45 protein-coding genes, 4 tRNA genes, 1 other RNA gene and 2 pseudogenes (1 of these 52 running past the window's edge) are annotated in these 57671 nt (G+C 59.8%); 44 read left to right on the top strand and 8 right to left on the bottom strand.

Features of this window, described 5'->3' with window-relative positions:
* Positions 1-295 precede the first annotated feature (295 nt).
* Positions 296-657, top strand: an RNA gene (gene rnpB / locus DW913_RS07935) — RNase P RNA component class A.
* Between the two features lie 213 nt (positions 658-870).
* Positions 871-1509: a YigZ family protein gene (locus DW913_RS07940; protein WP_195403962.1), complete on the top strand. Its 639-nt coding sequence runs from the start codon at positions 871-873 to the stop codon at positions 1507-1509.
* A gap of 67 nt (positions 1510-1576) precedes the next feature.
* On the opposite strand, the gene DW913_RS07945 is transcribed toward DW913_RS07940, so the two are convergent.
* Positions 1577-2023 carry a C-GCAxxG-C-C family protein gene (locus DW913_RS07945; protein ID WP_117629413.1) on the bottom strand — a complete coding sequence of 149 codons (447 nt, stop codon included), beginning with the start codon at positions 2021-2023 and terminating at the stop codon, positions 1577-1579.
* A 233-nt stretch (positions 2024-2256) separates the two neighbouring features.
* Here DW913_RS07945 and DW913_RS07950 point away from each other — a divergent pair, with 233 nt between their 5' ends.
* The gene (locus tag DW913_RS07950) at positions 2257-3540 is read left to right on the top strand and encodes an O-acetylhomoserine aminocarboxypropyltransferase/cysteine synthase family protein (RefSeq protein ID WP_117798163.1); all 1284 of its coding nucleotides are present in this window, start codon (positions 2257-2259) and stop codon (positions 3538-3540) included.
* 82 nt (positions 3541-3622) lie between these two features.
* On the opposite strand, the pseudogene DW913_RS10300 reads toward DW913_RS07950, so the two are convergent.
* Positions 3623-3724: pseudogene (locus DW913_RS10300) on the bottom strand (hypothetical protein); the annotation flags it as partial.
* Between DW913_RS10300 and DW913_RS07955 the strand changes: the two are divergent.
* The 3 genes and pseudogenes from DW913_RS07955 to DW913_RS07965 form a co-directional block, all read left to right on the top strand.
* A complete protein-coding gene (locus tag DW913_RS07955; protein WP_117798164.1) occupies positions 3682-4986 on the top strand; it encodes an MFS transporter in 1305 nt (434 codons plus the stop codon). The pseudogene DW913_RS10300 and the gene DW913_RS07955 sit on opposite strands and share 43 nt — an antisense overlap.
* Positions 4987-5143: 157 nt before the next feature.
* Positions 5144-5722 (top strand): xanthine phosphoribosyltransferase, encoded by a 579-nt coding sequence (locus DW913_RS07960; RefSeq protein WP_006234139.1) that lies wholly within the window; start codon positions 5144-5146, stop codon positions 5720-5722.
* Positions 5723-5877: 155 nt separating this feature from the next.
* Positions 5878-6198 (top strand): annotated as a pseudogene (locus DW913_RS07965) (peptide chain release factor-like protein); the annotation flags it as partial.
* Positions 6199-6273: 75 nt separating this feature from the next.
* Here the strand turns inward: DW913_RS07965 and DW913_RS07970 are convergent.
* A complete protein-coding gene (locus DW913_RS07970) occupies positions 6274-7236 on the bottom strand; it encodes a diacylglycerol kinase family protein (RefSeq protein WP_117798166.1) in 963 nt (320 codons plus the stop codon).
* Between the two features lie 86 nt (positions 7237-7322).
* Entirely contained in the window at positions 7323-8744 is a 1422-nt protein-coding gene (locus tag DW913_RS07975) for a chloride channel protein (RefSeq protein WP_199411053.1), read from the bottom strand.
* Between the two features lie 211 nt (positions 8745-8955).
* Between DW913_RS07975 and glp the strand changes: the two genes are divergently transcribed.
* From glp to DW913_RS08110, 28 genes are all read left to right on the top strand, one after another.
* Positions 8956-10218 (top strand): gephyrin-like molybdotransferase Glp, encoded by a 1263-nt coding sequence (gene glp / locus DW913_RS07980; RefSeq protein ID WP_117798199.1) that lies wholly within the window; start codon positions 8956-8958, stop codon positions 10216-10218.
* A 10-nt stretch (positions 10219-10228) separates the two neighbouring features.
* Positions 10229-10708, top strand: coding sequence for a molybdenum cofactor biosynthesis protein B (locus tag DW913_RS07985; RefSeq protein ID WP_117798167.1), 480 nt, complete (start codon positions 10229-10231; stop codon positions 10706-10708).
* A gap of 204 nt (positions 10709-10912) precedes the next feature.
* Positions 10913-11785, top strand: coding sequence for a molybdate ABC transporter substrate-binding protein (gene modA, locus DW913_RS07990; RefSeq protein ID WP_117798168.1), 873 nt, complete (start codon positions 10913-10915; stop codon positions 11783-11785).
* 68 nt (positions 11786-11853) lie between these two features.
* Positions 11854-13296, top strand: a complete 1443-nt coding sequence (gene modB / locus DW913_RS07995; RefSeq protein WP_233542034.1) for a molybdate ABC transporter permease subunit — start codon at positions 11854-11856, stop codon at positions 13294-13296.
* Positions 13297-13299: 3 nt separating this feature from the next.
* Positions 13300-14370: a sulfate/molybdate ABC transporter ATP-binding protein gene (locus DW913_RS08000; protein ID WP_117798170.1), complete on the top strand. Its 1071-nt coding sequence runs from the start codon at positions 13300-13302 to the stop codon at positions 14368-14370.
* A gap of 431 nt (positions 14371-14801) precedes the next feature.
* On the top strand, positions 14802-16085 hold the full coding sequence (locus DW913_RS08005; protein ID WP_117798171.1) for a double-cubane-cluster-containing anaerobic reductase: 1284 nt from the start codon (positions 14802-14804) through the stop codon (positions 16083-16085).
* 150 nt (positions 16086-16235) lie between these two features.
* Positions 16236-17399 carry a double-cubane-cluster-containing anaerobic reductase gene (locus DW913_RS08010; RefSeq protein WP_117798172.1) on the top strand — a complete coding sequence of 388 codons (1164 nt, stop codon included), beginning with the start codon at positions 16236-16238 and terminating at the stop codon, positions 17397-17399.
* A gap of 154 nt (positions 17400-17553) precedes the next feature.
* Positions 17554-18318, top strand: coding sequence for an acyl-CoA dehydratase activase (locus DW913_RS08015; protein WP_117639211.1), 765 nt, complete (start codon positions 17554-17556; stop codon positions 18316-18318).
* A 70-nt stretch (positions 18319-18388) separates the two neighbouring features.
* Complete coding sequence (gene selD, locus DW913_RS08020; RefSeq protein WP_117637559.1) at positions 18389-19438, top strand: selenide, water dikinase SelD; 1050 nt, start codon at positions 18389-18391, stop codon at positions 19436-19438.
* Between the two features lie 59 nt (positions 19439-19497).
* Positions 19498-20124 (top strand): sulfurtransferase-like selenium metabolism protein YedF, encoded by a 627-nt coding sequence (gene yedF, locus DW913_RS08025; RefSeq protein ID WP_117798173.1) that lies wholly within the window; start codon positions 19498-19500, stop codon positions 20122-20124.
* Positions 20125-20142: 18 nt separating this feature from the next.
* A complete protein-coding gene (locus tag DW913_RS08030) occupies positions 20143-20394 on the top strand; it encodes a DUF3343 domain-containing protein (protein WP_117629429.1) in 252 nt (83 codons plus the stop codon).
* Complete coding sequence (locus DW913_RS08035) at positions 20391-21530, top strand: aminotransferase class V-fold PLP-dependent enzyme (RefSeq protein ID WP_117798174.1); 1140 nt, start codon at positions 20391-20393, stop codon at positions 21528-21530. The genes DW913_RS08030 and DW913_RS08035 overlap by 4 nt, the downstream gene beginning before the upstream one ends.
* Before the next feature lie 66 nt (positions 21531-21596).
* Entirely contained in the window at positions 21597-22955 is a 1359-nt protein-coding gene (brnQ, locus tag DW913_RS08040; protein ID WP_117798175.1) for a branched-chain amino acid transport system II carrier protein, read from the top strand.
* 91 nt (positions 22956-23046) lie between these two features.
* Positions 23047-23123, top strand: a tRNA-Pro gene (locus tag DW913_RS08045).
* Between the two features lie 6 nt (positions 23124-23129).
* Positions 23130-23203 (top strand) — tRNA-Gly (locus tag DW913_RS08050).
* 196 nt (positions 23204-23399) lie between these two features.
* Complete coding sequence (locus DW913_RS08055; RefSeq protein ID WP_117798176.1) at positions 23400-24236, top strand: formate/nitrite transporter family protein; 837 nt, start codon at positions 23400-23402, stop codon at positions 24234-24236.
* 184 nt (positions 24237-24420) lie between these two features.
* Positions 24421-25878 (top strand): L-seryl-tRNA(Sec) selenium transferase, encoded by a 1458-nt coding sequence (selA, locus tag DW913_RS08060; RefSeq protein ID WP_158566222.1) that lies wholly within the window; start codon positions 24421-24423, stop codon positions 25876-25878.
* Complete coding sequence (gene selB, locus DW913_RS08065; RefSeq protein ID WP_117798178.1) at positions 25875-27845, top strand: selenocysteine-specific translation elongation factor; 1971 nt, start codon at positions 25875-25877, stop codon at positions 27843-27845. Before selA ends, selB begins: the two co-directional genes overlap by 4 nt.
* A gap of 61 nt (positions 27846-27906) precedes the next feature.
* A tRNA-Sec gene (locus tag DW913_RS10045) sits at positions 27907-28003 on the top strand.
* A 263-nt stretch (positions 28004-28266) separates the two neighbouring features.
* Positions 28267-29622, top strand: a complete 1356-nt coding sequence (gene gdhA / locus DW913_RS08070) for an NADP-specific glutamate dehydrogenase (RefSeq protein ID WP_117798179.1) — start codon at positions 28267-28269, stop codon at positions 29620-29622.
* A gap of 132 nt (positions 29623-29754) precedes the next feature.
* The gene (locus DW913_RS08075; protein WP_199580816.1) at positions 29755-30657 is read left to right on the top strand and encodes a xanthine dehydrogenase family protein subunit M; all 903 of its coding nucleotides are present in this window, start codon (positions 29755-29757) and stop codon (positions 30655-30657) included.
* Positions 30657-33488: a molybdopterin cofactor-binding domain-containing protein gene (locus tag DW913_RS08080; protein ID WP_117798181.1), complete on the top strand. Its 2832-nt coding sequence runs from the start codon at positions 30657-30659 to the stop codon at positions 33486-33488. The genes DW913_RS08075 and DW913_RS08080 overlap by 1 nt, the downstream gene beginning before the upstream one ends.
* A 140-nt stretch (positions 33489-33628) precedes the next feature.
* A tRNA-Leu gene (locus DW913_RS08085) sits at positions 33629-33712 on the top strand.
* Between the two features lie 88 nt (positions 33713-33800).
* Positions 33801-35102 carry a trigger factor gene (gene tig / locus DW913_RS08090; RefSeq protein WP_233542035.1) on the top strand — a complete coding sequence of 434 codons (1302 nt, stop codon included), beginning with the start codon at positions 33801-33803 and terminating at the stop codon, positions 35100-35102.
* Positions 35103-35264: 162 nt separating this feature from the next.
* On the top strand, positions 35265-35885 hold the full coding sequence (locus DW913_RS08095; RefSeq protein ID WP_022095182.1) for an ATP-dependent Clp protease proteolytic subunit: 621 nt from the start codon (positions 35265-35267) through the stop codon (positions 35883-35885).
* A gap of 1 nt (position 35886) precedes the next feature.
* Positions 35887-37293 carry an ATP-dependent Clp protease ATP-binding subunit ClpX gene (clpX, locus tag DW913_RS08100; RefSeq protein WP_117798183.1) on the top strand — a complete coding sequence of 469 codons (1407 nt, stop codon included), beginning with the start codon at positions 35887-35889 and terminating at the stop codon, positions 37291-37293.
* A 286-nt stretch (positions 37294-37579) separates the two neighbouring features.
* Entirely contained in the window at positions 37580-40276 is a 2697-nt protein-coding gene (locus tag DW913_RS08105) for a valine--tRNA ligase (protein ID WP_117798184.1), read from the top strand.
* 281 nt (positions 40277-40557) lie between these two features.
* On the top strand, positions 40558-41901 hold the full coding sequence (locus tag DW913_RS08110) for a folylpolyglutamate synthase/dihydrofolate synthase family protein (RefSeq protein ID WP_117798185.1): 1344 nt from the start codon (positions 40558-40560) through the stop codon (positions 41899-41901).
* A gap of 324 nt (positions 41902-42225) precedes the next feature.
* Here the strand turns inward: DW913_RS08110 and DW913_RS08115 are convergent, their stop codons facing one another.
* The 4 genes from DW913_RS08115 to DW913_RS08130 all read right to left on the bottom strand — a co-directional run bounded on the left by DW913_RS08115 (position 42226) and on the right by DW913_RS08130 (position 46662).
* Positions 42226-43314, bottom strand: a complete 1089-nt coding sequence (locus DW913_RS08115; protein WP_117798186.1) for a Xaa-Pro peptidase family protein — start codon at positions 43312-43314, stop codon at positions 42226-42228.
* A 128-nt stretch (positions 43315-43442) separates the two neighbouring features.
* Positions 43443-43841 (bottom strand): DUF1667 domain-containing protein, encoded by a 399-nt coding sequence (locus DW913_RS08120; RefSeq protein WP_117639243.1) that lies wholly within the window; start codon positions 43839-43841, stop codon positions 43443-43445.
* A 3-nt stretch (positions 43842-43844) separates the two neighbouring features.
* Positions 43845-45203: an NAD(P)/FAD-dependent oxidoreductase gene (locus DW913_RS08125; RefSeq protein ID WP_117736430.1), complete on the bottom strand. Its 1359-nt coding sequence runs from the start codon at positions 45201-45203 to the stop codon at positions 43845-43847.
* A 1-nt stretch (position 45204) separates the two neighbouring features.
* Complete coding sequence (locus DW913_RS08130; protein ID WP_117798187.1) at positions 45205-46662, bottom strand: NAD(P)/FAD-dependent oxidoreductase; 1458 nt, start codon at positions 46660-46662, stop codon at positions 45205-45207.
* A 296-nt stretch (positions 46663-46958) separates the two neighbouring features.
* Between DW913_RS08130 and DW913_RS08135 the strand changes: the two genes are divergently transcribed.
* The 10 genes from DW913_RS08135 to DW913_RS08180 all read left to right on the top strand — a co-directional run.
* Positions 46959-47390: a zinc ribbon domain-containing protein gene (locus DW913_RS08135; protein WP_055251579.1), complete on the top strand. Its 432-nt coding sequence runs from the start codon at positions 46959-46961 to the stop codon at positions 47388-47390.
* Positions 47391-47629: 239 nt separating this feature from the next.
* The gene (gene thrS / locus DW913_RS08140; protein ID WP_117798188.1) at positions 47630-49393 is read left to right on the top strand and encodes a threonine--tRNA ligase; all 1764 of its coding nucleotides are present in this window, start codon (positions 47630-47632) and stop codon (positions 49391-49393) included.
* A gap of 324 nt (positions 49394-49717) precedes the next feature.
* Positions 49718-50308 carry a hypothetical protein gene (locus DW913_RS08145; protein ID WP_117798189.1) on the top strand — a complete coding sequence of 197 codons (591 nt, stop codon included), beginning with the start codon at positions 49718-49720 and terminating at the stop codon, positions 50306-50308.
* A gap of 72 nt (positions 50309-50380) precedes the next feature.
* The gene (locus tag DW913_RS08150; protein WP_147349644.1) at positions 50381-51094 is read left to right on the top strand and encodes a sugar transferase; all 714 of its coding nucleotides are present in this window, start codon (positions 50381-50383) and stop codon (positions 51092-51094) included.
* Entirely contained in the window at positions 51095-51928 is an 834-nt protein-coding gene (locus DW913_RS08155) for a glycosyltransferase (protein ID WP_117798191.1), read from the top strand. It abuts the gene before it with no gap.
* A gap of 4 nt (positions 51929-51932) precedes the next feature.
* Positions 51933-52925 (top strand): glycosyltransferase family 2 protein, encoded by a 993-nt coding sequence (locus DW913_RS08160; RefSeq protein WP_117798192.1) that lies wholly within the window; start codon positions 51933-51935, stop codon positions 52923-52925.
* A 194-nt stretch (positions 52926-53119) separates the two neighbouring features.
* Positions 53120-54235: an EpsG family protein gene (locus DW913_RS08165; RefSeq protein WP_117798193.1), complete on the top strand. Its 1116-nt coding sequence runs from the start codon at positions 53120-53122 to the stop codon at positions 54233-54235.
* Positions 54228-55223: a glycosyltransferase family 2 protein gene (locus DW913_RS08170; protein ID WP_117798194.1), complete on the top strand. Its 996-nt coding sequence runs from the start codon at positions 54228-54230 to the stop codon at positions 55221-55223. The genes DW913_RS08165 and DW913_RS08170 overlap by 8 nt, the downstream gene beginning before the upstream one ends.
* A 402-nt stretch (positions 55224-55625) precedes the next feature.
* Entirely contained in the window at positions 55626-56786 is a 1161-nt protein-coding gene (locus DW913_RS08175) for a glycosyltransferase (protein WP_147349645.1), read from the top strand.
* Between the two features lie 3 nt (positions 56787-56789).
* Positions 56790-57671: the 5' portion of a polysaccharide pyruvyl transferase family protein gene (locus tag DW913_RS08180; RefSeq protein WP_117798196.1), read on the top strand. 195 nt of this gene lie beyond the right edge of the window; the window shows 882 of its 1077 coding nt (coding positions 1-882); the start codon lies at positions 56790-56792; the stop codon falls past the right edge of the window.

Here is a 57671-nt window from a genome sequence, read left to right on the forward strand (position 1 = left end):
GAGCAAACCACCCCTTTTAGGGGTGGTTTTGATTTGGCACCGAGATGCGCAATGCTGCCGGGCTGTCCACAGGCTATTGAATTGTCGGTGCATGAAAAAAGCCGACATCCCGCCTCGGGGAGGAGGCGGGAACGCACCGAGTAGACGGAGGGGTGCGGAGCGCGGTCGCGTCTCGACTGACAACGTTGCCCATCGACGGGATTATTGTAGCGCATGGGCGCTTCTTGGTTTATCGTGTCGAGCGCTTGTGTTGTGCCGTTGCCTGTGGCGGCGGTGTGCTACACTCTTGCACTGCTGAGTGGGCCAGACGGTCGCGCGATGTACTGCTTGCGGTACGCGTGAGGAAAGTCCGGGCTCCAGAGGGCGGGATGCCGGCTAACGGCCGGGCGGAGTGATCCGACGGAAAGCGCCGCAGAAAAGAAGACTCCCACCTGCGTCGCAAGGCGTAAAGGGAAAAGCTGAAACGGTGGTGTAAGAGACCACCAGCGTCGTGGCAACACGGCGGCTTGGCAAGCCCCATCCGGAGCAAGCGCGAATAGGAACGCTATGGGCCGGCTCGGTCCGCGTTCGGGTAGCGTGCGTGGAGCTGCACGGTAACGTGCAGACAAGATAAATGACCGTTCACGACAGAACCCGGCTTATCGGCCCACTTGGCACTTTGTTGACGCTGCGAACCCGTCAGCGCGGCAATCTGCCTTTCAAACCTTCGGGCATGACCATAAGGTCAATGCCCTCGGCTTTCAAGGCACCTTGCTCGCGCTGACGGGTTCTCGCTTTCGTTGACGGAATCATCGGCGTTGCCATTCTTTTTACTAGGGTTATCGTATTATTGAGGCTGTTTGTTGCTGCGCTTTATTTTGTTGAGGGGCTTTGTTGGACAGCTATTTTACTCTGCAATCGAATATTGAGGTTTCGGGCGAGTTTGTGGACCGCAAGAGCCGGTTTATTGCCCAGCTGGTCCATATTGAGTCCGAGGACGAGGCGAATGCCTTTATCGAGATGGTTCGCAAGCGTCATTATGACGCTCGACACAATGTTCCCGCGTGGATTTTGGTCGATGGACGCGAGCGCCAGAGCGATGATGGTGAACCGAGCCGCACGAGTGGTATGCCGACGCTCGAGGTGCTGCGCGGTGCGGGGCTCAAAAATGTTTGCTGCGTAGTGACACGCTATTTTGGTGGCACGCTGTTGGGGCCTGGTGGTTTGGTGCGCGCCTATACCGCGGCGACGCAGGCGGCGGTGGCCGCGGCTCAGGAGGCCGGGCAGATCGTCGAGATGACGAGCGTCGTGCCGGTTGATGTGCATGTGGCCTATCCACAGTATGAGCAGGTGCTTCGCTTGGCGCAGGATTCGGGTGCCAAGGTTTCGGATACCGATTACGCGGATGCTGTGACACTTCACTTGGTGTTTAAAGCGGGGGAGCAAGAGCCGTTTTGCGCTAAGATGCGCGAGCTTATGGCGGGGCGCGAGGAGATTGAGGTCAGCGCTCCCGAGTTTGCTGAGTTCTAACGACGACGGCCGGCGTGCATTTGGATGAATCCCAAGCGCGCCGGCTGTCGTTTTATGTCGCTGCCGTTTACTCGGCGAGCTGCTTTAGTACATCGCAGGCGATTTCGACGGCATCGTCGATGCAACCGGGGCAGCTGCGGAGCGGACCCTTATCCGATCCGACGCCCTTGAGCGTGCCGCAGACGGTCGTCGTGTTCTTCTCGCCAAAACGTTTGGCGATCTCGCGCGACAGTTTGTAGGTCTGGCCCTTGGTCTTGGGGTTTTCCATGCCATCGCTCATTACAAAGCCCATGATGGCCACGGCGCCCGAGATGGCGCCGCAAGTTTCGGTCATGCCGCCCATGCCGGCGCCAAAGCCCTCGGTGAGGGTAAAGGCGACCTGGGGGTCGAGCCCGACGGCGGGCGCGAGCGTGCAGGCGACGGCCTGCGCGCAGTTAAAGCTGCGGGCGTGGTATTCGGCAGCCTGAGCCTGGCAGGTGGCAGTGTTGAGCTGAGTGGTATCAATCTGCTTCATCGGTGTCTCCTTGATTGCGGTGTACCCGCCTATGGTACCCTTGCTGGCGCATTCGCTTATCGAGACCGCAGTGCATATCTCATTGTTTTTCGCCATCGAACACTTTCTTAAGATTTGGGACAAATAAACCTGATTAATTTGTCCCATAACCTATCGGCGGGATGGGTTGAGAGGGGTGTGCGGTAGCGGTATCGTGAATCGAATAAAACAAAACCCAAGTAAGGGAGTTGGATATGAGCGAGCAGACCATCGGTACGACGTGTGTTCAGGGCGGTTATCGCCCGGGTGATGCAGAGCCGCGTCAGGTGCCTATCTACCAGTCAACCACGTGGAAGTACGACACGTCCGAGCACATGGGCAAGCTGTTCGACCTGGAGGAGTCGGGCTACTTCTACAGCCGTCTGCAGAACCCCACGTGCGATCTGGTTGCCGCAAAGATCTGCGAGATGGAGGGCGGTACCGCTGCGATGCTCACGAGCTCGGGCATGGCTGCGAACTTCCTCGCGATCTTTAACGTGGCCGGTGCCGGCGATCACGTGGTCGCGAGCTCTGCCATCTACGGTGGTACCTATAACCTGCTCGCCCATACCATGGAGCGCATGGGTCTGACCTGCACGTTCGTTGCCCCCGATTGCACCGACGAGGAGCTCGAGGCAGCCTTTGAGCCCAATACCAAGCTCGTCTTTGGCGAGACGATCGCCAACCCCGCCCTTGCCGTGCTCGATATTGAGCGCTTTGCCAAGGCCGCGCATGACCACGGCGTGCCGCTGATGGTCGACAACACCTTCCCGACGCCCGTGATGTGCCGTCCCTTTGAATGGGGCGCCGACATCGTCACGCACTCCACCACCAAGTACATGGATGGACATGCCGCCTACCTGGGCGGCGTGATCGTCGACCACGGTCAGTTTGACTGGATGGCTCATGCGGACAAGTTCCCGGGTCTCACCACGCCCGATGAGAGCTATCACGGCGTGACGTATGCCGAGAAGTTCGGTCGCGAGGGCGCCTTCATTACCAAGGCCACCGCGCAGCTTATGCGCGACCTCGGCCCCATGCAGAACCCGCAGGCGGCCTTCTTCCTGAACAGCTCGCTCGAGAGCCTGCATGTACGCATGCCGCGTCATTGTGAGAACGGCCTGGCCGTTGCCAAGTTCCTGCAGAGCCATCCCAAGGTACGCTTCGTGAGCTATCCGGGCCTGGAGGGCGATAAGTACTATGACATCGCTCAGAAGTACATGCCCAACGGCACCTGCGGCGTTGTGAGCTTTGGCTTTAACGGTGGTCGCGCGGCAGCCGAGACCTTTATGAAGAGCCTCAAGCTCGCCCAGATCGCCACGCATGTGGCCGACGCCCGCACTTGCTGCCTGCATCCTGCTAATGCTACGCATCGCCAGATGAACGACGAGGAGCTCATCGCCTGCGGTATCTCCGCCGACATGGTGCGCCTGTCGTGCGGCCTCGAGGACACGGCCGATCTGATTGCCGACCTTGAGCAGGCGCTCGAGCAGTGCTAGGCTAGCGTTCGCACAAGGCGCCGATGCTGGCAGAAAGCTTCGGCGACCTTTCGTTCCGATTCCGTAGGCGGGACCCCAATCGCTACTGTTTACAGGCGATTGGGGCCCCGTTTTTGCGTTGCGCCACTCGAAAGGATGGATATGGAGAAAACCGCAGAGCAGCTGCGCCGCGAGCGTATTGCCCTAGAGGGCGACACCCATGGCAAGAACAAGTGGGCGATTCTGTTTACCGTGCTCATCATGACGTTTATGGTATGTCTGGATTCGACCGTCGTGACCGTGGCGCTGCCCGTGATGCAAAAGGAGCTGGGCGTGGGCCTCGACCACATCCAGTTGGTGAGCTCGGTGTACCTGCTTGCGACATGCGTGGCTATGCTGCCGTTTGGCCGCTTGGGCGACGTGCGCGGCAAGGTGGGCGTATTCCAGCTGGGTGTAATCGTCTTTACGGTCGGATCGTTGCTGTGCGGCCTTTCGGCCTCGCTCGAGGTTCTTATTCTGGCTCGCATTGTCCAGGGCGTCGGTTGCGCGGCGGCCATGGCCAACAACATGGGCATTATTACCGAGTCCTTTCCGGCGCGCGAGCGCGGCCGCGCCATGGGCATTCTCGCGACCTTCGTGGCCCTCGGCATGATGTGTGGCCCCGTGCTGGGCGGCATGCTGGCGGCAAGCTTTCCCTGGGAGAGTATCTTCCTCATCAACCTGCCCATTGGCGTCATCTCATTTATCGTGGGGCTCTATACGCTGCCGCATGTTAAGCCGGAGGCTGGTGAGCGCCCCATGTCCCTGATCGAGGCCGCTCGTCGCTGCTTTGCAAATTCGGCCTTCACCATCAACCTCGCCTGCATGCTCATCGTGTTCGTTGGTATTGGCGCATCTGAGTTTGTGCTGCCGTTCTATTTCCAGGATGCCCATGGCTTTAGCTCCGATATTTCCGGACTGCTCTTTTTGGCGCTGCCGATGGTGAATGCCTTTATCGGCCCGCTTTCGGGTACGGTTTCGGACCGTGTTGGCTGCGAGGGCCCTACGGCGGTTGGCCTGGGCGTGTACGTGTGCGGACTATTTGCGGTAAGCACGCTCGACGAGCACTCTTCCATCCCTGTGATCGTGTGTTGCGTCGCGTTTATGTCGTGTGGCACGTCGATTTTCCAAAGTCCCAATAACTCGCTGTATATGGGCTCGGCTCCGCGCGAAGCGCTCGGCTTTGCGGGCAGCCTGGGTAGCCTTGCGCGCTATGCGGGTATGGCAGTGGGCATTACGGCGGCATCGCATATCCTCTATGGGCAGATGAGCGTGGCGATGGGCGAGGCCGTGACCAGTATTGTTGCAGGTCGTCCGGATGTGTTCCTGTTTGGTTTTCGCTCGGTATTCTACGTGCTCATGGCTGTGGCGGCAGCGGGCTTTGCACTCGCCATGGTGCGTTTGGTGAGGATGCGCGCCCGCCATTAGTGTGTTGAGAGGCTGTCTGCCACGATTCGCGCCGTCCCAAAAAGACTGGTTTGTGGTGCGATGCGGCTTGTGGGGCGGTCGGGGGTCGGTCCGTGGTAGACTATCGAACAACGTTTATTAATCGCGCGGCATCCTTGCCGCGAGAAGGGGTTGCGCCATGCAGGAGCTTGAGGATCGTATTCGCCATGACGGCATCGTAAAGGCCGGTAACGTCCTTAAGGTTGATGCCTTCCTCAACCACCAGTGCGACGTTGAGCTGTTCGACCACATGGGCGCCGAGTGGGCCCGTCTGTTCGAGGGCGTCGAGATCAACAAGATCCTGACGATTGAGGCTTCGGGCATTGGCATGGCCTGCATCGCGGCTCAGCATTTTGGCGGTGTGCCGGTGGTCTTTGCCAAGAAGGCGCAGTCCATCAACCTCGACGGCGAGCAGTATGCCACGACCATCTACTCCTTTACCAAGCAAAAGGAGTACCCGGTCATCGTTGGTAAGCGTTTCCTGTCCGAGGGCGACAAGGTCCTGATCATCGACGACTTCTTGGCTAACGGCTGCGCGCTCGAGGGTCTTATCAAGATCTGCGAGGCCGCGGGTGCCGAGGTTGCCGGCATCGGCATTGCCGTGGAGAAGGGCTTCCAGGGCGGTGGCGATAAGCTCCGCGAGCGTGGCTTCCGCGTTGAGAGCCTGGCCCGTATCGCCGATATGGACTGCGAGACCGGCGAGATCACCTTCGCCTAAGCGCGCAACACAAGCGATTGGTATGCGATGTGACAAAGGGACTGTCCCTTTGTCACATTTTTTGTATGAGGGGAGGTGTTGATATGGATGAGAACAAGATGGGGTGGCGCGAGTATGCGCGCTATGCCGAGATGTCGGCCGAGGAGTTGGCGCGCGATTGCGAGGTGCAGGTGTTTCGCGCGACGGGTCCGGGCGGACAAGGCGTCAACACGACGGACTCTGCTGTGCGCATGAAACATGGGCCCACGGGGATTGTCGTGACGGCGCGCGAGAGACGTAGTCAGTTTCAGAATCGTGCGAGCTGTCTGCGTAAGCTGCGCGCTGAGCTTGAGCGTCGCGGGCGTCCACCGCGCCGACGCGTAAAGACCAAGGTGCCTCAGCGCTCTCGCCAGCGCAGGCTCAACGACAAACACTTCAACGCCATTAAAAAGGCCAGCCGTCGCAAGCCGGGTGGGGGAGGAATGATCTCTTCATAAGTTGCGGTGAAATAGGGACTGTTTATGCAGCTAAAGCCGCAAAACAGTCCCTATTTCACCGCAACTTAGGGGTGGCTAGTGGGTGGGGCGCCAGACGTTGAGGGCGCCGCCGAGGACGTCGACCTCGATGCGCGAGGCGACAACGGGCTCCCCGTCGGCCTGGATGGGGTAGTCGGGCTCCTCAAAGGTGAGCTCGGCATGGCGGCAGCGGCGCATGCGAATCGGCGGCAGTTTGGTATGGTGGCCGTCTTTGGCCGAAAGGAACATTGGCAGGGCAACCGCGCGTGGGACGGGGCCGCAGGCGTAGCAGACGTCGAGTATGCCGTCGCAGGGATCGGCATCGGGACAGATGCGATAGCCCGAGCCATAGGTGGGGCCCAGCTGAATTGCCATGATGATCGCCCTCACGCGCTCGGCGGGCGTGCCGTCAAAGCTGACTGTCATGGGGTAGTTGCGATAGCGCAGGCCAAACTGCTCAAGTCCCGAGAGGGTGTAGAGCGGAGCACCCGTCAAGCCGGTCTTTTTGCGCAACTCGGTGGTGCCCAGACCAATAGCGGCATCGATGCCGACCGAAAGCGTCTGGTCGTAGTACTCAACGGTAGCCTCGCCGCTGCCGCTCGCAGGGCTCCGCGAGCGAATGCGCCCGATGTCCTGACGCTGCAGCTCGCAGGTGAGCAGCGCGCCAAAATCCTTGCCGGAGAAATCGTCGATGCCGAGCGTCTGGGCAAAATCGTTTCCGGAGCCCACGGGCAGGACGGCAAGAGCGGGGCGGGCGTCCTCCTTTTGCGTCATAAGCCCGTTGACGACCTCGTGAATCACGCCGTCGCCGCCAAGGGCGATAACGGTGCGATAGCCCTGAGCCTGCGCGGCCAGCTCCTTGGCGTGTCCCATACGCTCGGTCAACACCAGGTCAAACTGGGATGCGCGTGCAGTCATGTCCAAAAAGCGCTGCAGGCGCTCGGCAACTTCGCGCGCCGCACCCGACTGGGCGGCTGGGTTGGCGATGATGAGCGTGCGACCAAAATCAGTTGCGTGCATGGGGCGACTCCCGGCGTGTGACATGACAGTGCGGTCGCGCTCAGGTCGAATTGCCCCCGATTGTGGCTGCACGGCGATTATTACATCTACTCTATCAGGTCGTTGTGGCGCTCGATAGCGTCCGCTACCGTACCGCCCTCATCCACAATAAGCGAACGGCGCTTGGGTGAGATGATGCGCTGGGCGGGGTACACGCCGCGGTGTCCGCCGGTTAGGTAGCTGATAAAGGCCACGATGACAAAGAACCCGGCGGCCGTTCCGTGGAACAGATCGATGGCCATCATACAGGTGGTGATGGGCACGTTGAGGCCGGCGCAGAAGACGCCGAGCATGCCGAGGGCCGCCAGAAAACTGGGGTCAAGCCCGGTAAGGCAACCGATCCAGCCACCGAGTGCCGCACCGATGCCAAACAGGGGCGTGACCTCGCCGCCTTGGAAGCCCGCGCCCAGGGTAAGCGCTGTGACGACCAACTTGATGGCTGCGTCCGCCAGGGTGGTGTTGCCTGCAAATCCGGCGCCGGAAAGCCACGTGGAAAGGCCGGCGTAGTTCCAGGCGTCGAGGAGGGCATAGGCGGCCAAAACCACGAGTGCGCCTATGAGTGCGCGGACGAGGTAATTGGTGATAAAGCGACTGTACAGGCTTTTGACGGTTCGAACCGACCAGGCAAAGAGGCGTGCCGTCAGGCCGAAGATAATGGCGCTGATAACAACGATGACAACCGTCCGTGGTGTCATGTTGGGAACGCTGGCGATGACATTCGCCTCGTACTCGGTTCCCAAGGCAAGCGACGTAAAGTAGCCGGTAAACGAGGCGACCAGGCAGTAGATGCCCGCGGTGTAGTCGATCTTGCCGATAAAGCACATCTCCATGCCAAAGAAAGCTCCAGCAAGGGGCGAACCGAATACGGCGCCAAAGGCCGACGAGATGCCGGCGAGCATGAGGTCGTGGTGGTCATGCTTTTTGAGGTGGGCGAGGCTCGAGATGTTGCTGGCGATGGTGCCGCCAATCTGCACCGCGGCTCCCTCGCGACCGGCCGATCCACCCGTTAGGTGCGTGAGCGTGGAGCAGACGAAGGTGAGGACGGCCATGCGCATATGGATGAGGCGTGTGCCCAGAGCGGAGTCGATGACCAGGTTGTTGCCTCGTTTGGCGGCAAGGCCGTGGTTTTTGTACACCCATGCGGTGGCAATGCCCACAACGGGAAGCAATGCGTAGACCCACGCGTGGTGCTCGCGATAGTCGGTCGCGATATTCAGCGAGGCCAAAAACGCCCAAGCGGCAACGCCCATGGCGAGCGAGACGATGACGACGAGCGCGAGCAACTTGGCGCTCGCGAGTAGGTTGCGGGCGTTGCGGCGCGTGTCGGCAGCCAAGAGATGCTCGGAGCGGGTGAGCTGTTGCCTGCCTGCCATGATGACGTCATTAAGGGAGAAAAAGCCGCCGTCGTCGAGCGACTGGGAATGATCCTGCGCCTCGTTTGCGCTTTCGGGTTTGTCGGTAAAAGCCATACGTTCCTCTTTTGGGTTGCAACACGAGCATTATAGAACGTGCCAAACGTGACAAACCGGCTGGTTGGTTTTGGTTCTGTTTCGCCGTCCGTTACCGACAGGTGTATTCGTGGGCACGGGCCGTGTCGCCGTCGTGCGGCGCGGGATTATACTGAGATAAACATAAAGAATCGGCGCCCGTGATGTGCGCCGTTGCATGCTAGAGGTGTATATGGCAGAGAAACTCATTCCGTTGGAGGACGCACAGGCGATCGTCTTGTCGCACGTGAATCGCACCGGAGTTGTCGAGATTCCCGTGTGGCAGGCCGCCGGTCTTCCCTTGGCAGAGGACGCGGTGGCCGATATCGACATCTCGCCGTTTGCCAACAGCGCTATGGACGGATATGCCGTGCGCTCGGCGGATTTGGCGCAGGCATCTGGTGAGGCGCCGGTGACGCTCGACGTTATCGGACACGAGGCCGCGGGCCATGTGTTTGAGGGCACAATTGGCGCGGGCGAGACGGTCCGCATCATGACGGGCGCGCCGGTGCCCGAAGGTGCCGATGCCGTTGTGAAATACGAGATCGTTGATGTGCTCGACGGCGATGGCAACGAGGGCTCGCGTGCGAGGTTCTCGACGCCGACAAAGGTGGGGGAGAACGTTCGCTCTGCCGCCGAGGAGGCCCATGCTGGCGATGTTGTGATGCACGCCGGCGAGGTCGTGGCTCCGGCGGGCGCTGGCTTGCTGGCGAGCGCCGGTTACGCGAGCGTGAAGGTCCATGCCGCTCCGCGCGTGGGCATCATCTCGCTGGGCACGGAGCTGGTCGCGCCGAACGAGCTGCCGGCGCGCGGGCAGATTCGCGACTCCAACTCGTCGGCGGTGATGGCCGAGGCGCTCGATGCCGGCGCCGAGCCCGTGTTCTACGGCATTGCGCCCGATGATGAGCGGGCGATTGCCGAGCTGGTGCATCGTGCCGTGCAGGAGTGCGATTTTGTCATTACGAGCGGTGGCGCCTCGGCAGGCGACTACGACTACGTGACGGCGCTGGTCCAGCGCGAGGGCGAGGTGCTGTTTGACCGCATCTCGATGCGTCCGGGCAAGGCCATCACGTTTGGGCTGCTCGGCGGCAAGCCGTATCTGGGGCTTTCGGGCAATCCCGCGGCGGCGTATGTGGGCTTTGAGATGCTCGCCCGCCCGGCGATCCGCAAGATGCGCGGTTTTGCCGAGGGGGCGCGTCCCGTGCAGCAGGCGATGCTCACGCACGGCGTGAAAAAGCGACAGCATCGCCGCTTCTTCGATCGCGCCACGGTTTTGCGCGACCCCGAGACCGGTGAGCTGTTGGTGACCGAGGCCAAGACGCAGAATTCGGCGTTGCTCGGCACGATGCAGCGGGCCAACTGCCTGCTGCGTATTGACGAAGGTCCGTGCGAGCTCAAGGCGGGAGACATCGTGGATGTTGTGCGTGTCGACCTGCCTGAGGGCGCCGTGTTGTAGGAGGAATGCTATGGAGCTGAAGATATCGATCGTGACGTGTTCGGATACGCGGGACCTTGCCCAGGACGAGGCTGGAGCCGCACTCGAGGAACTTATCGAGGCGCAGGGCTGGACGGTCGTCTCACATCTGGTCGTGCGCGACGACGTCAGCGAGATCGGTGATGCCATTGTGGAAGCCGCCGATGAGTGCCACGCCAATGTCGTGCTCACCTGCGGCGGCACGGGGCTTTCGATGCGCGATGTGACGCCCGAGGCGACGCGTGCCGTCTGCGATCGCGAGGTGCCGGGTATTGCCGAGGCGATCCGTGCGTACTCGATGACCAAGACGCGCCGCGCCATGCTCTCGCGCGCTATTTGCATGCAACGAGGTCATACACTTGTCGTAAACTTTCCCGGTTCTTCGAAGGCCGCTCGCGAAAGCTGGGAGGCCATAGCGGACCAGCTGGAGCATGCGGCTCAGATGACAGCGGGCGGCGGACATACCAACTAAGCGGTTTACCTGCGGCGGAGCGACCTGAACGGCTGCTCCGCCTTTTATTTGCGCCCAAGGGGACGGCATTCTGTAGGCATGCTTGAAACTATATTCTCAGACGAGAATAATTTCTCATAATCATTATTCGCACCGAAGTATAATCTAATTACAGAATAAAGCCCGCGGTGGGGTACCCGGGCATAAGGTCCGAAAGGGTTGAACATGTTCGATATGGTTTCTCGCCGCGGATTCGTCTCGCTCTCTGCTGTCGCCGCTGCCGGCCTTGGCCTTGCCGGCTGCTCTGGCAACAAGACGTCTGAGCCGACTGGCTCCGATGCCGGTTCTGCTAAGGCATCTTCCAAGAAAGCTGTCGAGCTGCAGGTCTTTGCCGCCAACTCGCTCGAGAAGGCTCTGCCCGAGGTTCAGGAGCTTTACACCGAGCAGACCGGTACCACGTTTGCCGACACGCAGTTTAAGGCGTCTGGCGACCTCGTTGAGCAGATGCGCGCCGGTGCCACGGTCGACGTGCTCATCACCGCTTCCAAGGGCACCATGGACGACGCCGAGGCCGTCGAGCTCGTCGATGCCGACACGCGTGAGGATATGTTCGTCAACGATCTTGTGATCATTCGCGCTGAGGGCTCCGACACCAAGATCGAGGCCATCGCCGACGTCGCGAACCTGGACGGCAAGATCGCCATCGGCGACGCCAAGACCGTCCCCGCCGGCAAGTACGCCAACCAGGCGTTGGCTTCCGTGGGTCTCTACACCGGCACCGAAGGCGACGACGGCAAGTATGCTCCCGAGATCGCCGACAAGGTCGCACTGGCCGACAAAGTTGGTACCGCTGCCGCCTATGTGTCCACAGGCGACTGCGTGGCCGGTTTTGTCTACAGCTCCGATATCTTCCGCTACGACGGCATCGAGGAGGCGTTCGTGTGTCCCGAGGACTCGCACAAGCCCATCGTGTATCCGGGCGCCGTTGCCGAGAGCTCCGAACATGCCGACGAGGCTAAGGCGTTCATCGACTTTTGCCTGTCCAACAAGAAGGCTCAGAAGATTTGGGCTAAGTACGGCTTTGAGCTTTCCGCGTAGTGCGGCTTGGCGCGATAATTCCATCGTTTTGTGTTTCACTCCGTCCTTGTATTCGCTTGGAGCTTTTCGTGCTTAATAGATTCCGCATGCTTGTCGCCTGTGCTTTGACCTTCGCGCTTTGCTGGATGCCGGGATTTGCGTTTGCTGGGGACGCTGAGGACGGGGCCCAGGTTGCTGCGACCGCTCATGGGCTTTCCTATGGGATCGAGGGTTTTGAGCGGTTGGCCAAGGGGACCGCTCGTGCCATGGAGGGCCAGCCTGAGGGCTACCGGTTTCCCGTTGACGAGGACGTGGACCTTGTAGCGGCGCCTGCTGCCGATCGCGTTGTGGTGTGGATATCGCCCAAGGCGGTCGAGAAGTTTGGATTGGATCCGCAGGACAACGAGTGCGTATCGGGTCTCAAAGCCCTCGTCTGTGAGCTCGACAGCTCAAACTGCATGGGAGGTGCGCAGCTAGGGGACGTGGATCTTCCTTGGTATGTCACGGCGGAAACAACGTTTGATACCGGCGGGTATACCTATGGCTTTGACGAGCGTGGTACGGATGGGGACCGCTATGTGGTGATTGCATCAGCCTCGGGTGATGCCAAGGGCGGCGCGCGTTGGCTTGATAGCGCTCAAATGGTAGAGGCATCGTCTGCCGTGTTGCGGGATGAGCGGGGGCCCTTGACCTCTCTGGCCTCCTTTTTGGGCGACATCGACTATCGCCCGTTTTGGGTGTCCATTAAAACGAGCGGCCTTGCCCTGCTGATCTCCTTTGCGCTGGGCCTGTTCGCCGCGTGGAAGACTATGGGTACCTCGAGCCGCATCAAGGGCCTGCTCGATTCGGTCTTTACGATTCCTATGGTGCTGCCGCCCACGGTCTGCGGCTTTCTGCTTCTCATGCTGTTTGGCCGCTCGACCGGGGTGGGCCAGTGGCTCATCGCGCACGGCATCTCGATCGTCTTTACCTGGCCCGCGGCGGTGATATCTGCCGTGGTAGTGTCGTTTCCGCTGGTCTACCGCACGACGCTCGGAGCCTTCGAGAGCCTCGACACGCAGATGCTCGACGCCGCGCGAACCCTGGGATGGTCCGAGCGTCGCATCTTTACCAAGCTTATGATGCCGCTTGGCTGGCCCTCGATTGCCGCCGGCACGGTGCTCGCCTTTGCCCGCGCGATGGGCGAGTTCGGTTGCACCCTGTTCTTTGCGGGCAACTACGCTGGCATTACCCAGACCATCCCCATCGCCATCTACTTTGAGTGGATGGGCGGCAACACGTCGGTGGCGCTCTTTTGGGTCATCGTCGTAATCGTGTTCAGCCTCCTGGTCATTCTGTTCATCAATATGTACACGGCGCATTCGCAAAAGTACCGTGAGCGCGGCCTGTCCCGCGCAGAGCGCAAGCAGGCCAAGCAGCTGGGCGGCCAGACCGATTCGCTCGACCCAGTCGGCGGCGATGCACTGCGTATCGATCGCGAGGCGCTGGCCGAGCTTATGCGCGATGACACGGTCGCAAAGGGAGGTCGATAAGCCATGTCGCTTGTTCTGGCTATCAAAAAGCGCTATCCGGGGTTCACTCTCGACATGCAGCTTGAGGCCGGCGAAGAGCGCGTGGCGCTGCTGGGCGCCTCGGGTTGTGGCAAGAGCTGCACCTTGCGTTGCATTGCCGGCGTGGAGACGCCCGACGAGGGCGAGATCGTCGTCAACGGCGTGACCTTCTTTGACTCGGCGGCGGGTATCAACCTGTCGCCCCAGGAGCGCAAGTGCGCCCTGCTGTTCCAAAACTATCAGTTGTTTCCCAATATGACGGTGGCCGATAACGTGTGCGCCGGCGTACAGGATGCGGGTGACGTCGCTGCACGCAAAAAGCTCGCCGAGCGCTATCTGGGCATTTTTGGTCTGGCCGATTTTGCCGACCGCTATCCCGCACGCCTCTCGGGTGGTCAGCAGCAGCGCGTGGCGCTTGCGCGCATGGTGGCGGCACACCCGGGCATTTTTATGTTCGACGAGCCCATGAGCGCGCTCGATGCCTACCTTAAGAGCGCGCTCGAGCAGAACATGCTCGACCTGTTCGACGTGTGCAACCGCACCGTGCTCTACGTGAGCCACGATATCGACGAAGCGTGTCGCCTGTGCCAGCGCATTTGCGTGATGCATAACGGGCATGTGGAGGAGATCGGCTCCGTCGAAGATGTGGTCCGCCGGCCGCAAACCTTGGCCGCGCTGCGCTTGACGGGCTGCAAGAACACGAGCCGTGCGCGCAAGATCGGCTACGAAGAAGTTGAGGCCCTCGATTGGGGCATGACCTTTAACGTGGGCCGCGAGGTCCCCGATGATGTGGCGTACCTGGGGATTCGTGCAAGTTACTTCCATGTTGACAACCGTGCCGAACGGGGCCGCAACAGCTACGATTTGCACGTGGCCCGTGTGAGCGATTCGCGTTTTGAGCGCTTGGTGCTGTTGGATGTGCCACGTACCGATGCGCCGACTCGCCTGCAGTGGAAGGTCAACAAGGTGGGCGTACCTGTAGAGGAGTTGCCACAGGCGGGGGAGACCTTGCGCATGCATTTTGATGCGAGCAGGATTCATTTGGTTTGTCGATAGCGCCGGGTAATGCCGTCGGGGGATATAAGCCTCGGCGGCTTTGTTTTTGCCGTTCACCGAATGAGGGATGACAAACTCCTATCAATCAAGATAATTATTTATTAAACGACGGCACACGATGCTGTCGTACGAATGTCAACGGTGTTCGCATGGTCGATGACCGTTGATATAGTTGACCTTAACTTGTAAAGGAGGGTGCGCACATGCCGCAGACGACATACATTCGCCGCGTTGCCGCGCGCGCCCTGTATATGGCTCGGAGTCGCATATGAGCAGGTATGTTCACGGCTCCGGGAGAGACGACACACAGCTAAATAACCGAACGCAAGGCAGGTTCCCCAAAATTCCGGGTTTAGGCGCGGCTGGGTTTTCGCCACCCACCGTGCAGCAATACCGTAGCTATTCATATTTGGTTCGAGAGGGGAACCGTCATGGCTGAAGAATTTGATTTCCATCCGATGTGGGAGAGCCTCGGCATGAATCTTGCCGACCACGACATGCTGCTGGGCGCCGTGGGCCAGATGTACGGCGATATGTTCTTGACGCAGAACAATCGCCCCAAGTCCACGTCCTACCTGGACTTTGTGGCCAGCAACATCCACAGCGGCCGTATTAAGGAGATGCTCGACAAGAAGGAGGCCGGCGAGGCCACCAAGATCGTCGGTTCGTTCTGCGTGTACGTGCCCGAGGAGATCGTGCTTGCCTGTGACGGCATTCCCGTTGGCCTGTGCTCGGGCGCCGATTGGGCAACGGACAAGGTCGAGGAGCACCTGCCGCGCAACACCTGTCCGCTTATCAAGAGCTTTGCCGGCTTTAAGCTGGGCGAGGTCTGCCCCTACATCGAGTCGAGTGACCTGGTGGTGGGCGAGAACACCTGCGATGGCAAGAAGAAAGCCTACGAGTTCTTTGCCACGCAAAAGAACATGTACGTCATGGATATTCCCAACGTGCACGACGAGTCGACGCTCGTGACCTGGAAGGCCGAGGTCAAGAAGCTCGCCGCCAAGATCGAGGAAGAGTGTGGCGTCAAGATTACGCCCGAGCGTCTGAAGGCCGCCATCCACGCCGTCAATGAGAAGCGTCGCGCCCTGCAGCGCCTCGCTGCCACGCGCGCTGCCGACCCTGCGCCCATCAGCGGTCTTGACAGCCTGCTGACCGTTCAGGCCGCCTTTATGGACGACACGCCACGTCTGACCGGAGCCATTAACGATATGGCGGCTGAGTGCGAGCAGCGTGTCGAGGCTGGCGAGGGCGTGGCGCCCAAGGGGACCAAGCGCATCCTGTACACCGGCACGCCCATGGCCGTGCCCAACTGGAAGCTGTTCAACCTCATCGAGAAAGCCGGCGGCGTTGTGGTAGGCGAGGAGTCCTGCACGGGCTCGCGCTACTACAAGGACCTGGTCGACGAGTCCGGTGAGACGGTGGACGAGATGCTCGATGCCATCGCCGAGCGCTACTTTAAGATCAACTGCGCCGTCTTTACGCCCAACGACCAGCGTATGAAGGACATTGTCCAGATGGCCAAGGACCTGCATGCCGACGGCATCGTCGACGTGGCCCTGCAGTTCTGCACGCTCTATGAGATGGAGTCGTTTGCCGTGGAGAAGGCCGCCGAGGAAGCCGGCATTCCGTTTATGCACATCACGACCGACTACGCCGGTGAGGATGCAGGCCAACTGCAAACCAGGATCGAGGCCTTCTTGGAAACCATTTAGGGCTATCCGTCCCGGCGGCTTTCCCAGGCACCCGATCTTGCCGTTCAAACCGTCGCTTGCGTGCGAAAGTACGCGGCGCGTCTCTTTCACGGCAACCTCGGGCACCTGGGAAAGCCGCTTCCTTGGTTGGTTAAAAGGTTTAGGAGTTATATGTCGGAAAATATTGAGCAGCCGTTGCCCAGCACGTTTGAGGAGTTTAACGAACAACGCAAGGCGGCGTTTATTCGCGTTAAGGATTACAAGCAGGCGGGTAATCGCCTGGTCGGCTTTTTGTGCAGCTATACGCCGCTCGAGATTATCGATGCCGCGGGCGCCTCGAGCGTGGCTCTGTGCGGTACGTCCGACGAGGTGATTCCCGAGGCCGAGAAGGTGCTGCCGGCAAATCTGTGTCCGCTCATCAAATCGACGTACGGCTTTGCCTACTCGCAAAAGTGCCCGTTTACGTACTTTAGCGACATGATCATCGGTGAGACCACCTGCGACGGCAAGAAGAAGATGTACGAGCTCTTAAACGAGCTTAAGCGCACGCACATTCTGCATCTTCCGCAGGGTCGCGACCGCGCCTACGAGCGCGAGGGCTGGTACGAGGAGTGCCGCCTGCTCAAGGAGGAACTCGAGGGCTTCTACGGCATCACGATTACCGACGATGACCTGCGCGCCGCCGTCCGTCGTCGCAACCGTTTGCGTGCGGCCCAGCTCGAGATGTTTGCGCTGCAGGCTAACCAGCCGGCGGCCATGAGCGGCGTCGACCTGATGAGCACCATGTTTGCCGGTACGTTCAGCTTTGATATCGAGGCCTATACGGATCAGCTGGAGCAAAAGGTTGCCAAGCTGCGCGAGGCCTACGACGCGGGCAAGCGCCCGGTTGCGGCGGATGCCAAGCGCATTCTGATCACCGGCTGCCCGGTGGGCGGCGTGATCAACAAGATAGGCCGTACTATCGAGTCCAATGGCGGCGTGGTCGTGTGCATGGACGACTGCTCGGGTGAGCGCACGGCGGCCATGATGATCGACCCCGATGCTCCCGATATCCTGCGCGCCATCGCCGACCGCTACCTGGATATCAACTGCTCGGTCATGACGCCCAACGACGGTCGTATGGAAAACACGCTGGCCATGTGCGAGAAGTATCATGTCGATGGCGTAGTGGAGAGCGTGCTGCAGGCGTGCCACACCTTTAACGTGGAGAGTGCGCGCATGCAGGAGGCCGTCGAGGGTGCGGGTATTCCGTATATGAAGATCGAGACCGACTACAGCAACGGCGACATGGGCCAGATCGAGACCCGCATCGCCGCCTTCATCGAAACCCTCTAGCTTCCTCAGGCACCGGATCTTGCCCCTCAAACCGTCGCTTGCGTACCAAAGTACGCCGCGCTCCTCTTTCGGGGCAACCTCCGGCACCTGAGAAACCTAGAGCTAAGGCGCCTGAACGCGCCGCTGTCTTTGATGTTTGGATTAGGAGAGAGCCATGATAGGGATCGGGGTCGATATCGGGTCTACGGCGGCTAAGGCTGCTGTGGTCGATGGTGAGGGTTCGGTGGCGTGGACGTGCGTGCAGCCAACCGGGTTCTCCTCGGTCGATGCCGCCGATAGGTTGCGCGAGGCGCTCGCGGCGGCGGGCTTTGACGTTGCATCCGATTCTGCGCGTGTGGTGGCCACGGGTTACGGGCGCGTGGCTGTGCCATACGCCCACAAGGTTGTGACCGAGATTACCTGCCACGGCGCCGGTGCCGTGCGTCTGTTTGGCGATCGCGGCACGGTGATTGACGTGGGCGGCCAGGACACCAAGGTCATTCAGCTTAAAAATGGCCGCGTGGCCAAGTTTGCCATGAACGACAAGTGCGCTGCCGGCACGGGGCGCTTTTTGGAGATCATGGCCGACCGCCTAGGTATTTCTCAACAGCAGATGGCCGACCTGGCGCGTTCCGGCGAGCCTACCAAGATTTCCAGCATGTGCACGGTGTTTGCCGAAAGTGAGGTCATTAGCCTGATCGGTCGCGGTGAGCCGCGCGAGAACATCGCACGTGGCGTGATCGACAGCGTGGTCTCGCGCGTGGCGACCATGGCCGGGCAGGCCGCGGGCGCCCCGTACTACCTGACCGGTGGCCTGTGCGAGAACGCCTTCGTGGTGGAGCGGTTGGGCGAGCTGCTGGGGTCGCCGGTGACCACCTCGCCCCAGGCTCGCTTTGCCGGTGCCATCGGCGCGGCGATTCGCGCACAGGCGCTCGATTAATGCATCGGCCGTGGGCCTGCATTCATGCGTATACTGGGAGGAAATGATTGACCGATGAGAGGAGGTATCGATGGCTGACGATCAGATTAAGCTCACGTCTATGACTGCCGCGAGCGGTTGAGCCGCTAAGTTGGCTCCTGGAGCCCTCGCCCAGGTCCTGGGCGACTTACCCAATGTGCATAACGACAACCTGCTCGTGGGGTTCGATACCTCCGACGATGCGAGTGTTTTTCGTGTTGGCGAAAACCTGGGCCTCGTGCAGTCCGTCGACTTCTTCCCGCCGATGGTCGACGACCCGTTCCTGTTTGGTCAGATCGCGGCGGCCAACTCGCTGTCGGACATTTATGCCATGGGTGGACGACCGAGCCATGCCATGAACCTGCTGTGCATTCCCAGTTGCCTGGGCGTCGAGGTCGCAGGTGAGATTCTGGCGGGTGGCGCCGACAAGTGCGTCGAGGCTGGCTGCACCATCGCGGGCGGCCACACCATCAACGACGACGAGCCCAAGTACGGCCTGTCCGTGAGTGGCTTTGTCGCGCTCGACCGCATGCTCGCCAACAGCGGTGCGCGCGTGGGCGATGTCCTACTGCTGACCAAGGCGATCGGCTCGGGCATTATCACCACGGCCATTAAGGGCGTGCTCATCGAGCAGGACGAGGCCGCAGCCATGTTTGACTCGATGCGCACCCTCAACGAGGCCCCGATTCGCCTGGCCGAGGGACTCGAGCTTCACGGCTGCACCGATGTCACGGGCTTTGGCCTGATCGGGCATGCGTGCGAGATGGCCGAGGGCTCGGGCGTGCAGATTGAGCTCGCGTCGGGGGCGGTGCCGCTCTTTGACCAGGTGCTCAATATGGCGCGTCTGGGCATTATCCCTGCCGGCGCCTACCGCAACCAGGATTTCTTTGGCCCGCGCGTGGCGGCCGACGATGACCTGGAGCCGGGAATGCTGGATGCGCTGTACGATCCGCAGACCTCGGGCGGCCTGCTCATCGCAGCGCCTGCTGCCGATGTGGATGAGCTCGCCCGCCGCCTGCATGCCGAAGGTCGCGTTGCCGCCACAATCGGCCGCGTGTGCGAGGCGGTGCCGGGTGGTCCTGCCGTTCACGTTGTGCATTAAGGAAAACCGTTTATGCGACCGTCTACTGTTCTGGGCGGTCCCTTTTGAAAGGATTTGCTATGTCTACCAAAATTGAAGTCAATGCCATGGGCGATGCCTGCCCGCTGCCCGTCGTCAAGACGCTCAAAGCTCTGAAGCAGCTTGATGGCGAGGGTGTTGTCGTGACCTCGGTCGACAACGAGACGGCCGTCAAGAACATCTCCAAGATGGCACAGGAAAAGGGCTGCACGGCCTCGGTCGAGAAGGCCGCCGATGCCGAGTGGCACGTGATCGTGGCGACCGCCGGCGCCGTTGCCGTGGCCGATCCTGAGCAGGACGGCGCCGCTTTCTGCGACTCCAGCGCCGGCAAGGGCAAGCTGGTCGTGGCCGTCTACACCGATTGCATGGGTCGCGGCGACGATGAGCTGGGCCACAAGCTCATGAAGGCCTTTATCTTTGCCGTGACGCAGCAGGAGGAGCTGCCCGCCACGATGCTCTTCTACAACGGCGGCGCCAAACTCACCGTCGAGGGGTCGCCGGTGCTTGACGACCTCAAGGGCCTGGCCGAGCAGGGTGTCGAGATCCTTACCTGCGGCACCTGCCTCGACCACTTTGGCATTAAGGACCAGCTTGCCGTGGGCGATGTCACGAACATGTACGTGATCGTCGAAAAGATGGAGCAGGCCGGCCGCGTCGTGCGTCCGTAGCGCCTGGGTGGGATTGCCATGAGAGAAAAGCGCCCGGCGCTTGTCATCACGTTTCCCACCACGGCGGCCGCCATGGGCTGCGAGTCTCTGTGCCGTGAGCGTGGCCTTCCCGGGCGAACGATTCCCGTACCCGGAGAGGTTGCTGCCGGCTGCGGCCTGGCATGGAAAGCCCTGCCTGAAAATGAACCACTGCTGCGAAGCGAGCTTGCCGCGGCGGACGTTCCCACCGAGGGCTTTACTGTGATCGATATGTGGGAGGTCGTGCGATGATCTACCTGGATAACGCGGCGACGACCATGCACAGACCTCAGGCGGTCATCGATGCCGTGGTGCAGGCGATGTGCTCGCTCGGCAATGCTGGGCGAGGCGCCACGTCGGGTGCGCTCGATGCGGCGCGCACCATCCACAGCTGCCGCACCAAGCTTGCGCGCTTGCTGGGCTGCCCGCGGGTGGACCATATTTGTTTTACGCCCAACTCCACGGCGGCGCTCAACACCGCCATCAACGGCGTGGTGCGCCCCGGCGATCGTGTGGTCACGACGGTGCTCGAACACAACTCCGTGCTGCGTCCGCTCAACCGCCTGGCGGCAGAGCAGGGCGTGACTGTTGAGCATGCGGGCTGCGACGCGAACGGCGTGCTCGACTACGACGAGCTCGAGCAGCTGGTCACGCCGGGCACGCGTGCCGTGGTGGTGACACACGCCTCCAATGTGACCGGCAACGCGGTCGACATTGCACGCGTGGCTGCCATGGCCCATGCGGCCGGCGCGCTTGTGATCGTCGATGCCTCGCAGTCTGCCGGCACGGCGCATATCGATATGCAGGTCATGGGGCTCGACGTGGTGTGCTTTACCGGCCACAAGGGGCTCATGGGCCCGCAGGGGACCGGTGGCCTAGCCGTGGCGGAAGGCATTGACGTGGCTCCTTGGGCCATGGGTGGCACGGGCGTGCGCAGCTTCGATGCGCTGCAGCCGCAAGAGTGGCCCACGCGTCTTGAGGCGGGCACGCTCAACGGTCACGGTATCGCCGGCCTTTCCGCCGGCCTCGACGTTATCGAGGCCCAGGGCGGGGTAGAGGCGATTGCGGCACGCGAACGTGCGCTTGCCGAGCGCTTCCTCGCCGGCGTTCGCGACATTCCCGGCATTGCGCTCTACGGTGCGTTTGACCAGCCCGTGCGCTCGGCGATCGTTTCGCTTAACGTGGGCGATATCGATTCGGCCGAGGTCTCGGACGCGCTCATGCAAGGGTGGGGGATTGCGACGCGCCCCGGCGCCCACTGCGCTCCGCTCATGCACCGCGCACTGGGGACCGAGCGCCAGGGTGTCGTTCGCTTCTCGTTTGGGTATTTCAACACGGACGAGGAAGTCGACACCGCGATTGACGCTCTGCACGATTTAGCCTGCTAAAGCGTATATACTTGCGGGACGGGTCTTTTGCCCGTCCCGTTTTGTTTCGACCCGAAAGGTGGTCCTATGGCATCATCCGCCCCGCGCGGTCTGCGCTCCGACCATGTCCTCACCGTCGGCATCGCCCTGTTCTCGATGCTCTTTGGCGCCGGCAACCTCATTATTCCGCCGCTGCTGGCGCTGCAGGCGGGCTCTGCCACGCCGCTCGCCATGCTCGGCTTTCTGATTGCCGCCATCGGCCTTCCCGTCATGGGCTTTATCGCCGTGGCACTTGCCGGAACGGCGCGCGAGCTTGCCGGTCGTGTGCACCCCAAGTTTGGCGAGTTTTTTGTCGCGGCGGTGTATCTGGCTATCGGTCCGTGTCTGGCCATTCCGCGTACGAGTTCCACGGCCTTCGAGATGCTGGTGCCGCTGCTGCCCGAGGGTGTCTCGCTCGGCACGGCCCGCCTGGTGTTTGCCGTCGCCTTCTTTGCCGTCGCCTTTGTGCTCACGCTGCGCCCGGGTGTCATTACGCGCGTGCTCGGCCGCATTACGGGCCCCGCGCTCATCGCCCTTATCGTATTGGTCGTGGGCGCTGCCGTGGTCTCGCCGCTGGGTTCCGCTGCCGCGCCGCAGGCTCCTTACGATGCCGGTGCCGCCGTGCAGGGCTTTTTGACCGGTTATCAGACCATGGACCTGCTCGCGTCGCTCGCCTTTGGCATCATCATCGCCGAGACCATCCACGAGCTGGGCGTTACCGACGACAAGCGCGTGGCCTTCGAGATTTCGCGCTCCGGCGTGATCGCTGGTGTGCTCATGGCCATCATCTACTGCGGTCTGGCGCTTGCCGGCACGCAGCTGAGCACCGTGATGCCCGATGCCACCAACGGAGCCGCCATCCTCGCCCGCTCGGCCTCCATGCACTTTGGCCTTGCCGGCACGGTCGTGGTCTTTGCGATCTTCTTCCTCGCCTGCATGAACGTATGCATCGGTCTCATCAGCTGCTGCTCGCGTTACTTCTGCGAGACGTATGTGGTCGAAGGGGGAGCAGAGGCTTCCGAGGAGGCCATGCGCCGTCCCTTTGCGATACTCGCCTTTGTGTTCGCGGCGTTTTCGTGCGTGCTCTCAAACGTGGGTCTCGACGTGATCCTCATGTTCTCGGTGCCCATGCTCAACGCCCTGTACCCTGTTGCAATTGTTCTGGTGCTTATGGGCCTAGTGCACGGTTTTTGCGACGCGCATCCGCAGGTGTGGGTCTGGGTCGGCGGCGTTGTCGCAGTGCAGAGCGTGATTACCTCGGTCCGCGATGCGTTCTTTACGGGCGCGTGGCTGCCGTTCGATGCGCTGCCGCTGGCAGACATTGGAGCCGCGTGGGCGCCGGTTGCCGTGGTGGCGTTTGTGATCGGCCTGCTCCACAGTCGGTTTGTCGTACATTCGAGGAGCTAGGGTATCGTCGCTTGCACAGGCGGGGAGTCTCCCCTATAATTTCCTTCGCATTGGGACACGCAAGGTTTAGACCTTAGCTGCTCAACACCTTCGGGACGTGGCGCAGTTTGGTAGCGCGCCTGCTTTGGGAGCAGGATGTCGCAGGTTCAAATCCTGTCGTCCCGACCATATCTTGCGGGCGTAGTTCAATGGTAGAACCCCAGCCTTCCAAGCTGATGACGCGGGTTCGATTCCCGTCGCCCGCTCCATAAGATTGGTTAACGGCTTTGATTCTTTTTGGGATCAAGGCCGTTTTTGTGAGAGTACCGGGTGACGAACCCGTCGCTCCAAGTAATTTGCAGGTCAGAGGTACGTTTACTTCTGGCCTGTTTTGTTTTGACCATCCGGCGCGGGACATGTGCTTTGGCAATGCTTGTCCCACAACGTAAGAAAGAAGTGATCGACATGGCAGATTCCAAGGCAGAATATTCCACCCCCGATTGCCTGGCGCCCGCCGCGATCGAGGCGAAGACCGAGGCTGCCGGTGTTACCAAGGCCAACCTACCGACCTCGAAGGCCTTTATGCTTGCCATGTTCGCCGGCGCGTTCATCGCCTTTGGCGGCCTGTTCTTCACGGTCTTTTTGAGCGATCCCACGCTTGGCTGGGGCGCCCAGCGCTTTGTGGGTGGCCTTGCTTTTTGCCTGGGTCTGGTGCTCGTGCTCATTTGCGGCGCGGAGCTGTTTACCGGCAACTCGCTTATGGTCTGCGCGCTCAAGAGCAAAAAGATCACGCTCGCCCAGATGCTCAAGGCTTGGGTCGTTGTGTGGATCGGCAACTTTGCCGGCGCGCTGTCCGTCGTCTTTTTGGTTTACATGGCAGCTATTTACAAGCTCAACGGCGAGGCCGTCGCCAACACCATGGTGAGCGTCGCCGCCGGTAAGGTTTCGATTGACGCCGTCACCATCTTCTTCCGCGGCATTCTGTGCAACATCTTTGTGTGCCTGGCTGTATGGATCGGTACCGCTGGCAGGACCGTGGTCGACAAGGTCGCGGGCATTCTACTGCCCATTGCTGCGTTTGTGGCCTGCGGTTTTGAGCACTGCGTTGCCAACATGTACTTTTTGCCCATGGGTATTTTGATGCACTCCTGCGGCTATGGAGTTGATGTCGCCGGCGCCGACGCCCTCAACGCGGCGGGCCTGGCGCTCAATCTTTCCGTCGCCACGCTCGGCAATATCGTGGGCGGCGCCCTGATCGTTGCGCTGGGCTACTGGTTTATCTACGCCAACAGGGAGGCCTAAAGGCCCCACGGCATAACCGACCAAAGAGGGACAGGTTTATTTTGGCGGGTTTGGACGAGGCGCTGCGCCGTCTTGCCATGAGCTGCCATAATGGACCTGTCCCTTTTGCATGCGCGTCGCCATTTGGTGGCCGACGATGATCGTGGGGGACCTGCTTTTTATTGAATATGTCGAAAGGCTTTCCATGAGCGACTGCGAATCCATGCCCGCCGAGGTGCGCGACCGCCTGCGCTCCATTCCCGCTGTCCACGAGCTGCTGGCGGAGTGGCCGGTCATGAAGGCTGCCGGCGATGCGGGCGATACGATCGTGCGCGAGGCGATCGATGTTGAGCTCGATGCCGAGCGCGCGGCGATTCGCTCCGGCGTCCCCGCGAGGAACAAGCGCGAGCTCGCCTTGGCCATTGAGCGGCGGTGCCACCGTCTGTCGCTGCCGACCCTGCGTCCCGCCGTCAACGCGACAGGCGTTGTGATTCACACCAATCTGGGCCGTGCTCCGCTCGCTCCCGCAGCGGTGCAGGCGGTGACCGACGTCGCCCGCAGCTACAGCACGCTCGAGTACGACGTCGCGACCTGTGCTCGCGGGGGCCGCAAGGAGCATGCCGCGCGCCTGCTGCGCACACTCACGGGGGCGCAGGACGCCTTGGTTGTCAACAATAACGCCGCGGCGGTGCTGTTGGTGCTTGCCGCGCATGCATGCGGCAAAGAGGTAATCGTGAGCCGCGGCGAGCTTGTCGAGGTGGGAGGCAGTTTCCGTATCCCCGACATCATGGCGGCTTCGGGTGCCAAGCTTGTCGAGGTGGGCTCCACCAACCGCACGCATCTGGACGATTATCAAAGCGCCATTACGCCCAACACGGCGATGATCCTGAAAGTTCATCCTTCCAACTACCGTATCGAGGGCTTCCACGAGGAGGTTTCCGCGGCGGAGCTTTCTGCACTGGCGCACGAGCACGGGCTTTTGCTTTACGAGGACCAAGGCTCGGGCGCTTTGCTGGCAGACGGGGTGCTTGCCGATGCGGGGGAGAAGCCCACGTCCGCTTCGCTTTGCGCTGGCGTCGACGTTGTCTCGTGTTCGGGCGACAAGTTGCTTGGTGCTTCGCAGGCGGGCATTATCCTCGGCAGTACCCAGGTTATCGCTGCCTGCGCCTCTCATCCGCTTATGCGCGCGCTTCGCCCCGGCAAGCTCACGCTCGCGGCGCTCGAGGCTACCCTGCGTCTGTATGTGACCGGTCCCGATACAGCGCATCGGGAGATCCCGGTGCTCAACATGCTTTCCGGCGCGCCGGCTCCGCTCGAGCGTCAGGCCAAGCGCCTGCATGACCGCATGCTGCGCAAGCTTCGTGACTCTCAGTGCGAGGAGGCGGTGGAGCTGCAGGTTGTCGAAGGCGCTTCTGCCCCGGGCGGTGGCTCGCTGCCGACCGTCGAGCTCCCAACCTTTTGCGTTGCCGTCTGCCCCGTCGATGGGCGCCTGTCCGTCGATGGCCTGAAGCGCGCTATGGTTCAGGAGCCCGATACGCCGGTTGTGACGCGCGTACAGCACGACCAGGTGCTGTTTGACGTTCGCACGCTTGTGCACGATACCGACCTTGATTTGTGTGCGTCTGCGTTGGCCGACGCCGTGCGGGCGGGTTTGCGCCGATGACTGCGCGCGAGCTTGTCGAATGTCCCGTTGTCGTTGGAACGGCGGGGCACGTCGACCACGGAAAGTCAGCCCTTATCGAGGCGCTGACCGGAAAAAATCCCGACCGTCTGGAGGTCGAGCGGCGCCGCGGTATGACCACGGAGCTCGGTTTTGGCGAGCTGGTGCTGCCGAGCGGCAAGCTTGTCGGCCTGGTCGATGTACCCGGTCATGCCCACTACCTACGCGCCATGGTGCAGGGTGCTACCGGCGTGGATGTTGCGTTGCTGGTGGTTTCTGCCGTTGAGGGCGTGATGCCGCAGACCCGCGAGCATGTTCGCGTACTGGAGCTGTTGGGTGTGACGCACATGGTCGTTGCGCTTACGATGCGCGATCTGGCCGATGACGAGACGGCGGAGCTCGCCGAGCTCGACTTGATGGATTTCCTCGGCGATACCGTCTTTGCCAATGCGCCCGTGGTGCCCGTTTCCTCTCGCACGGGTGCGGGTATCGAGGACGTTCGCCTTGCCCTCGATACCGCTATCGACTCTTTCCTGGCCGATGCCGCATCCCGCCCGGTGCGCCCCTGTCTGGCCCCGCGCCTGCCCATCGACCGCTGCTTCACCATCAAGGGATCCGGGACGGTCGTCACGGGCACGCTTCACGATGCCCCCGTGGCGGTGGGCGATGAGCTCGTTTCGAGTCCCGCGGGCGTGCGCTGCCGCGTTCGCGCGATTCAGGTGCATGGCGATACTCCTCGGGCGTTGCCCGGACAGCGCGTGGCGCTCAACATCGTGGGCGACGGCGCGGGCGACCTTCCGCGCGGCGAGGTCCTCTGCGGGTCTGGTGCCGAGGGCTCGACGCTCAGGCTTATCGCGCGCTTCACCTATCTGGGGCGCGAGGGCGCCAAGCCCGTGCCCTTCGAGTCCGGCACGCGCGTCCACGTGATGGTGGGCACGGCAGAGGTCCTCGGCCGTATCATGCTCATGGAGGGCGCGGGGCCGATTGCCCCGGGCGAGACGCGTACCGTGCAAATCCGCCTGAAGGAGCGCCTTCCCGTGCGCTCGGGCGACGGTCTCATCGTGCTTGCGTTCTCCCCGGTGGTACTTATCGGCGGCGGTTGCGTTCTTCTTTCGCGGTGCCGCCGCTCGCGCGACCTCTCCGCGGAAGAGGTCTCGCTGCTCAGGGCTCTGGATGCCGGCGACCGCGCCGCCGCCATTGCCGCATGGCTGGGGCTGCAGCGCCTGCCCGTGCCGGCGGCCGTTGCCGCCCGTGCGCTCGACCTTTCCGGTGTCGAAGTCGCGAGGCTCCTGCACGCCGCGGTGGCGTCGGGCGATGCGGTCGCCCTCCATCCGGAGCGCTCGACCGAGGAGCTCTATGCCGCCCCCGCTGTGCTCGATGCCGCCCTTGCCGCCCTCGCCGACACGCTTGTCGCCATGCATAAGGCCGCGCCCAAGCAAACGGGCTTCACCCCGGGCGAGGTTGCGCATGTCGCCTGGCCGAAAGCGGGCGAAGACGTCGCGTCTGCGCTCATCCTCGAGGGCTGTGCGCGCGGCATCTGCGCCCAGGAGGGGTCTGAGGTCTACGACCCACATTCCGCCGCTGCGGCGATACGTGTGGTGCGCGAGGCAGGCCGGCGCATCGCGGCCCTGCTGGACGAGGCGGGCCTCGATGCACCGACGCTTCCCGAGGTGGGGCAGCAGTTGCAACTCGATCGCGACACCATGACGCGTGCCCTGCGCGAGCTTTCGCTCAACCGCTCGATCGTTAAGGTCGAGCGCGACGTTGCCTTGTCCGCCGCCGCCGAGGCTCAGGCGCGCGAGGTCGTTGCGGCGGCTATCGAGGCTGCCGGCGGCGCTGTCACCACGAGTGTGCTGCGCGAGGCCCTGGGCGTGTCGCGCAAGCGAGCCATTAGCATCTTGGAGCACCTGGATGCGGTGCGTTTTACGACGCTCGACAAAGGAGCCGGCGGCCTAAGATCGCTTCGTTAGGGGCTGCCGTATCGCTGTTCGCCACGACGCCCTGCTAGTTTGGTAAAATACCGCCACGTTTGGGAGCGGATGGGCTCCGGTGGGCCCCGCGGTCCTCAAAACCGTTGTGAGGCGTGCAAAACGTCTTGGATGTGTTCGATTCACATACGTTCCCGCCAACGCATCTCGCCAAAACCACCACATTGGGGACAGGCACCTTTGTGGTGGTTTCGAAACGTGCGGGAAACAGCTTCGAAACACGCGATTTGCTCGTCAGGCGGTCAAAAAGCTATCTACCTGCATCGTAATCAAAATGAAACATCCGCTCGTTGCCTTATTCGTAACTTTGTAGCAACAGTGCGATATTATCCATACTCGATAAAGCTCACGGCGCATGGGGCGCCGCGAACGACACCTTTCTTTTCCATCAATTGGAGGAAGCATGAGCTACACGCAGAAAGTTCTCGACGAGCTCAAGGCCCGCTATCCCGAGCAGCCTGAGTTCATCCAGGCCGCGACCGAGATCCTCGGCACCATCCAGCCGGCGCTCGACGCCCACCCCGAGTACGAGGAGGCCGCCCTACTGGAGCGCCTTGTCGAGCCCGAGCGCATCGTCATGTTCCGTGTTCCCTGGGTCGACGACCAGGGCAAGGTCCAGGTCAACCGCGGTTACCGCGTCGAGTTCAACTCTGCCATTGGACCCTACAAGGGCGGCCTGCGCTTTAACCCGACGGTCACCCTGGGCATGCTCAAGTTCCTGGGCCTGGAGCAGATTCTCAAGAACAGCCTGACCACCCTTCCCATGGGCGGCGGCAAGGGCGGCTCCGACTTTGACCCCAAGGGCAAGTCCAACAACGAGATCATGCACTTCTGCCAGTCCTTCATGACCGAGCTCTATCGTCACATTGGCCCCAACACCGACGTTCCCGCCGGCGACCTGGGCGTTGGCGGCCGCGAGGTTGCCTACATGTTCGGTCAGTACAAGCGCCTGACCAACGAGTGGACCGGCGTCCTTACCGGCAAGGGCCTCTCCTTTGGCGGCTCGCTCGCCCGTACCGAGGCCACCGGCTACGGTTTGGTCTACTTTGTGGACGAGTACCTCAAGAGCCGCGGCGACTCCTTCGAGGGCAAGAATGTCGTCGTTCACGGCTCGGGCAACGTCGCCATCTACGCCGTCCAGAAGGTTTCCCAGCTCGGCGGCAAGGTGCTGGCCTGCTCCGATACCCACGGCTGGGTCGAGGATCCCGACGGCATCGACTACTCCGTGCTCGAGCACGTCTACAACCAGAAGCGCTCTGGCCACGACAAGGGCGTCACGCTCGCCATGTACGTTGACGAGAAACCCAACGCCGTGTGGCACGAGGGCGACGGCCGCGGCGTTTGGCAGCTGCCCTGCGACATCGCGCTGCCCTGCGCTCGCGAGAACACGCTGCTGCTCGAGGACGCCCAGGCGCTCGTCGCCAACGGCTGCAAGGTGGTCGGCGAGGGCGCAAACATGCCCACGACCATCGAGGCCACGAACTACTTCCAGGAGAACGGCGTCGCCTTTATGCCCGGCAAGGCTGCCAACGCCGGCGGCGTGCTCGTGTCCGGCCTGGAGATGAGCCAGAACGCCGAGCACCTGTCCTGGACCTTTGAGGAGGTCGACGGCAAGCTCGAGCAGCTCATGCGCGGCATGTTCCACAATGTGGACGACACCGCCAAGGAGTATGGCCAGGAGGGCAACTTTGTCATGGGCGCCAACATCGCCGGCTTCCTGAAGGTCGCCGACGCCATGCTCGCCCAGGGCGTCTGCTAAGCCCAGCTCGACATAGCATTGATGAGGCTCCCAGCTATTTCGGCTGGGGGCCTTTTTCTGTGGCGGCGAGGGTCGTGCACCCTCGTTTGGTACACTTAGAGATACTGGACAAGTAAAGAGATGGGGGAGAACGTGCTCAAGTTCGGTACCTACGTCCGTGTTGGAAACGCGGCCGAAGCCTATGAGCTCTTGCAGAAGAACCGCAACAACAAGATTGTGGGCGGCGGCATCTGGATGCGCCTGGGTTCGCGTCGTGTGGCGACGGCGATTGACCTTTCGGCCTGCGGACTCGATCAGATCGAGGAGACCGAGACCGAGTTTCGCATTGGTGCCATGTGCACCCTGCGCCAGCTCGAGCGTCATGCCGGGCTCAACGCGCTTGTCAATAATGTGTTTGAGTTTGCCGTCCACGACATCGTGGGCGTGCAGCTGCGCAACACCGCCACGGTGGGCGGCAGCATCTACGGCCGCTTTGGCTTCTCGGACGTGCTCTCCGCTTTCCTCGCGCTCGATTCCTATGTTGAGCTGACGGGTGCCGGCCGCGTGCCGCTCGCCGAGTTCGTGGATATGGGCTACGTGCGCGACGTGATCGAGCACGTCGTGGTCGTTAAGCACGAGTACCGTGCGAGCTACGAGGCCGTGCGCAAGGCCGCGACCGATTTCCCCTCGCTGAACGTCACCGCCGCTTGGTGGGACGGCTCCTGGCACGTCACCGTGGGCGCCCGCCCGCTGCGTGCGACCCTGCTGCAGGGCGGGGCATGTGGCCTGGTGAACGAGCAGCCTTCCGAGGACGAGCTGCGCGCCCTGGCCGCGTCCGTACGCGCGCTGGGCTATGGCACCAACATGTGGGGCTCGGCCGAGTACCGCCGCCGCATCTCGGCGCCGCTGGCGATCCAGGCCGTGCGCCGCGCCGCCGGCATTGAGCTTTCGGCCGCGCTTGCCCACGAGCTCGAGACCGTGCAGATTCCTAAGTTTGCCACGGACGAGTATTCCTGCCGCCGCGTGCCCGGCGTCGATTCTAGCGAGGTGCGCTAATGGCTGCCAAACTCATCGATCTTTCCTTTACGCTCAACGGCCGCAAGGTCAAGGTTCAGATTGCCCCCGACACCATGCTCTTTGCGCTGCTGCGCGAGCAGGGTTGCGCGTCGGTGCGCTGCGCCTGCGAGACCACCAACTGCGGTTTGTGCACGGTGTGGCTCGACGGCGACCCGGTGCTGAGCTGCTCGGTTCCCGCCGCGCGCGTCGAGGGCCACACCATCACCACGCTTGAGGGCCTCAAGGCCGAGTCCGAGGCGCTCGCCCGTGCGATGGCTTCCGAAGGTGCCGAGCAGTGCGGTTTTTGCGCCCCCGGCCTCATCATGAACGTGCTGGCGCTTGCCCGCGCCGCCAAGGAGGACCCGAGCCTCGTCGCCACGCGCGAGGAGCTCTCGCGCCAGCTCGCCGGCAACCTCTGCCGTTGTAGCGGCTACGAGAGCCAGCTGCGCGCCATCGTGCGCTTCCTTAACGAGTCTGGCGTGCAGGTGGGCTTTGAGATGCCCGAGCTGCCGGTCAACGACACGAGCTCCGACGGCGTCTCCTACAAGCAGATCACCCATAAGCAGCCCAAGAAGGACTCGAAGGCCCTGCTCGAGGGCCGTCCCGTCTACACGGGCGACCTGGTGCCCGCCGGCGCCCTGATTGTCAAGCTCAAGCGCAGCCCGTACGCCCGCGCTAAGATCCGCTCCATCGATACGTCGCGCGCCCTGAAGGTGCCCGGCGTGGTGGGCGTCTACACCTACGAGGACGTGCCCAAGCGCCGCTTTACCATCGCCGGCCAGAGCTACCCGCAGCCGAGTCCCTACGACCGCCTGATCCTCGAGAACCTGGTGCGCTACCAAAACGAGGAGGTGGCGATCGTCGCCGCCGAGACCGAGGAGGCCGCCGACAAGGCGCTCAAACTCATCAAGGTCGACTACGAGGTGCTCGAGCCGCTGCTCGATTTTACCCAGGCACTCGATAACGACATCGTGGTTCACCCCGAGGGCGACGTGACCTTTATGTTCCCGCAGGGCGGCGATGTTCCGCGCAACCTGGTTTGCAGCGGTACCAGCGATTACGGCGATCTGGACGAGGCCTTCGCCCAGAGCGACATCGTCTTTGAGCGCACCTACACAAGCCAAGCCACGCAGACCGCGCCCATGGAAACCTTCCGCGCCTTCGCGACGACCGACGCGTTCGGGCGCATTTCGGTGACCACCTCGACGCAGGTGCCCTTCCACGTGCGCCGCATGGTCGCGCAGTCGCTCGACATTCCGCAGTCGCAGGTGCAGGTCATTAAGCCGCGCATCGGCGGCGGCTTTGGCTCAAAGCAGACGGGCTGCTGCGAGATCTTCGTGGCGTTTGTGACGCAGCAGACCGGCCGTCCGAGCTACTGCTGCTACACCCGCGAGGAGACCATCACCGCGGGCAACTCGCGCCACCAGATGCAGATGACCGTTAAGCTGGGCGCCATGAACGACGGCACCATCACGGTCATCGACCTGCATACGCTGTCCAACGCCGGCGCGTACGGTGAGCACGCTACCACGACGATCGGTCTCTCAGGCCACAAGAGCCTGCCCATCTACAACCATGTGAAGGCGAGCCGCTTTAGGTGGGATGCCGTCTACACCAACACCAACCGCGGCGGCGCGTATCGCGGCTATGGTGCCACCCAGGGCCAGTTTGCCGTGGAGAGCGCCGTCAACGAGCTCGCCGACATGCTGCACATGGACCCCGCCGACCTGCGCCTTAAGAACATCGTGCGCGAGGGCGAGATCATGCCGCAGTACTACAACGAGAAGCTCAACGCCTGCGCGCTCGACCGCTGTCTGCTGCGCGCGATGGACATGATCGGCTGGCGCGACAAGCCGCTGGCTGTGGACCTGGGCGACCGCGTGCGCGCCCTGGGCTGCGCGCTCACCATGCAGGGCTCGGGCATCTCCAACGTCGACATTGCCGGTATCGACATGCGCCTGGAAGAGGATGGCTTTATTACGATTTCGACCGGCGCCACCGACAACGGCATGGGCGTCGACACGATTCTGGCGCAGATTGCCGCTGAGGAGCTGGGCGTTGAAAGCTCGCTGATCGTGGTGCGCGGCGTGGACACCGACGTGTCTCCGTTCGATGCCGGCTCGTACGCGAGCTCGGGCACGTACGTGACGGGCCTGGCAGCCAAGAACGCCGCGACCGAGCTGCGCGAGAAGATCTGCGCCAAGGCCGCCCAGATGTGGGACGTGGACGCCGCCGATGTGGTGTTCGATGGCCAGTACGTGCGCCTGTCCGACGAGCGTGCCGCACGCGAGCAGAACCGCTACCTCACGCTGCGCGACTTTGCCAACCTGTGCGTCAAGAACATCGCGGGTGGCGACGCGCTCACCTCGCACTCCTCTGCCTGCCTGCCCGTTTCGCCTCCACCGTTTATGGCCGGCATTGCCGAGGTCGAGGTCGACAAGGCCACCGGCAAGGTGACTGTGGTGGACTATGCGGCGGCCGTTGACTGCGGCACCGTGATCAACGAGGCGCTCGCGCGCGTCCAGGCCGAGGGCGGCATTGCCCAGGGCATTGGCCATGCGCTCTACGAGATTGTTGAGCACGACGACCGCGGCCGCCTGCGCACCGGCAACTTTATGAGCTACAAGCTGCCCACGCGCCTGGATATCGGCAGCATTCGCGTAGCCTTTGAGCCGAGCTACGAGCCGACGGGTCCGTTTGGCGCCAAGTCGATCGGCGAGGTCGTCATCAACACGCCGCTCGCCGCCGTGGCCTCGGCCGTGGCGCACGCCACCGGCCACCAGGTGCGCTCGCTGCCCATCACGCCCGAGAAGGCCCTTCTGGGGGAGTAGCGGGTCAGCGAACAAGTCGTAATTGGCGGGGTGGGGCAACTCGCCCCGCCAATTGCACTCGTGGTGAGGTCGTGAGCCTGTAAAAGGTGTGCGTGCGCTTGCCGCTCGTATCTGCTATCATTCCTAATCTGTGCGCTCATGCGGGCGTGGCGGAATTGGTAGACGCGCCAGATTTAGGTTCTGGTGGGATTCCCGTGAAGGTTCGAGTCCTTTCGCCCGCACCATCGCACCTGCGTCGGCTTCGGCCGTCGCGACTCTTTGTTGCATAAAGGTACCAGCACCTCAGATAAGCTGGGCAGTATGAGGAGGAACGTGTTGAACATCACCGCTTCTGACGTCAAGGACGCCAAGCTCACCGCCACGGTCACCATCCCGGCCGCCGACGTCGACGCCGCGATCAAGAAGGCCTACAAGGACACCGCCAAGAAGTACCGCTTCCCGGGCTTCCGTGCCGGTAAGGCTCCCCGTCCGGTCATCGATTCCGCTCTTGGCGCCGAGGCTACCCTCGCTCAGGCCACCAACGACCTGATCGCCGCCAACGAGCCCGCCGTCCTCAACGAGCTGGACATCGTCCCCACCAAGAACGGTGACTACAAGGACCTCGACCTCGCTAAGGATCACGAGGACTACACCTACACCGTCGAGTTCTCCCTGCGTCCCGCCGCTGAGCTCTCCTCCTTCGACGCTGTCGAGATCGAGATGCCCCCTGCGGAGGTCACCGAGTCCGAGATCAACAACCAGGTCGAGATGCTCCTCAACTACCGCGCTACCTTCGAGGACGTTGAGGGTCGCGCCGTCGAGGCCGAGGACTATGTCACCGTCGACCTCAAGGCCGTCGAGAACGCCGACAACTTCGCCGCCGAGGGCCGCATGCTCATCGCCGGTAGCGACAGCAACCCCGCCGAGTTCAACGAGGCCCTGATCGGCGCTAACGTCGACGACGTCAAGACCGTCACCTGGACCGACGAGGTCGAGGAGGGCGAGGAGGCCGAGACCCACACCGTCGAGGTCACCGTCAAGGGCATCAAGGTCCGCAACACCCCCGAGCTCACCGACGAGCTCGTCAAGTCCGACTTTGGCTTTGACAGCATCGAGGCCATGCGCGACGCCATCAAGATCGAGATCGAGCAGGACAAGGCTTCCCGCCTCCCGGCCGAGAAGGAGAACCGTTGCGTCTCCGCTCTCGCCGAGCGCCTGCAGCTCGACGAGATGGACGCCGACTACGAGCAGTCCGTCTTTGAGGAGCTTGGCCAGAACTTCCTGTCCAACCTCGCCGCCCGTGGCATGACGCTCGACACCTGGCTGCCCGCTTCCGGCCTGACCATGGAGCAGTTCATCGGCGACCTGCACAAGCAGGCTAACGACGTTGCCCGTGAGTCCCTGGCTCTCGACGCCCTCGCTCGTGAGCTCAAGATTGAGGCCACCGAGGATGACATCAACGCCGAGTTCGAGAAGGCCGGCGTCAAGGACGTCGAGGCTTCCAAGGCCGAGTTCATCGCCGATGGCCGCATGCCTGCCGTCCGTGAGTCCATCCGTCGCTCCAAGGCCGTCGATCACCTGGTCGAGAACGCCAAGGTGACCGAGGTCGACGAGACCGCCAAGGACGCCGAGTAATTCTCGCCACCTTGCCCACGAGCGCTTGCGTGCGCCCATGATGGGGTAAAGTTATAAGCCGGTTATCCGGTTGCTTCGTACGGTGCCAGCCAATGCATAGCATGCGGGCACCGTACGTTTGTCTAGAACCACTATTGGTCCGTAAGAGAAATGGAGATGCGTATGATCGCTAAGTTCGATTCCGCCCTCGTGCCATACGTTATCGAGCAGACGCCGCGCGGCGAGCGCAGCTACGATATCTATTCGCGCCTGCTCAACGACCGCATTATCTTCTTGGGCGAGGAGATCAACTCCGTCAGCGCCAACCTGGTCGTTGCCCAGCTGCTGCATCTTGAGAGCCAGGATGCCGAGAAGGATATCTCGCTCTATATCAATTCGCCCGGTGGCGAGGTCTACTCCGGCCTGGCGATTCTGGACACCATGAACTTCATTAAGCCGCAGGTCTCCACCATTTGCGTGGGTATGGCCGCGTCTATGGCCGCCGTGCTGCTTTCGGCCGGCGCCAAGGGCAAGCGCTTCTGCCTGCCGCACTCCAAGGTCATGATTCACCAGCCCAGCGGTGGTGCCCAGGGTCAGCAGACCGAGATCGAGATCGTGGCCGAGGAGATCAAGAAGACTCGCCGCGAGCTCAACCAGATTCTGTCCGATGCCTCGGGCCAGCCGATCGAGAAGGTCCAGGCCGATACCGAGCGCGACAACTACCTGACCGCTGCCGAGGCCCTCGACTACGGCCTGATCGACCGTATCGTCACCTCGCGCGATCTCGCCGCGAAGGACGCCTAGGATGGCTGGTAACATGCAGGACAACTTTGACGAGAACGGCAACCCCATCCGCTGTTCCTTCTGCGGAAAAGAGCAGGGCCAGGTCCGTCGTCTTGTAAAAGGTCCGACCAACATCTTTATCTGTGACGAGTGCGTCGCCGCCTGCTCTGAGATCCTTGAGGAGTCGCTGGCTTCGGACTTTATGGACGCCGCCCGCAACGGCAAGCTGCCGGGTTTCCTCAACGATCACGGCCAGGCTGCGTCCCAGCCTGCCGTTGACCCCGAGGCCGAGGGCTTTGAGCTCGAGGACGACCGTCAGGTCATCACGCACGTGCCGACGCCGCACGAGATCTATGACGAGCTTTCGGCCTATGTCATGGGCCAGGAGGACGCCAAGCGCGCCATGTCGGTGGCCGTGTACAACCACTACCGTCGCGTGATCGAGGGCGGTGCCGCGGTGTCCGCCTTTGACGACGGCTTGGATTCGCAGCTCGGTGATGACATGGATGAGGTGGAGCTCGCCAAGTCCAACATTTTGCTGCTCGGTCCCACCGGTACCGGTAAGACGCTGCTGGCCCAGACGCTCGCGCGCATCCTCGAGGTGCCGTTTGCTATCGCCGACGCCACCGCGCTTACCGAGGCTGGTTACGTGGGCGAGGACGTGGAGAACATCCTGCTCAAGCTCATCAACGCCGCTGATGGCGACATTGAGCGTGCGCAGGTCGGTATTATCTATGTGGACGAGATCGACAAGATCGCTCGCAAGGCAGAGAACCTCTCCATCACCCGCGATGTTTCGGGCGAGGGCGTTCAGCAGGCACTGCTGAAGATTCTTGAGGGCACGGTGGCAAGCGTTCCGCCCACCGGCGGCCGCAAGCATCCCCAGCAGGAGCTGCTGCAGATCGACACGACGAACATCCTGTTCATCTGCGGCGGTGCCTTTGTGGGTCTGGACAAGATCATTGCCGATCGCGTGGGCAACAAGGGCGTGGGCTTTAACTCCGAGATCGCCGGCCCCACCTCGGTCGACGAGAACGACCTGCTGCGCCAGGTGCTCCCGCAGGACCTCAACGCCTTTGGCATGATCCCCGAGTTCGTGGGCCGTACGCCCGTCGTCACCCAGACGCAGGCGCTCGATGAGGACGACCTGGTGTCGATCCTGACCGAGCCCAAGAACGCCGTGGTGCGCCAGTACCGCAAGATGTTCCAGCTCGAGGATGTCGATCTTGAGTTTGAGGACGCGGCCCTGCACGAGATCGCCCGCATGGCGCTCGCCCGCAAGACCGGCGCCCGCGGCCTGCGCGCCATCTGCGAGGACGTGCTGCAGCAGACGATGTTCGACCTGCCCAGTGAGGAAGGCGTCACCAAGGTCGTCGTAACCGAAGCCTCCGTAAAAGGCACCGAACAGCCCCAACGCATCTACGGGTAAACCAGCCTAAAACGTGTTTCTAAATAGCCTCCGACCATCCACGGTCGGAGGCTATTTTATATATACGCAATAACCCCAACTACCTGTGTTATTCTGTATGTTTGTTTAAGCCTCAGCGAAGTCATTCAGACTGAAGTAATCGATACCTAAGGGGAGGAATGTAGGCCCGATTTTCGTAGATTCCGCACGAGCCGAAGACCACGTAATGTGGTCTTCGAGCGAGCCCGGGACTTGACCGAGCGAAAATCGGGCCTACATTCCTCCCCGGTGGGACAGGGAGAGATATATGGAAGAAATGCCCAAGAACTACGATCCGTCGACCAACGAGCCGGCGATCCTGCAGAAGTGGCTCGACGGCGGCTACTATAAGCGCCGTGAGGGCGTGGGCGACTGCACCGTCACCATTCCGCCTCCCAACGTGACCGGCAAGCTCCACATGGGTCACGCCACCGACGACTCCATCCAGGACGCCATCATCCGTATGGCTCGCATGCGCGGCAAGTCTACGCGCTGGGTGCTCGGTACCGATCACGCCGGTATCGCCACGCAGACCAAGGTCGACAAAAAGCTCAAGAGCGAGGGCATCAGCCGCCTGGAGATCGGTCGCGACAAGTTTGTCGACGCCTGCTGGGACTGGACCCACGAGTACGGCGGCATCATTGTCGAGCAGATCAAGCGTATGGGCTGCTCCGTCGACTTTGACAACGAGCGCTTTACCATGGACGAGGACTACGCCCAGGCCGTGCGCAAGGTGTTCTGCGACTGGTACCACGACGGCCTGATCTACCGCGGCAAGCGCATCGTCAACTGGTGCCCCAACTGCACCACTGCTATCTCGGACGACGAGGCCGAGTACAAGGACGAGAAGGGCCACCTGTGGCACCTGCGCTACCCGTTGACCGAGCCGGTCAACGGCCAGGATTACATCGTCGTCGCCACCACGCGCCCCGAGACCATGCTTGGCGACACGGGCGTCGCCGTCTCCCCGAAGGACCCCGAGAAGGCCGCCTTTGTGGGTAAGACCGTCAAGCTTCCCATCGTCGACCGCGAGATTCCCATCTTTGAGGATTGGCATGTCGACGCCAATTTTGGTTCCGGTTTTGTCAAGGTCACCCCGGCCCACGACCCCAACGATTATGCCATGGGTCAGGCTCACGACCTGCCGCAGATCAATATCTTTGATGAGCACGCGGTGGTCGTCGAGGGCTACGGCGAGTTTACCGGCATGAACCGCGACGAGTGCCGCGAGGCCGTCATCAAGTGGTTCGAGGAGCACGACCTGCTCGATCACGTCGAGGACCTCGATCACTCCGTCATGCACTGCTATCGTTGCGACGCCGCCCTGGAGCCGTGGCTGTCCGAGCAGTGGTTTGTGGCCGTCGACAAACTCAAGGGGCCGGCGCTCGACGCCGTCAACTCCGGCAAGGTGACCTTCCACCCCGCGCGCTGGACGCAGACCTACACCACCTGGATGGAGAACCTTAAGGACTGGTGCATCAGCCGCCAGCTGTGGTGGGGTCACCGCATCCCCGTGTTCTACTGCGAGGACTGCGGTTGGGAGGACGCCCTGACCGAGGACACCGACGTGTGCCCCAAGTGCGGCGGCCATCACGTGCATCAGGACGAGAACGTGCTGGATACCTGGTTCAGCTCGCAGCTGTGGACCTTCGCCACGCAGGGCTGGCCGCAAAAGCCGGAGCTGCTCGAGGGCCATCACCCCACGACGGCGCTGGTCACCGCACGCGACATCATCGCGCTGTGGGTCGCCCGCATGGTCATGAGCTCGCTGTATTTCTTGGACGAGGTGCCGTTTAAGGACGTCGTCATCTACCCGACGATCCTGGCCAAGGACGGCAGCCGCATGTCCAAGTCCAAGGGCAACGGCGTTGACCCCATGGATCTCATTGGCATGTACGGCGCCGACGCCATGCGCTTCAATCTGCTGACGCTGTGTACCAACAACCAGGACGTCAAGTTCGACGCGAATATCGATAAGAAGACCAAGAAGCTCATCGACAGCCCGCGTACCGACCAGGCCAAGAGCTTTGTGACCAAGATCTGGAACGCCAGCCGCTTCCTGCTTATGAACATGGAGGGCTACACGCCCGGCGAGCCTGTCGTGGAGACGCCGGCCGACGCCTGGATGTTCAGCCGCCTGGCCAAGACCGTGAAGATGGTCACCGAGGGTATCGAGAACTACACCTTTGGCGACATGGCCCGCGGCGTGCAGCAGTTCTTCTGGAACGAGGTCTGCGACTGGTACGTCGAGGTCACTAAGGCCCGCCTGAAGGGCGAGGGCCGTCTGCAGGCTCAGCGCAACCTGATCTTTGTGCTCGACACCTCTATTCGCCTGATGCACCCGCTTATGCCGTTTGTCACCGAGGAGATCTGGGACAACATGCCGGCCAGCGTGCTTGACTTGGATGCCGAGGGCAACGTTGACCGCGCCGAGGCGCTCATGATCGCCAAGTGGCCCGAGCCCGCCGACTACGCCAAGTATGTTGACGAGGACGCCGAGCGTGCGTTTGAGCTGTGCCGCACCGTCGTGTCTGCCGCCCGCGCCACCCGTTCGCGTTATCGCTTGAGCCCCAAGGCCGAGCTCGACGTGGTCGTGCGCGCCGGTGCCGAGGATATCGAGAAGCTCGAGAGCCTGCGCTCGACCATCGAGCCGCTGGCAAACACCGCTTCGCTGGTTATGGGTACCGACGTTGAGAAGCCGGCTGCGAGCATCGCCGTGGTCGATAGCGGCGTCGAGGCCTTTGTGGTGCTCGAGGGCAAGGTTGACCTTTCGGCCGAGAAGGCACGCCTGGAGAAGGAGATTGCCGCGGCCCAGAAGGAGCTCGCCGGCTGCGAGAAGACGCTGGCCAACGAGGGCTTTGTGGCTAAGGCCGCGCCCGCGGTGGTTCAGAAGAAGAGGGACCGTGCAGCTGAGCTCAAGGAGATCCTGGTGGCGCTGACTGCTCAGGTTGCTGACTTCTCGTAGGTGTTACTGGGGGACGCGTCCCGATGCTTTGCTCTCCGCTGCGGACAGTCCTGCGCAAGACGGACAGCACATTAAGTGCTGTCCTTTGCGTGCGGAACTTGCGGCGAGCAAAGCATCGGGCCGCTCCTAGTTCGTTTACGTGGTTTTTTTGCATCTGGCGTGTTAGGGCCACTGGGTTGTGGCCTTGATCTTGCTGCAACCGGGTAAAGGCTGATATTGTCAACGTGACGGGCTCATTCATTTTGGTGGGCCTCTTTTTCTGTTATGGGGGACTATGGGTTATGGCTAAGCGTTCGGGGTCGTATGTCGTTCCTTTCTCGTTTGAGCTGCTTTCATTTGATGAGGCTGTTGGGCTTGCTGCTGATACGGGGCGGATTTCTGGGGATGCTGGTCCTCTGCTCGAGACGGTTGTCGATATGCTTGATGAGCTGGGACGTCCGGATGAGTATTTTGATTGCATTCAGGTTGCCGGTACCAATGGCAAGACTTCGACTACGCGTTTTTCGGCTGCTATCCTTCGAGGCGAGGGGCTCAGGACCGCGCTGTATACGTCGCCGCAGCTGGTGCGCTATCCCGAGCGTATGGAGGTCGATGGGTGCGTCGTAAGCGACGAGGCGTTTGCCCGTGGTGTTTCTGCCGCTGTTGAGGCGGGACATCGCGTGAATGCCCGTCGTGTGGCGGCGGGGGAGCGTGCCTATACCATCACGCCGTTTGACCTGCTGACGGCCGCTGCGCTTGTGGTGTTTGCCGAGGCCGCGGTGGATGTTGCCGTGCTCGAGGTTGGCATGGGCGGTCGTTGGGACGCCACGAGCGCGACCGATCCCGTCGCCGTTGCCATTACGGGCATTGGACTCGACCACACACGCATTTTGGGCGATACGCTCGAGGCCATTGCGGGGGAGAAGGCTGCGGTCATTAAGCCCGGACGCCTGGTTGTGCTGGGCGAGGGCACGCACGAGGCGAGCGTTCAGCGCGTGATGGATGCACGTTGTCGCGAGTGCGGCATAGTGCCGCTGGTGGTGAACCATGCCACGACCAAGGTGCCGGCACATGTGGGCGACACGGTGGAGTTCAGCTGCACCACGCCGCGTGCCATCTATACGTCGAGCATGGTCAAGCCGGCGTATCAGCCGCAGAATGCCGCGTGTGCGATCATGCTGTGCGAGGGGTATCTGGGTCGCGAGCTCGATCATGACAAGCTCGATGCGTCGCTTATGGGCTGTCCCACGCCTGGTCGCTTTGATGTGCTGGGAACCGATCCGCTCAAGCTGATCGACGCCTGTCATAACCCCCAGAGCTGCGAGAACTTTGTGAGCGCGCTGGACGAGATCGATCCGTGCGTGGAGAACCGCCCCGTGCTGCTGTGTGCCGCGCTGGCCGATAAGGACGTGGCGGGTATCGTTGACGTTCTGGTTCCGGCGTTCCCCCGCGTGGTCGTGACCCAGACCGATTCCGATCGCGCCCTGCCGGCAGAGGAGCTCGCTGCCCTGGTGGGTGCCGATAAGCTCGCGGGCGTATACCCGAGCGTGTCCGAGGCCCTCGCTGCCTTCGATGCCGCAGGCGAGCCCTTCGTAGCCGCCGGCACAATCACCCTAGCCGGCGAAGTGGCGAGGCTGCTGCGCTAACCCCACCCGTGGGTAGCTAATTTGGGCTGCTCGCCAGGAAATGGGCCTATTTACTACGTTTAATCGACTGCCCTCGACCACGCCGAGACTTGTGAAATTAAAACCGCAGGTAGAAGGCTTGCAGATTTTCAAAAAAGACCCGCATGGTCGACCCATGCGGGTTAAACGTAGTAGATAGGCCGTTTTCGTGGCGCAGCTCTAGGCTTTCAAATTGATCGACTTGCCCCCTTGGCAGTTGCGGTGAAATAGTTCCTGGATTTTGCCTACGTGGGCCCATCTGGGAACTATTCCACCGCAACTTATTGAGGGGCTATTGGGAAGGGGCTAGTCTAGGCGGACTGGGTCGTGGGGGTAGGCGTTGAGAATCTCGACGCCGTTCTCGGTCACCAGGGCCAGGTCCTCGATGCGGACGCCGGTGCGGTCGGGGAGGTAGATGCCCGGTTCGACGGAGAACGTCATGCCCGGCTCTACGACCTGCTCGTTGACGAGCGAGACGTCGCCCGGCTCGTGGTCCTGCAGGCCGATCGAGTGACCCAGGCGATGCGTAAAGTATTCGCCGTAGCCCGCGTCCTCAATCACGTCGCGCGCGGCACGGTCCAGGTCGCACATGCGCACGCCCGGTGCGATGAGCGCCTCGGCGGTCTCGTTGGCGCGGCGCACGATATCGTAGATGCGTGCGGTTTCCTCGTCCGGCTCGCCCCAAAAGAACGTGCGCGTCATGTCCGAGCAATAGTTGCAGCGGCGTCCGCCAATGTCGAACAGCACCACGTCGCCGCGCTTGAGCACGGTGTCGTCGGGTTCGTGATGCGGGTCGCCGGCGTTGGCGCCAAAGCTCACGATGGGCGGAAAGCTAAAGCCCTCGCAGCCGTGCTTGCGGTACAGACCGAGCATCTGATCGGCAATTTCGCGCTCCGTCACGCCTTCATGGACGAGCTTGATGGCGTCGGCCATCACGGCGTCGTTGGCGGCCGAGGACGCGCGCATAAGCTCCTGCTCGGTAGCGTCTTTGTAGGTGCGTGCGGCGGTGACGGCAAAGTCACCCAGGAAAAACTCGCTGGCGGCGTGGCGCTCCATGAGCGGCATCAAAAAGCCGGAGCGCATGACGGTGTCGATGCCGAGCGGTTTGGTCGGATCGACCTCGCGAGTGATGGCGTCGGTCACGACGTCGGTATCGGTGTGATAGGCAACGCGGGCATTGTCATACTCTGGCAGCTGGTGCAGGGCGTTGACCAAGATCACTGGCTCGGCATTGCGCACGAGTAGCACGCCGCAAAAACGCTCGAACATATCGGCATAAAAGCCGGTCAGGTAATAGATTGACCACGGGTCGTTTACGAGCAGCTGTGCGCCGGGGTGCTGAGCCTCGAGCGCATCGAGCACGCGCGCCACGCGCTGGTCATCGACATGTGCCATGAAACATCCTTTCGCTAGGCTGCCACCATGGTATCCCAAGCCCGGCACATAGGGACGTTCCTTTTATGCCGGCACTTCGGGACACTCCTTGCAAAAGCAGCTAAAAGAGCCCGTCCCAAATTTGCTTCTTAGGCTGGGTCGATGTCCATACTGGCGACTAGGTCAATGTTGGTGTCGAGAAGATCTTCCAGCACGACGTCGCCCATGCGGATGGGGGCGTTGACGACTAGGCCTCGGATGAGGTTCATGGCTTGGGCGTGGAGTTCTAGCGGGATGGCTTCGGCCGTGCGGACGGGGAGTAGGGCTTCGTCGCCGCCGGAGACGGCCACGGTCGTTGTGAGCACGCGCATGGGGCAGGTGAGCTCCTGATGTGCGAACGTATCGCCGCGCGGGCAGTTGTTACCGGTTACGGAGCGCACTTCCACCACGGTGCCATTGGCGTCGTGCTCCACCTCTACGGTCAGGAGGCACTCGGATGGGCAGGTGGTGCAGTTGAACTGCAGCGTCTCGGTCACATTCGTACTCATGAGCTATGCCTCCTCAACGGGATCGACGGACAGGACGATTTCGCTGGCACCCAGGTCGAGTGCGCGTTGAATCACCTTAGCCGGCAGCGGGAAGCTTTCCATGACGCTCGGTTTAAACGCGCGGACTTTGCCCGCAAACACTTCTTCGCCGTTGGCCAAGATGCGTACTCGAGCGGTATCGACCGGCCGGCGTACGCGGAAGTTGAGCTTGGTGAGCGCCACAGCCGTAATGCGTCCCGGCAGCGCGTAGCCCGCAATGCCGGCAGGGGAGACCGTGAGCTCGCAGCTCGTGTCCGCGACCGCGTTCGTTTCGGCCCCGCCACCCAGCGCGTACGCCGCCGCGGCTGCACCGGCGCGCTCGGACTCGGTCGTCACGTTGTCGGCCAGGTCGTGCACGTGCAGCACGTTGCCACAGGCAAAGATGCCCGGCACGCCTGTCTGGAGGCTCTGGTCAACTACGGCGCCGCGCGTGCGTGGGTCAAGCTCCACGCCCGCGGCAACCGAAAGCTCGTTCTCGGGAATCAATCCCACCGAAAGCAGCAGTGTGTCACACGGAACAACGCGCTCGGTCCCCGGAATGGGCGCCAGGCGCTCGTCGACCTGGCTTACCTCGACGGCCTCCACGCGGTCGTGCCCGATCACGCGCGTGACCGTGGTGGACAGGTGCAGCGGAATGTCAAAGTCGTCCAGGCAGTTCTTCACATTGCGGCGCAGGCCGTTGGCGTACGGCATGAGCTCGTACACGCCCTCGACCGAAATCCCCTCGAGCGTGCAGCGACGTGCCATGATAAGCCCGATATCGCCCGAACCCAAAATGACGGCGCGCGAGCCGGGTTTGAGGTTTTCGATATTGATGTATCGCTGCGCCAAGCCGGCCGTAAATACGCCGGCGGGACGGCTACCGGGAATCTTGATCTCGCTGCGGGTGCGCTCGCGGCAGCCCATGGCAAGGACGACCGCGCGCCCGGTGAGCTGCAGCATGCCGGCAGGGCTCATGAGCGTGACGGCATGGACCGCAGTGTCTTCCGCAGGCTCGCCTGAATCAATCCCAAGCACCATGCTGTTCAGGAACAGCGCAATGTCGGTTGCGTGCACCTGGTCGATAAAGCGCTGCGCGTACTCAGGACCGGTGAGCTCCTGTTTAAAGTGCGACAGGCCAAAGCCGGGGTGGATGCACTGGCGGAGGATGCCGCCCAGGTGCTGCTCGCGCTCCACGATGGCCACGCGCGCTCCGGCCTTATGCGCGGCCAGCGCGGCCGCCATGCCGGAGGGGCCGCCGCCGATAACGACCACGTCAAAGACTTGCGTTTGTACGGCTTCTACGACGCCGCAATCAATCGTGCTCGATCCGAATTCCGCCATCCTAGCGCACCCCCTTCAGCGGTCCCTCAACCAGCCAAGATCCGGCGTCCTCCAGTAATACCTCGCTGGGGTCGCAGTCAAGCTCTCGGGCAAGGATCGCCACCACACGGCTCTGGCAAAAGCCACTTTGGCACCGACCCATGCCGGCACGGCAGCGGCGCTTAACGCCCTCGACCGAAACTGCGCCCGGGCGACGTCGGATCGCGGTCACAATCTCGGCCTCGGGCACCGTCTCGCAGCGGCAGACAATCTGCCCCCACGCAGGATCGGACTCAATGAGCTCTTCCTTGCGCGCAAGCGGCGCGCGGTCAAAGTCGTCCGGCGCAAGGCGGATCGGGTCCCAATCGGCACGTTCGCGCAGGGTCACGCCCGCATTGCGCAGCACCTGTTCCATGCGTTCGGCAATGGCCGGCGCGCTCGCCACGCCCGGCGACTGAATGCCCGCCGCCTGGAACAGGCCCGGCACCACGGCCGACTGCCCAATAAAAAAGTCGTTCGTACCTTGAATGACCGGGCGCCCGCCGGCGAACGCGCGCACCACGCGGCGCGTGTCCAGGTCGGGCACCAGCTTGCGCGCGCCGGTCAGCAGCGCGTTCACATCGCTCGCATAGGTCTGCGTGTCGCCCGGTTCGCGCACGGCAGCCGTGGCGGTGATCACGGTGTTGCCATGCACAGTGCCTGTCACGATAACGCCCTTGGACACCGGCGTGGGTACGGGGTAGAGCGGCATGAGCGTGCGCGGCTCCTTATCCAGCACCACGATGTTGCCCTGACGCCAGACCATCTGGAACTCCTCGGCGCCTGCCATATGCGAGATGTCGGCGGCTCCGTTGCCCGCGGCGTTGATCAGGTAGCGGCAGCGCACGTCTCCGGCGGGCGTCGCCAGCGTAAAGCGCGTGGCTCCGTCATCCGAGCCGGCAACTTCAATTGCCTCCACCGGCGCAGACCGCATAAACGTCACGCCGTTGGCAACTGCGTTCTCCAGCGCGGCGATGGCAACCTCAAACGGGTCGACAAACCCAGTCGATGGGCACCATAACGCGCACGTTGCATTGGCACTGGCGCGCGGCTCTAATATGTGGATGCGGTCGGGTCCGACGATCGACAGCTCGGGCACTCCGTTGGCCAGGCCGTTGCACCGTAGCTGCTCCAGATGCGCGCGGTCCTCGTCGTTAAAGCCCAACACCATCGACCCGGTGCGGCAGAACAGAAAGCCCAGCTCCTGCGCCCACGTACCGTACAACTCGCAGCCACGGGCGTTGACCTGCGCCTTTACGGTGCCCGGTGTCGGATCGTAGCCGGCGTGCACCAGGCCGCCATTGGCCTTCGACGCGCCCAGCGCAATATCGTTAGCCGCTTCGACCACGCAAATGGACAGGTCAAACCGCGCGAGCTGCCGCGCGATGGCGCATCCGGTGATGCCCGCGCCCACAATCGCGATATCAAACGTTTCTGTCACAGTGCCTCCCAGACGAGTTGACAGGCTGTCAATACGACTATCCTACGGTCTGCACACCCCCAGTGCGGCGGCAATGCGGCGAACAGCCCCGCAACACCCGCCAACGGCAGACGAGGTGAGACCCGGCACGGATGTCGACCTCGTTAGACCGCGGGCAACACCACCCAAGCTCGCGGTCGATGCCGCCACCCGTTACAGATTGAGATGTTTCTATCCGACCATGCCTGCGACCTGCCAAATCGTTAACCCCCGTGTTACACTAACTCGAGCTGTAACTACCCCGAAAGGTACCCGTAATGTCCAAGTACATCTCCGAGCTCATGTCGCCGCAGCTTATGGGCGTCGTCTATGCCTTCGTTGGCTTTATCATCGCCCTGTATGTGCTGTCGGTCGTCTATGTGTTCATCGACGCTCGCCGCCGCGGCGCCAGCGCCTACGTGGCATGGGGCATCATCGCCCTCATCCCGTTTGTAGGCCTCATCGCCTACCTGGTCTTGCGCCCGCACTCCTACGCGTCCGACCGCGAGGAGCAGGAGCTGGACATGGCCCTGCGCGAGCGCCAGCTTGCCCAGTACGGCACCTGCCCGCAGTGCGGCGCGCCCATCGAGAAGGACTTCGTCGTCTGCCCGGTGTGCGATACCCAGGTTCGCAACGTGTGTCCCAGCTGCCATCGCCCGCTCGATGCGCATTGGAAGGTCTGCCCCTACTGCCGAACTCGCATCCAGTAACGCATCCATCGCCGGGCCGGCCGCAAGCCACGGGCTCCGCGCACCCCGCGCATCCCACGGCCGCCACGCGCCCCGCGCCGCCCCACACGATGAAGCATGCGTAGAAAATCGCCCGCCGTGCCATTAAGGTGCGGCGGGCGCTTGTATACCAAGGCAACCTGCCTATAATGATGCAAGTCAAAAACGCCGAGCGCATCGCACGCACTTGCATCAGGCATCCGAGAGGAGAAAACATACCCATGAAGGCACTCTACAATGACGGTTCGGTGGCCGAGCTCCCGCAGGACGAGGTCACGCACGTCATCCGCCACTCCGCCGCGCACATCATGGCGCAGGCCATCAAGCGCCTGTACCCCCAGGCCGACTTTGCCTACGGTCCCGCGACCGACAACGGCTTCTACTACGACGTCGACCTGCCCGAGGGCGTCAAGATCAGCGAGGACGACTTCCCCGCGATCGAGGCCGAGATGAAAAAGATCGTCAAGGAGAACCTCAAGTTCTCCGTGTACGAGAAGCCTCGCGCCGAGGCCATCGCCCTTATGGAGGAGCGCGGCGAGAAGTACAAGGTCGAGCACATCGGCGACCTGGACGACGACGCCCGCATCACCTTCTACCAGCAGGGCGACTACATCGACATGTGCGTCGGCCCCCACATCTGCTACACCAAGGCGCTGAAGGCCTTTAAGCTCACCGGCGTCTCGGGCGCCTACTGGAAGGGCGACAAGGACAACAAGATGCTCACCCGCATCAACGGCGTCGCCTTTGCCACCAAGGAAGAGCTCGACGAGCACATGCACATGTTGGAGGAGGCCAAGAAGCGCGACCACCGCAAGATCGGCCGCGAGATGGACCTCTTTATGATGCGCGACGAGGCCCCCGGCTTCCCGTTCTTCCTGCCCAACGGCATGATCCTTAAGAACACCCTGCTGGACTACTGGCGCGAAATCCACCACAAGGCCGGCTACGTGGAGATCTCCACGCCGCTCATCATGAACAAGCAGCTGTGGAAGACCTCGGGCCACTGGGACCACTACAAGGACAACATGTACTCTACCGTCATCGACGACGAAGAGTACTGCATTAAGCCCATGAACTGCCCGGGCGGCGTGCTGGTGTACGCCTCCAAGCCGCATTCCTACCGCGAGCTGCCCATCCGCGCCGGCGAGATTGGCCTGGTGCATCGCCACGAGTTGCGCGGCGCCCTGCACGGCCTGTTCCGCGTCCGCTGCTTTAACCAGGACGACGCCCACCTGTTTGTGCGTCCCGACCAGCTGACCGATGAGATCGTGGGCGTGGTCAACCTCATCGACTCCGTGTACCAGAAGTTTGGCTTTAAGTACCACGTTGAGCTTTCCACCCGCCCCGAGGACTCCATGGGTTCCGACGAGGACTGGGCACGCGCCGAGGAGGGCCTGCGCACCGCTCTGGAGAAGCTGGGCATGGACTACGAGGTCAACGAGGGCGACGGCGCCTTCTACGGCCCCAAGATCGACTTCCACCTGGAGGATTCGCTCGGCCGTACCTGGCAGTGCGGCACCGTCCAGCTCGACTTCCAGATGCCGCTCAACTTTGACCTGGAGTACGTGGACGCCGACGGCACCAAGAAGCGCCCCATCATGCTGCATCGCGTGTGCTTTGGCTCCATCGAGCGCTTCATCGGTATTCTGATTGAGCACTTTGCGGGCAAGTTCCCCACCTGGCTGGCTCCCGTGCAGGTCAAGGCGCTTCCGGTTTCCGAGAAGAGCCGCGACTACGCCCACGAGGTTTGCGCCAAGCTGGAGGAGGCCGGCATCCGCGTGGTCTGCGACGACCGCGACGAGAAGATCGGCTACAAGATCCGCGAGGCCCGCAGCATCGACCGCGTGCCCTATATGCTCATCCTGGGCGAGAAGGAGGTCGAGGCCGGCAACATCTCCGTCCGCGATCGCTCCAACGAGACCGTTCAGATGAGCGTTGACGAGTTTGTTGCCAAGGTGATCGAGGAAATCAAGACCCGCGCCTAAGGCAAACTTCACAACAATTAACAAAGGCGACCGTCCACACAGGGCGGTCGCTTTTTTCATGCCAAAATAAGAAAGCCGCTGGTTGAGCGGCTTTTTTTGTTGCACAAAAAGGTACAGGTTTTTGTAGAGGGGTATGGAGATGTACCTACTAGCAGTACATTTTGCGTAATCTGGGCAAACGCTGATTAATTGCTCGTATAATGTCGTCTGTCGAAAGATACAAAAAACTGTACTTTTGCGACTGCGCCTAGCTGCGAGCGAGAAGCCTGTTCTAAACGCCCCTGCATTTGCGTGCGTCGCAAAGCCAAAAGAGGGGGCGAGAACATGGAACAGACGGCACGGCGCCAAGAGCAGCTGCCAGGCGCATTTAACGGCGTCACCACCAACAGCCAGCACGGTCGCGTCCGCTGGTATCTGGTTCACACCTCCAATGGAAAAGAGCGTGAGACCTGCGAAAAGGTCCGCCGCATTATCCCGCACGAGCTGATGCAGGACGCTTTTGTGATGCAAAAGGAGTTCTGGTTTAAGCGGGACGGCGCATGGTCGCTCCAAACCAAACTCATGTACAAGGAATATTTCTTCGTCGCTACGCACGATGCCGCCGCGCTCGATAGGGCTTTGGGCCAGTTGAGCTTTGGCTGTCGCATTGCCGGCAGCAGGGAGCGGGCGTACATGCCCATGCCGGACGATGCGCAGGATTGGTACCGCAGTGTGCTGGACGACGACGGCGTGGTGCGCAACAGCGTAGCGCGCATAGAAGACGGCGTGTTGCTCATTGAGCAGGGGCCCTTGGTGGGGCAAGAGGCCCGCGTAAAGAAGATTGACCGTCATAAACGCTGGTGCCTGGTGGACGTGGGCGAAGGCGGCTCCGCTTTTAGGGAGCTGCTACCGCTTGACGTTCCCAGCAAAACATAAGGGAGACGTTGCGCCGGCAATTCATTTGGTTTTTGGATTCATAGATGGGGGGGGGTTCCTGGGGACAGGAACGTGAGTTTTATTGTGGCTGCTAAAGAAGTAACAGAGAGCTGTGTATCCGTGGGGGACGCACTGGCTATTAAAGAGATTAAACCGAGTGGTACGCTTGGCTATCGCTTTATTAAGAGACTGTTTGACCTGGTGTTCAGTCTTTTGATGAGTGTGCTGCTGCTTATTCCTCTTGCTGTGGTGTGCGCGCTGATTAGTCTTGAATCGCCCGGCAGTCCTATGTATACGCAAGAGCGCGTTGGCAAGGGCGGAAAGACAATCAAGATTTTTAAGCTTCGTAGCATGGTCGCCGACGCAAACGACGTGCGTAAGTACCTGAGCCCTGAGCAGCTTCATCAATGGGAAGTCGAGCGCAAGGTCGACGATGATCCCCGCATTACTAGGGTTGGTCAGTATATTCGTAAGTGCTCCATTGACGAGATGCCGCAGTTCCTTAATGTACTGAACGGCGACCTCTCCGTCATTGGGCCGCGTCCCATTACAAGGGATGAGCTTGAACAGCATTTTTCCGACGAAGAAAAAGCTGAGCTGCTCTCTGTCCGGCCCGGCATTACTGGTCTGTGGCAGGCAACCGATCGTAACGAGGCAACCTTTGAGAGCGGCCTGCGTCAGAAGATTGAGCTTCGCTATGTCCAAAACCGTTGTTTTGCTATGGATTTGAAGTGCTTTACTGGTACCTTCGGGGCTATGTTTGGTAAGAAGAGAACGGGACGATAGATGCCGACAAACCTTACTTCTTCCTACAGTGTGTTGATGAGCATTTACAAAAAAGAAAATCCTGCCTATTTAGTTCAAGCTTTAGACAGTATGTTGAACCAAACGGTCTCTCCTGCCGAGATTGTCATGGTCAAGGATGGTCCCCTCACGCAAGAGCTTGAAGACGTGCTCCAAAATTATGACTCCCTTTATCCCGGACTGTTCAATTTTGTTTCGTATGACAAAAACCATGGGCTTGGCTACGCGCTGCGACAAGGCGTGGTCGCTTGCTCTAACGAAATTGTTGCTCGTATGGACACTGATGATATTGCTCGTCCAGATCGTATGGAGAAACAGCTTGCCGCTATTGATAGCGGGCTCGATATGGTCGGAAGCGATGTTATCGAATTCGTCACGTCTCCCAATGAACCTGTTGCGGCTACTGACCTTCCCAAGGGCATCGATGCTATACGCTCTTATTCCAAAAGGCGAAATCCCTTTCGTCACCCTCCCATGACGTTTAGAAAGTCGAAAGTTATGGAGGCTGGTAACTACAGTTCCGACTTTCTCTACTTTGAGGATTGGGACCTTTTTAACAGGATGCTCGCATGTGGCTGCAAGGCGGATAACCTGAGCGAACCGCTTGTTGCGATGCGCGTTAGTGAGGATTTCTATGCTCGCAGGGGCGGCTCGCAGTATCTTAAGTACGCTAAAGCATTTAAGCAGGCTCAAGTTGAGCGTGGCTATTTCACAAAACGTGATTATTTCTGTTCTTATTTGCCGCATGCCGCCGTCTGTCTGATGCCGAATTCCGTTAGAGCGTTGATATATCGTTATTTTCTCAGGAGGTCCTAGATATATGGCTTCTGATATTGATAAGCCTCTGGTTAGTGTCATTGTCCCCGTGTACAACGTGGGTATGTTCGCGCTTCCTTGCGTAAACTCATTGCTTGGTCAGACTTATTCGAATATCGAATATATTATCGTAGATGATGGATGTACTGATAATACTATCGACCTTATTGAAGATGCCGTTGGGTCAGACACGCGATTTAAGATTTTGCATAAGGAGAACGGCGGTCTTTCTTCTGCGCGTAACTTTGGTACTCAAAGGTGCCACGGTGATTATGTCATGTATGTTGATGGGGACGATTTGATCGATTCGCGAACTGTTGAGTTGATGGTCGAAGCGGCTGACAAGTATCAAGTTCCGCTCGTTATCGGCTCCTTTGCGAAGACGCCTGTCCTTGATAACTATAAGATAGGTCAGAATGTAGAATTCCATGTTGAATCTGGAATTGAGCATTTTCGAAAACTTCTTTTATTAACCGGTGAGAGTGGTTCTGCTTGCGGAAAGCTCTTTGAACGATCTCTTATTAGCGACCTTGTCTTTCCTGAGGGGCAGCTCTTCGAAGACATGGGTGTAATTGCTAACATTTGTTCCAAAGTTCAAAAGGTTGCATTCTCTGATGCGTGCTTCTATGCATACGTGACGAGACCTGGCTCCATTACGACGCTCAAGAACCAGGGTTCCAAGCATGCTAAAGACATGGACAGGGCTATTGAGACCGTTCGACAATTTGCCGAGCCTGAATTTCAGGGCGAGTTTGAGTGCTTCCAGTCATTCTGTACGCTCCGCGTTGCAATGAGGGTTGATCCGGACGGATTTGATGATAAGGCTGAGGCCCAGAATTATTTGAGGAATGCTCGAGGGCTTGCTTGGAGGGCATCGAAGAACCCATATGCTTGTTCAAAATGGAGACTGCGTTGTGCTCTCTTTTCTATCTCTCCTAGGGTTCATAACGCTTTCTATGCGTTATATGCTGCAATTTCTGGTAAGGCAATCGGGTAACTCCTATAATTAAAGGTTGATAAGATGATTTTTTCGACTAGCGCGCATTTGTTTAACGTTACTGAATGCCACGGCGGCTTTTTGTATAACATTTACTTTCAAGATGGTTTTAACTGTTATGTTGGTGTTTTCGACACGGTTTCAACCGGAGGAAAATCAACAGTTTACAAACGATATACAAAGCAGGTGTAGAGATGCCAATCTACTTCATTGCCTTTGTGTCCCATATTGTATTGCTATATTTTTCGGTAAAGATAACTAATAAGCACGTCAGTTTTCTTCTTGCGGTTATTTCGGTTCTCCCCCTTTGCTTGGTGGCGGGGTTGCGTGATGCATCTGTCGGTACCGATACCTCGGCATATCCCCTCAGGTGTTTTTATGCCTCGCAGTATTATTCGCTCACAGGTGCTATGGGTGCTTGCTCAGATCAAGAGCCGCTATTCGTGATTCTCTTCTGGATTCTGGGAAGACTGACTGGTGATTTCCACGCTGTTCTTTTTCTTTGTGAAGCCATCGTTCTCCTTCCCTATATTTTAGTTGTTAGAAAGTTGTATCCTCGCGGGTATCCTATCGTAGGTTTCTTTCTTTGTTTCGTTGTGTTTGGTTATACGTTAAACATAATTAGGCAATGTATTGCTACTAGTATGCTCGTCATGATGGTCTATGAGCTGTTCCGCGAGAAACGCGGCCCCGCTATTGTTTTTTTGTTTCTTGCAGTTGGCTTTCACAAGATGTCTATCATGGGACTTTTTATTTGGATTATTTATATTTCATGCTTCAACCGCGGGCGCGAACGTTCGTATAAGACCGTTGCACTTCTTGCATGCGTTGGCGTTATCATTTTTACTATTTGCGTGATTATGATTGGCCCGGATGTAATGGAGATCGTATCTCTATTTACGTCGTCATATAGCTTTCAGATCAAACACGCTGGAATGGGCTCATTTAATACCACAATGCTTATTTATTTTCTATTTTGCCTTGCTATATGGATGTTAGGCAGTAAGGGTTTGATCACGAGCTTCGATCGATGGACGCTTAATTTCTATACGAGCAGCGGCATAATTTCTTCCCTATTCGCTCAACTTGCGAGCATCAGTCCTGAGCTAATTCGACTGAGTTTCCCTTTTCTTTTCATTTCAGGTTTTGTTTACCCCTTTTTGTCTGAAAACCTTGGCAGAGAGCGGTTTCTAACTGGGACTCTGGGTGTTTTATTTTTCGTGTTTTATTTTGTCATTACGTTTGTATATGGCGGCAGTTGCGATCTTTTTCCGTATTCGTCGGCACTATTAGGAGTTATTTATGCATGACGAAACGCCTGACATCAGTATTGTTGTACCGGTATATAACACCGAGCGTTTTCTCCCCGCTTGTCTGGAATCTATTGATATTCAAGGAACCGGCTCTTTTGAGGTGATTCTTGTGGATGATGGTTCCACCGATGGATCTCCTGAGATCTGCGATGCTTATTGCAACAAGCGCGAGAGAGCTTTCGTTATTCACAAGGACAACGAAGGTCTTCTCGCTGCACGACGAGACGGTCTTCGCGAGGCAAGTGGGCGTTATATTCTTTCGCTCGACTCCGATGACGCTCTTCTTGAAGGTTGCATTAAAAAGGTATGCGATGTAATTGCCTCGACTGGTGCTGATATCATTTCATTTGATTTCACTATGGGATTGATGCCTATAAAACCCTCGTTAAAAGTTGATATCTGTTCTGGTATGCATACGGGTGAGTCATTTAATGCTGTTAAAAGCCTGTTGTGCGGATGCGATTTCAATAGTGTTTGGAATAAGGTCATTCGGAGAGATTTATTTGCCAGTGACGAGTGGTACTCGAAACGAGTTGGCCTTATGCACGGTGAGGATCTTTGCCAACTTCTTCCTGTTTTCGATATTGCAAAGAGTTTATTTCACATTGACGAACCGCTTTACTACTATCGTCAGCATGACGCTAATAGTACGAAGCAGTTTAAAGAAGATCAGATAACTGATTGGAGCTTTGTAAGCGACGAATTGATTCGCTATGCGAGTGAATGGTCGAGCGATTCAGTCAAAAATGCCAATAGGGGTATCTGTCGACACTATTGTGATCTTGATGAAGTTCTTTGGCATTGTGAAGTGGATAAAGAGGTGAAAAGACAATTTGATAAAACAATTAAAAGCGAGTATCAGAGGCGAATCAGCAATTGTCCGGACTATATTCATGGTCTTGTTTTGTCAAATTGCAGTATCGTTTCTTTTGCTGCTCGGCACATACTAAGCAGCTTTAAATGCCTCCGTCGTCTCTTTCTATAATGCAGGTCATTATTGCTTTTTACTAATATCTTTAGATGGAGCATTATTATTCTTGACCAAGCCTGTCCTTAGCTTTCGACTAAGTGGCGAGCATTTACGATTGAACCGACATAGAGGACTTGGTTCTGTCGTGCGGTGTATTCATTCCTAGGGCTTTAGTTATTTCGGTTGATGCTTAGAAGCTGGTCTTCGCACTTTTTTCAAAGAAGATCTCCAACGTCCCCATGTTCTGGGTGAGGCCATAGACGCTTACGTTTGTGATTTATTGTTTGTAGCCTATTCCTCTATGGGGTGCTGTCTGCGATTGGTCTTGTTGATTGCATGATAGGGCATCATGACTAAAATGTCCGAATCGATGGAAATGCATCTTTATTCGACTTTGAAGATGGGAGGAGTCAATTGTTGCAGATTCTTAATTCAATTAAGAAAGTCATAAAACTTTTACTTTCCAGCCCTATTTATGATGGTTTACTCAGGTTAAGTCGTCGTTCCGATGCTATAACCTATGCGTCTAAGGCGAAGCTGAGTATGGTTTCCCAGAGACCGTCCAATATGTTCATGCCGATTGTTTTTAAGGAAAGCGTATCTTACGACATTTCTATTATTGTGCCTGTGTATAACGTTGAGAAATACCTCAAACCCTGTCTAGACTCCATTGTGACTCAGGAGTTTTCTGGCAAGTTTGAGGTTATTATTGTCGATGATGGGTCTAAAGACGATTCTGGTGCTATAGCCGATTCGTATGGATTAATGCCCAATGTTCTTGTAATTCACCAGGTAAACGGCGGTCTTTCCGCAGCGCGCAATGCGGGTCTTAGGGTTTCTCGCGGTAAGTACATCATGTTCGTGGATTCTGATGACATGATCGGGCCAGGGTATCTTGAGGCTATGTGGAGCAGGCTCGTTCAAACATCTGCGGATTTCGTTACATCGACTTTTAGATATATGTCTGATGATGGTTTGGTTGGCGAGATAGAGAACGATAGAGCTAGTTGGATGGTGCCGTGGGGCAGACTATATCGTCGTGAAGTCTGGAATCGACTAGGTTTTCCCGTAGGCGCATGGTATGAAGATCTGATTCATCCGTTATGGATTGATTCTTTCTTCAAGGATGAGCCTTGTTATGATTTGAGCGGCTATTATTACCGAATCCGTCCTGGATCCATTATGCAGTCTACCCCTACTAATGTTAAGGGCCTTGATTCGTATTGGGTTCTCGATGAATTGATTTCTTATCGTTCGGAGCTTGGAATTTCTTACTCTCAGGAAGACTTCGATCGTATTCTTCCTCTGTTCGGGCCGCTTTTGCTTGGGAGAACCGTTGCCTTGGACAACAGCGCGCGTAAAACAATGTTTGCTTGTTGTTGCGACACGTTTAATTCAATTGATGATTTTAAGACGAAGAACACATCGTTAAACGGCAGATGGAGGGATATCGAGAGATCTCTTCGTTCTTCGGATTATAACCGTTATCTTCTCGCTTCTCTTGCCCTTGCGGCGCAGGGGGGTTCTGGGCTTAGTGTTTCAGATGCAATTAATATTTGGGTGAACAGGAACAGATAAATAATGAAAATCGGAACGATTACTTTTCACGGCGCATTGAACTTCGGGTCTGCGCTTCAGTCTCATGCGCTTCAAGTGGTTTTGGAAAATATGGGACATGAAGTGCAAATTATCGACTACCGTTCTCACGATTATGAACAGTATAAGCTGCTTCAGCTCCGACATCCAAAGGCTACGCTGCGAACATTGCGCTGTTTAAATAGGTATTTGTCAAGAAAGACTGCATTCGAGGATTTTTCAAATAAATATTTCGGCATGACGAAGAAGTCTTATCGCTGGCAAAATGAAGAGGAGATGTGCGAGCTTGCGGATCAGTTTGATTGCTTTATTTGTGGTAGCGATCAAATTTGGAATCTCGATTGTACACAAGGTGTTGTTGGCCCCTATTTCCTTTCATTCGCTGGAGATAGACGTCGAGTCGCTTACGCTCCCAGTCTTGCGCACACTTACTTTAGACCTGAGAATTTTGATGAACAGCTTGTATCCGAGTTGCTCTCAAGGTTTGATTTCTTGTCTGTTCGCGAGGAGGAGACGATTCCGTTATTTCAGCCCCTTGTCGATGCGCCTATAGATGTTGTCTTAGATCCCACACTTTTGTTGGATTCTGACGACTACGCAGATATGGCATATAAAGATGTTTTGCAGGGTGAATATATATTTATGTATCTACTACGCAAGTGCCCCGAACTTATTGAGAGCACCGTCGCGATGACGGAAGCAACGGGCATGAAGGTTGCTTACATATCTGATAAAAACCTAGATATCCCAAATTCTATTAACCTGTTTGGTGTTGGCCCTGAGGAGTTCGTCTCGCTTATTGCGCACGCAAGCCTTATTCTTACCAATTCCTTTCATGCAACTGTATTCTCAGTTCTCTTTCATAGG

The sequence above is a fragment of the Collinsella sp. AM42-18AC genome (assembly GCF_003467965.1).
Taxonomy (GTDB): domain Bacteria; phylum Actinomycetota; class Coriobacteriia; order Coriobacteriales; family Coriobacteriaceae; genus Collinsella.

Coding starts and splice junctions, on each gene's coding strand:
- DW913_RS08165 (WP_117798193.1), top strand. CDS start 53,120: ATGCCAATCTACTTCATTGCCTTTGTGTCCCATATTGTATTGCTATAT.
- selB (WP_117798178.1), top strand. CDS start 25,875: ATGACTGCGCGCGAGCTTGTCGAATGTCCCGTTGTCGTTGGAACGGCG.
- clpX (WP_117798183.1), top strand. CDS start 35,887: ATGGCTGGTAACATGCAGGACAACTTTGACGAGAACGGCAACCCCATC.
- DW913_RS08110 (WP_117798185.1), top strand. CDS start 40,558: ATGGCTAAGCGTTCGGGGTCGTATGTCGTTCCTTTCTCGTTTGAGCTG.
- DW913_RS08160 (WP_117798192.1), top strand. CDS start 51,933: ATGGCTTCTGATATTGATAAGCCTCTGGTTAGTGTCATTGTCCCCGTG.
- brnQ (WP_117798175.1), top strand. CDS start 21,597: ATGGCATCATCCGCCCCGCGCGGTCTGCGCTCCGACCATGTCCTCACC.
- DW913_RS08000 (WP_117798170.1), top strand. CDS start 13,300: ATGTCGCTTGTTCTGGCTATCAAAAAGCGCTATCCGGGGTTCACTCTC.
- thrS (WP_117798188.1), top strand. CDS start 47,630: ATGAAGGCACTCTACAATGACGGTTCGGTGGCCGAGCTCCCGCAGGAC.
- DW913_RS08005 (WP_117798171.1), top strand. CDS start 14,802: ATGGCTGAAGAATTTGATTTCCATCCGATGTGGGAGAGCCTCGGCATG.
- DW913_RS08015 (WP_117639211.1), top strand. CDS start 17,554: ATGATAGGGATCGGGGTCGATATCGGGTCTACGGCGGCTAAGGCTGCT.
- DW913_RS08030 (WP_117629429.1), top strand. CDS start 20,143: ATGAGAGAAAAGCGCCCGGCGCTTGTCATCACGTTTCCCACCACGGCG.
- yedF (WP_117798173.1), top strand. CDS start 19,498: ATGTCTACCAAAATTGAAGTCAATGCCATGGGCGATGCCTGCCCGCTG.
- selA (WP_158566222.1), top strand. CDS start 24,421: ATGAGCGACTGCGAATCCATGCCCGCCGAGGTGCGCGACCGCCTGCGC.
- DW913_RS07950 (WP_117798163.1), top strand. CDS start 2,257: ATGAGCGAGCAGACCATCGGTACGACGTGTGTTCAGGGCGGTTATCGC.
- DW913_RS08010 (WP_117798172.1), top strand. CDS start 16,236: ATGTCGGAAAATATTGAGCAGCCGTTGCCCAGCACGTTTGAGGAGTTT.
- DW913_RS08035 (WP_117798174.1), top strand. CDS start 20,391: ATGATCTACCTGGATAACGCGGCGACGACCATGCACAGACCTCAGGCG.
- DW913_RS07955 (WP_117798164.1), top strand. CDS start 3,682: ATGGAGAAAACCGCAGAGCAGCTGCGCCGCGAGCGTATTGCCCTAGAG.
- glp (WP_117798199.1), top strand. CDS start 8,956: ATGGCAGAGAAACTCATTCCGTTGGAGGACGCACAGGCGATCGTCTTG.
- DW913_RS08125 (WP_117736430.1), bottom strand. CDS start 45,203: ATGGCGGAATTCGGATCGAGCACGATTGATTGCGGCGTCGTAGAAGCC.
- DW913_RS07985 (WP_117798167.1), top strand. CDS start 10,229: ATGGAGCTGAAGATATCGATCGTGACGTGTTCGGATACGCGGGACCTT.
- DW913_RS08145 (WP_117798189.1), top strand. CDS start 49,718: ATGGAACAGACGGCACGGCGCCAAGAGCAGCTGCCAGGCGCATTTAAC.
- DW913_RS07960 (WP_006234139.1), top strand. CDS start 5,144: ATGCAGGAGCTTGAGGATCGTATTCGCCATGACGGCATCGTAAAGGCC.
- DW913_RS08080 (WP_117798181.1), top strand. CDS start 30,657: ATGGCTGCCAAACTCATCGATCTTTCCTTTACGCTCAACGGCCGCAAG.
- gdhA (WP_117798179.1), top strand. CDS start 28,267: ATGAGCTACACGCAGAAAGTTCTCGACGAGCTCAAGGCCCGCTATCCC.
- DW913_RS07970 (WP_117798166.1), bottom strand. CDS start 7,236: ATGCACGCAACTGATTTTGGTCGCACGCTCATCATCGCCAACCCAGCC.
- DW913_RS07975 (WP_199411053.1), bottom strand. CDS start 8,744: ATGGCTTTTACCGACAAACCCGAAAGCGCAAACGAGGCGCAGGATCAT.
- modA (WP_117798168.1), top strand. CDS start 10,913: ATGTTCGATATGGTTTCTCGCCGCGGATTCGTCTCGCTCTCTGCTGTC.
- DW913_RS08115 (WP_117798186.1), bottom strand. CDS start 43,314: ATGGCACATGTCGATGACCAGCGCGTGGCGCGCGTGCTCGATGCGCTC.
- DW913_RS08095 (WP_022095182.1), top strand. CDS start 35,265: ATGATCGCTAAGTTCGATTCCGCCCTCGTGCCATACGTTATCGAGCAG.
- DW913_RS08105 (WP_117798184.1), top strand. CDS start 37,580: ATGGAAGAAATGCCCAAGAACTACGATCCGTCGACCAACGAGCCGGCG.
- DW913_RS08120 (WP_117639243.1), bottom strand. CDS start 43,841: ATGAGTACGAATGTGACCGAGACGCTGCAGTTCAACTGCACCACCTGC.
- DW913_RS08135 (WP_055251579.1), top strand. CDS start 46,959: ATGTCCAAGTACATCTCCGAGCTCATGTCGCCGCAGCTTATGGGCGTC.
- DW913_RS08170 (WP_117798194.1), top strand. CDS start 54,228: ATGCATGACGAAACGCCTGACATCAGTATTGTTGTACCGGTATATAAC.
- DW913_RS08055 (WP_117798176.1), top strand. CDS start 23,400: ATGGCAGATTCCAAGGCAGAATATTCCACCCCCGATTGCCTGGCGCCC.
- DW913_RS07945 (WP_117629413.1), bottom strand. CDS start 2,023: ATGAAGCAGATTGATACCACTCAGCTCAACACTGCCACCTGCCAGGCT.
- DW913_RS08155 (WP_117798191.1), top strand. CDS start 51,095: ATGCCGACAAACCTTACTTCTTCCTACAGTGTGTTGATGAGCATTTAC.